The following is a 57,671-nucleotide window of genomic DNA, read 5'->3' as shown; positions in this document are numbered from 1 at the left end:
GTTGAACAAGCAACGGTATGTCAGTTCTTCTTAAGCGTAACGGCGGAATAAAGAGATTTAAGACATTTAATCTATAATACAAATCGGATCGGAATGAGTTGTCTGAGATTTTATAATAGATATCTTTGTTAGTTGCAGCAATGATGCGAACATTAATAGGAATAATTTTTCTACCACCTATTCTACGAATTTCTTGTTCTTGAAGAACACGAAGTAAATGTGATTGAACATTTAAACTGATGTCACCTATCTCATCTAAGAAAATCGTTCCTCCATCAGCAATTTCAAAAAGACCTTGTTTCCCACCTTTTTTTGCCCCAGTAAACGTACCATCTTCATAACCAAATAGTTCACTTTCTAGTAAACTTTCAGTAAAAGCACTACAATTAATGGCTAAAAAAGGGCCGTTTTTCCTGTTTGATTGTTTATGGATTGCGTGTGCAAAAAGTTCTTTACCTGTACCCGTTTCACCTTGAATTAAAATAGGATGCTCAGCTTTTGCAAGTTTTGTTGCTATACGTTTACATTCTAAAATTGTGTCATCCACTCCAATAATATCCGCAAAGTCATATCTTGCATAAAAGCCCTGCTTTCTAAACTCTCTCTGCGCTGTTTTTTCTATTTCAAATGCTTGATTAACACTCTTAAAAGTAGCAACGATCCTGTCATCTTCATGACTATACGTCCGATAGATAACAATATCTATATTGTCAATTGAAAAAAACTTAGATTCATCTGTACCATTTAAAATAAAGTCACTTATATTTTGTTCCTTAATAATCTCTTCTATATGCTTACCTTCATAGTTACTTTTAGTTAATTTAAACAACTTAATAATCCGATCATTAAGCACAGTTATTCTTTTATATCCATCAATTGCTAAAATTCCATCATCAACCGTATTTACAACACTTTGGATATGTCTATTTACTTTCTTTACACTTTGCTCTGCATTGAAAAGTTCCCTATGTAAGTCAATAATATTGCGTAAATACTTTTCTGAAATTAATGTTGCTATATTATCGTTAAATTGAAAATATTCTACAATGTGTAAAATTGTAGAGATATCAAAAAGTCTTACGCCGATATCCAATACATGTTTTATATATGACGGACTTAAGTGAGTTTCACCTGGTGAAACAGAAAGATTTATATCTGGATAATATAGTTGATCACTTTTAAATGGTTCATACTCCAAATGATTAATCCCCAATTGGTACAAAGACTGAATAAGTTCGACCGTTGAATGAAAATCATCATTAACTACAAGAACTTTTGTCCCCTCCTCAATTCTCAATAATTTGTCTACATTTTCATGATTAAGTGTTCTTTTCCCAACTATGATTTGTTTAGCACTTAATTGTGCAAATTTTTCCGTTTCAATTTTTACTGCCTCTGACGAAAAAAGTATTATTTCATCTTGAAATACTTTATGTTCTCCCTCATCAATTGCATAAGAGTTAATCGTTATGTATTCTTCTAGCAATTGCGTTAGTTGAATAGACAAAGCTTGTCTTGTTTTTGAACTGCCTGTTATCAATGTTAATGAATTTTTCATCTTTAATTTCTCTCCATATTTGATAAAATTGGTTTTATTATAGCACCAAATAAACCAAAAAGAACCAATTAATCTGAAGAATCTATCAAATTTTCTTAAAAATAAGACATTTAAAATTGGCACGCTACTTGCTAATAGAATGTTATAGCCATTTTAATAGATTTTGAGAAATTACATTTTGGGGAGGGAATATATGGAAGCGCTTTAATGATCAATTTCTATTATTATTAATTAGCTACTTATCATCCAAAGGAGATGTACCTATGTCACAAATTCACGCAAATAAAATGACACCTAATACAAAAGTTATGAAAGAACGTAAAATTAATGTTTTTGCATTACTTTTAGTAATTCTATTAATCGCGACAGCTCTTACTTACGTATTACCTACTGGGGAATACGCCCATATCGACGTTGACGGACATTCATCAGTAGATGCGAATTCATTTAAATCAATCGCTGCTACACCAGTTGGTCTCTTCGATATGGTAAAAGCCATTCATTCGGGGATGGTAGAAGCAGGTAATATCATTTTCTTCGTTTTAATAATTGGAGGATTTTTTGGTGTATTAAGTGCTACTGGCACAATTGAAGTGTTAATCTCAACAATGGCTAGAAAACTTGCTACTAGAGAAAGGTTATTAATTCCTATTATGATGCTGTTCTTTGCAGTTGGAGGTTCCTTAATGGGAATGGCTGAAGAAACTTTAGCTTATATTCCACTTCTGGTTCCGTTAGCACTTGCTTTAGGATTTGACACTATGACAGGAACTGCAATCGTATTAGTTGGAGCGTCAGCAGGTTTTACAACAGCGATTATGAATCCGTTTACAGTTGGTATAGCTCAAGGAATTGCAGAACTTCCTACATTTTCTGGTATGGGCTTTAGACTTGTCTTATTTGTAGTTGTTTATTTAATATCAGTTATTTTCATTTATCGATATGCTATGAAAGTAAAGAAAAATCCTAACATAGGATTCTATGGAAAATATTCAATTGAACAAACTAATGATCTATTAACTTCTAAAGCTAAATTATCTTCTAGACATAAATGGATTTTAACTGCGTTTCTTATAAATTATATTATTTTAGCTTTTGGTGTTATTAAATATCAGTGGTATATTACTGAGATTGCTTCTTTATTTATTATCTTAACGATTGCAATTGGAATAATTGGAAAATTATCAATCGATGACGTTGTTAAATCATTTACACAAGGATCTGCTTCTTTAATTAGTGGTGCTCTTATCATAGGTGTTTCCCGTGCAATTCTAGTTGTTTTAAATCAAGGACATATCGTTGATCCAATGCTTCACGGAGTATCTGAAGTGATTAAACATATCCCTGCTTCTTTAAGTGTAATTGGGATGTATAATTTCCAAGCAGCTATACACTTTATTTTAGCTTCAGGTAGCGGTCATGCCATGTTAACAATGCCAATTATGGCTCCGCTTGCTGATCTACTAGGAATTACACGACAAACTGCTGTTCTATCTTTCTCTTTTGCTGATGGTATTGGTAATATTATTTTCCCAACAGCAGGAACTTTAATGGCAGGTTTAGCAATTGCAGGTATCCCTTGGACAAAATGGGCGAAATGGATTTTTCCATTAGTATTTGTTCAATATATTATTGGTTTAATTGCTGTTGTAATCGCACATTTAATGAACTACGGTCCTTTTTAATGAATTAACAAAGGATTTAGGAGGAGAAAAAAGTTGTTAACCTTAATAAAAAACGGTCAAGTATACACACCACACTCTATCGGCAGAAAAGATATACTTTTAGCAGGTGGAAAAATTGAAATGATAGCAGATCAAATTACTATTCCACCTGACTTTCCTTCTTGCGATGTCATAGATGCCTCCAACTCTTTTGTTGTACCAGGTTTTATTGATTCACATGTACATATCATTGGAGGTGGTGGGGAAGGCGGATATAAAACACGCACTCCAGAACTAATGCTTACTAATGTTACTACTGCTGGTGTTACGACAGTAGTTGGTGTATTAGGTACAGACGGTACAACAAGAACAATGGAGAATTTGCTTGCAAAAGCACGTGGATTAGAAGAAGAAGGAATTACTTGTTATATTCACACTGGTTCTTATCAAATCCCTGTAAAGACACTAACAGAATCAATTCAAAGTGATATTATTCTAATTGATAAGATTATTGGAGTTGGTGAAATTGCTATTGCAGACCATCGTTCATCAGAACCAACTATTGAAGAACTTGCAAAGATCGCATCTGCTGCACGAAATGGAGGAATTTTATCTGGAAAGGCTGGCATCTTAGAAATTCATGTCGGTGATGGCAAAGATCAACTTTCACTTCTACATCAACTAGTTGAACAGACGAATATCCCAATTCGTCAGTTCCACCCGACTCATATTAATCGGAATGAAGAATTGTTTAAAGCAGGTATTGATTATGCACTTAAAGGTGGATTTGTAGATTTCACTACAAGCACAATCCCTCAGTTTTTAGAAGAAGGCGAAGTAAAGTGTAGCAAGGGACTACGAGTTATGCTTGAAGAAGGAGTTCAGATTGAAAACATAACTTTTTCATCTGATGGTCAAGCAAGTCTTCCATTTTTTGATACGAATGGAGACTATTTAGGACTTCAAATAGGAAAAATTTCATCCTTATATCAAGAAGTAAGAGATGGAGTAATCGATGAAGGAATTCCATTAGAAGTAGCATTACAAGTCATTACTTCAAACCCTGCACAAGTGCTAAAATTACCACACAAAGGTAACTTAAAACCTGGCAACGATGCTGATATTGTCATGTTAAATCAAGATACTTTAGAAATTGAAACAGTAATTGCACTTGGAAAAAAAATGGTTGAAGAAGGTATTCCGATTGTAAAAGGCACTTTTGAATAACAAATTTCAGGAGGTATTAATGATGAAGATGAACAAGTTTAAGATTTCAATCGTATTGTCATTCGTTTTAGTGTTTTCGTTAGTTTTTGGAACTTCTTTCTTACGAACTGAAAAAAGTGTTGAAGCTGCAGCTGCACCTAAAATCTTTTTAATGGGTGGTGCAATTGATGATAGTAATGCCGAAATTTACAATGCACTAAAGGCTGCAACTGGCAAATCCAATCCAGTAGTTGCAATTGTATGTAGCGCAGCTGCTGACTACGCAACTGCATTAGACGCATACACAAATGATATAACAGGTCACTTATCATATGAAAATTTGTTTGCTAGTTATGGTTTTACACCAGTATTCATTCCTGTGGCAGTTGATAACTATACAACAGAAGCTTACAAGCAAAGTAATATTGATTTAATTAACTCAGCTGACGTTATATTCTTTAACGGTGGAGATCAGTCCCGTCACGTAAGAAGTTTACTAAAAGACGATGGAACGCCTACCCCACTTTTTGCAGCAATCCAACAAAGAGCAGCAGCTGGAGCGATTATTTCAGGAACTAGTGCTGGAACTGCTGTCCAAAGTCCAAAAACTTACGGTGAAGGTGTAAGTTATGGATACTTATATTACAATCGTTTATTGTCTAAGAAAATCAGTGACATCTCACTAGCTGATTCACAATATCCAGATAACGGTGGATATACAACAGGTTTTGGTTTTGTAAATGCTGCAATTGATACACATTTCGATGCTAGAGGTCGCATAGGTCGAATTCTTTTAGCTGAAAGAGACTTAGGTCAAAAGGTTGGCTATGGAATTGACGAAAACACAGCACTTTATTTGAACGGTACTACTGGTAAAGTTTATGGTGAGCATGGTGTTTTCGTAGTAGACTCAACAAATGCAACTTACGGAACTGCTGCATCGTTTACGGCAAATAATGTAAAAGTAAGTTATTTAACATCTGGTGATAGTTATAATACGAGCACTAAATCAATCACATCATCTAAATCATTAATTACAACACCATACTATTCGACGATTCGAGATTCTTCGGATATCTTTGCAGCGTATGAAACAACTACGACAATTACAAGATTGGTAGATACAAATGTTTCTTATTTGTATGGTGATAGTTATGAATCTAGTCCTAGATTTACATTAAAGTTTATAAAAGACGCAAACACAAAAGGATACTATAGCAATAGTAAATATACTGTTAGTAATGTTGTACTGAATGTAAGTTACTAACTTAAAGTAAAAAAAGGAAGATTTACTCAAACGTAAATCTTCTTTTTTAATCATCTAAACATTTCCAAAAGAAATGAATTAATTGTTCGCTCTTCTTATCTTTTGAGGAAAAAACTTATTTTTGATCTACATCTCGATACAGGTTATTCTATTCGAATATTCAAATCAAAATTAGGTTAATCTATCTTTGTTTAGATATAAGTATAAGGAGAAAAAATAATGAAAACAGGGATTATTGGGAATGGTCAAATTGGGAATGTTATTGAAATAGATTGATAAAGTACAATCATGAAATTACATTTGGAGTTAGAAATTTAGAAAGTAATTAAACTGTTAATCCTACGTTTAATTATGTGGAAACGAAAGATATAGCAATTAATAATGAACTAATCATTCTCGCTGTACCAGGTAATGCTGTAGAGAATGCTGTTAAAAATATGATAGAAATAGATGGGAAAATAGTAATTGATTTGACTAACCCCATTGGTGAAGGTTTAAAGTTAACAAGAGGTACGACTACTTCAAATGCTGAAGAATTACAAAAAATAATACCAACAGCAAAAGTCGTTAAAACATTAAATACGGTTGGACTTGAAAAAATGATTGATCCAACAGTAAATGGGGAAAAGATTACGATGCTTATTGCAGGGGATCATGATGATGCCAATTTAACAGTGTCAAACCTAATTGAAGAACTTGGTTTTGATCCGTTAGTAGTTGGTAAACTTTATTTCTCAAGATATTTAGAGCCTTTTGCTATGATTTGGATTAAAATGGTTAGAGTACAGGGTATGAATCCAAATACTGGAATTAAATGGATGCGTTAAATTAGCGCTTTGTAAGGAGCAATGAGTCGTTTTTTTAAACGACTCCCTTTTCCATTTAAAAACGTAATTGAATGTGAGCTGAAACTGAAACCACCTTCTAAAGTTACTCTTTTTTATTTAACTTCACAAAAAATGTTATCCAATCATCTTTTAGTTCGACCCAGATCCTTCCTTTATGAAGTTCAACAATTCGTTTCGTTATAGCAAGTCCTAATCCAGCACTTCCTTCACTTCTTCTTGATGAATCTTCACGATAAAATTTTTCAAAAAAACGTTCAAGATTCTCTGCTTTTACATTCATTCCATGGTTCGAGATCGAAAGTAATACTTCATCAGATTTTTGAGTTAGACTTACTTTTATTGTTGATGGTTTAACACTATATTTCATTGCATTCATAAATAAGTTATCAAAAACTCTAACCATTTTTTCAACATCAATATTAATTTCAATATCTTCTGCAATCGACTCCTTTTTAATGTTTAACCCTTCTTTTTGAAAAATCGGTATATTCTCACCTATTATTTGTTCAATTAACTGACTTAAATCAACATTTTGTTTTGATAGAATAATATCTGGACTAGATAACCTCGTAAATTCAAAAAGTTCATTAATTAAATTCTTTAAATCATTCGATTTTGTATAAATTGTAGTCAAGTATTCGTCTAATTCAATTTCATTCTTGTATTCCCTATTCTTCAACAAATTACTATATCCTAAAATTGAGGTTAGTGGCGTTCTTAGATCATGCGAAACACTAGTTATCAATTCATTTTTGACATTTTCAATTTGGCGTTCATTTTTAAATTTCCGCTCCAACTCCTTGGACATCGTATTTATATTCATACTCAACTGAGTCAATTCGTCTCGCCCTTTTAACTCAATCACAGCTCCAAGTTTACCCTGAGAAATTATTTGAACAGTACTTGAAATTTCTTTTAAATAAAGTATCTTTTTTCTAATTAGTAACAGAAAACTAATAATGAAACTTAATATGATAATCACAAAAGTTGGAATAATAATGAGATTATATTGTAATGGACTTAGCTTATTTTGATGAGAAACAATATAAGGTCCTATAAAAATTTGTGAAATTAAAATTGTAACAATCAAAGAAACACCGAAACTAATTGTGATTGCTACTAATAATTGAATACTAATTCTTTGCCAGTTATGAATTAAATTCTTCATACTTTGTATCCAATTCCCCAAACTGTTTTAATATAAATAGGATGTTTAGGATCATCTTCAATTTTTTCTCTAATATTTGTTATATGAACCATTACGGTATTATCAGATTTTAAAAAGTCTTCTTTCCAAATTGCTTCATAAATCTTACTAACACTTAGGACGATTCCTTTATTTCGGACTAATAATTCTAATATATCAAACTCTTTTGGTGTTAGTCTCTTTTCGTCCTTTCGTATCCAAACTTGCCTTGTCTCTGTATTTACTTGCAAGTCACCAAAAACTAATACAACTTCATCATTCTTTTGTATATTATTATATTTTTTATATCTTCTTAGCTGAGATTTTACTCTAGCAATCAACTCAAGTGGATTAAATGGTTTCGTTAGATAATCATCTGCACCTGAACTTAATCCTTGTATTTTGTCTAAATCTTCAGATTTCGCTGAAAGCATAATGATTGGTAATGTCCTTTCCTCTCGTATCATTATGCAGGCTTCTATTCCATCAATTTTTGGGAGCATAATATCTAATATAATCAAATCAAAATCTTCATCTTTTAAAAGTTCGAGAGCTTCCTCTGCATCGCTTGCTAAAGTAGTAGAAAACCCTTCATTTTCAAGATAAATTGAAATTAATTTTTTGATTTTTTCATCATCATCTACAACTAATATTTTACTTATCAAGTTTCACTACTCCTTTCATATCGGTACTCTAATCTAATTATTGCAACTTAATACATATGCTGGTGGCAAATTTCTATATTCCCTTTTAATATCTATATTTTCAAAGTAGCAATTAATAAATTTCATTTTTCTTTGAGTATATTGGAAAGTAACAAATCTCCCTTGATCTGCGAGTATTTTTTTAGTGTTTAATAAAATAGTTTTGGATACGTTTAAAGGTAAACTAGTAAATGGCAGACCAGAAATGACATAATCAACATTCTCTATTCCAAGCTCTTCTAAATACTTCATAATACTTTCAGCACTATCATTAATAATTGTTACATTATGATTATCTCCAAACTTTCTAATTAAATGGTTATAAAACTCATAATTTTTTTCTACTAAAATAATTTTTGTAGTTGGCAATTTTAGTTCAAGTAATTTTTCAGTAAAAACTCCTGTGCCTGGACCGTATTCAATAATCATATTGGCTGTCTTAAAATTAATATCATCTAACATTTTTTCAGCCAAAAACGATGAACTTGGCATTAGAGCTCCAACAGTTCTTGGTCGTAATATATATTGGAAAAGAAATAATAATTTTTTCATAAACGCAACCTCCAAATATTTAACTTTTTATGATGAAATCATATTAAAATAAATATCTGAAGAAAAAGTCACTAAATTTCTTAAGAATTTTAAAGATGACTAAATTCAAACTTTTAATTAAAAATGGACATATGTTCCCAAAAATACATACCATAAAGCATAAAAAGTGTTACTTAGCAAGACAATCATAATATATGGTCTATACCTCATTCCCGATGCAGATGAAATTAAACAGGCAGCATCAGTTGGGCAGGTAGGAACTGCACCTAAAATGAAGAGCATCCAATATTGGTTTTTCTTTATTCTTTGTCCTATTTTTGGATGTTTGTTTAGGAAGTTTTTATACCATAGTGACTTATTTATTTTTTTACCAATGATGAAAATGATACTTTCAGTAATGAACATAGATCCCAGTGAGAATAATAAAACAATCCACGGATTAAAAAGAAAAATCCCGGTCAGTAAAAATAATGAACTTGGTATCATTAATACAAATCTTAATGAAAAAATAACAAAGTATAATAAAAGAGCATAGTCCTGTCTATCTGTTATAAATTGAATTAATTCATTCTTAGAAAATGGTATAATCCCAAATTCATACATACCAACTAAAAGGATACTCCAACTAGTCAATAAAGTGATTACACGATATTTCACTTTCTTTCCTCATTTCATCGTTTAATAATTAAGCATTCATATTTTCGTCTATACTTATTAAATTTTCCAATATGTTTTTATTAGTAATTCTTAAGAAATCATAAAGAACTTTAAAATTTTTTTGTGTGTTATGATTATGTATATCAAATTTAAGATTGGAAAAATTAATATAGGTACTACAAAGTAATAAGTAGATTGTTGGTGTTTTATTATTAGCACAAATATCTCTAAGACATTAATTGCTTTATTCTTACTGATTTTTTGGGAACTTTTAATGAGTCAGTCACAAGAACTCTATCAAACAATGCATTGGATGATCATCATAAGTGTAATTGGAATTTCATGTAATTTATTTTTAGAAAATCGGAATCCTCAATACATATCTTCACGCATAACGAATTCTTTAGTTAAGTTGTTTTGTTTCGAACAAAAAGAACTTATTCTTCTGGTATAAGAATAAGCTCTTCTATTTGCGAGTTTCATCTATATGACGAAGTGCACTAAACTTCTTTTTTACTTTAGAAAATAAATCAGGATATGAAAAATTTAAGAGCTACCAATTTTCAAGCAACATAACGAAATTTCAATAGTAAATATAAATAGAACCGGTAGATTAAATACTTTAAAACTTTAAAATTAACTTCTAACAAATTAAAAATTACATTCATGAACTACTTTTAATACAATTCAATCATTTAAACGAGTCTAAATAGTCTATAACAAATTGTTCAAACTTAATCGGTTCCCTCCCTAATAAATCCTCTAAATCTATTGTTATTTTTTTTGCAAGTCCTAATTTTGCGGTTGTGTATATACCGATCATAACTATAATAAAATCGCGAGCTAACCCTTTTTTTCTCATTTTTCTCCAAAAGGTTAAAATACTTGGATTTGTATATATTATGTCTTTTCGTAGGTGCTTTGATAAGATCTCAGCCACTTCAAAATAACTAATAGCTTCATTTCCAGTTAACGAATAAGATTTGAACCTATGACCATTTTCGGTTAGTGCTTTTGCGCCCACTACACCAATATCTCTTGTATCGATAAAACTCGTTTTCCCTTTACCCGCTGGTACAAAAATAATATTTTCCTTTACCAGTTCTTCAACATGTTGATTTAATAAATTCTGCATGAAAAAACTTGGTCTTAAAAATGTATAAGGTATCCCCGAGTTGATAATTAATTCCTCTATCTTGGAATGCGGAACTACTTTATTTTTATCAGCACCTAATAAAGACAAAAATACAATCTGTTCAATCCCTACTTCTTTTGCAATTTCAATAACTGGTTCAAAATATTTCTTATCCGCAAGATGTGGAGGACGGATTAAAAAAAGCTTAGTTATTCCTTGAAAAGCAGGTCTAATTGATTTGGGATCTTCAAAGTTCAAATAAACATTACTTGTATTTTTTTTACTTGTGGATATTTTAAAATTAGCATTTACCTTTTGTAGTTCTCTCACAACTTCTTTACCTACAGTACCATTTGCACCTGTGACTAGAATCAAATTGTTCACTTCTTTCTATTACTTTCTTATATCGTAATATTATATAAGTTGCTATAATAGCCCTTTCAATAGTACAACCATATTTATCTTTACTTAAACTTCTTTTGTTACTCCTAATCCAGAGATTCTAATAACATTTTTAACGAACGATATACTTCAATAATTATTATATTCACAATCACATCTAAAATTTGGTTATATCACATAACTTTATTCGTACTAGTCCCAATATCATATTCCAATTTTCGTTTGATAGATCATTCGCGTTACATATCCCTTAAGCTTACTTCCTTAAATCTTTTCAAATCCCAAGTCTTTTAGTGTTCCCCTATTTTTTGTTTTTCAGTTTGCATATTGTTAGATCTTCCAAATACAACTTATTCATAAATTTTATTATTATTTTCTAATAGTTTATCATATTTATATATACTTAAGAGTTAATTATTTAAGAAATTAATGTGAACATTCAAACTGATCGTTCTACGTATTTATTCAAACATAACCACTCGTAATATCGGGTGATTTGCTCTGCGGGTGTAAGCCTTTGTTACTAGGCAAACCCTAAAGGGCTACTGAACAGTTCGCCTGAATCATCTTGTAGTTGATTTGGGAGATTCATGAGTAATTTAATTAATATGAAACCAACAAACTGCTCATAAATAAAAAAACCCTCAACGCCAATAGCGTCAAGGGTTGATTTGATTAATATACTGACATGTATTGATCTCTTTCCCAAGGGTGAACTTGAGTACGGAAGATATCCCATTCGATTTCTTTTGCTTCTACAAAGTGTTCGAATAAGTGTGATCCTAGAGCACCAACGATTACTTCGTCAGTTTTTAATAGATCAAGTGCAGCTGCTAAAGTTGCTGGCAAATCGATAATTCCAACTTCTTCGCGCTCTTCTTTAGACATAACGTAGATGTTACGGTCTACTGGAGCTGGAGCTTCTAATTTATTTTTGATTCCGTCTAAACCTGCTGCTAATAATACTGATAATGCTAAGTATGGGTTTGCAGCTGGGTCAACTGAACGTACTTCTACACGTGTGCTTAAGCCACGAGATGCAGGAATACGAATTAGTGGACTACGGTTTCTTGCAGACCAAGCAACGTAACATGGCGCTTCATAGCCAGGTACTAAACGTTTGTATGAGTTTACAGTTGGGTTTGTAACAGCTGTAAAGTTTGGAGCATGTTTTAAGATCCCTGCGATGAAATGACGTGCAGTTTCACTTAAACCTAATTCACCAGTCTCATCGTAGAATGCGTTTTTACCATTTGTAAATAACGATAAGTTACAGTGCATACCTGAACCATTTACACCAAATAGTGGTTTTGGCATGAATGTAGCGTGTAAACCGTGTTTACGAGCGATTGTTTTTACAACTAATTTAAATGTTTGAATGTCATCACAAGCTTTGATTGCACCAGCATATTTGAAATCAATTTCATGTTGTCCTGGAGCTACTTCGTGGTGAGATGCTTCGATTTCAAAGCCCATTTCTTCAAGTTCAAGAACGATATCACGACGGCAGTTTTCACCTAAATCAGTTGGTGCTAAGTCGAAGTAACCACCTTTATCATTTAACTCAAGAGTTGGTTCACCTTTTTCATCTAATTTAAATAAGAAGAATTCCGGCTCAGGCCCTAAGTTGAAATCTGTGAAGCCTAGAGCTTCCATTTCTTTTAACATACGTTTTAAGTTATTACGAGGATCTCCTTCAAATGGAGTGCCATCTGCATTGTAAATATCACAGATTAAACGAGCTACTTTTCCTTTTTCAGCAGTCCATGGGAACACTACCCAAGTGTCTAAATCAGGGAATAAATACATATCTGATTCTTCGATACGAACGAATCCTTCGATTGAAGAACCGTCAAACATCATTTTATTGTCTAAAGCTTTTTCAAGCTGACTTACTGGAATTTCAACGTTTTTGATAATCCCTAGTAAATCCGTAAATTGTAGACGTATGTACTTTACGTTTTGTTCTTTTGAAATACGGAAAATATCTTCTTTTGTAAACTTAGCCATTATAAAAGTTCCCCTTTCGTATGCAACAAACAAAATTAGTCTAACACACTTTAAAATAGAAAAGTAGAGATATCCTACTTCCACTTTTCTATTTTTTTATTTTAAGTTTAGTGATTAGCAGTTTAAATATGTTTCTTTTTCCCATTCTGAAACACGTAATCGATAAGCATCCCATTCTTCTTTTTTGTTTTGAAGGAATGAATAATATACATGTTTCCCTAAAACTTGCTGCAAAAATTCACTGTTTTCAAGTTCTGTAACTGCTTCTAGTAAGCTTCCGGGCAATGTTTCAATGCCTTCTGCTTTTCTAGTTACGTCATCCATCAAATACAGGTTTTCACTTCGTTCGACTGGAGGTGTTAATTTTCTTTCTATACCATCCAAGCCTGCAGATAATAGAACAGCTAAAGCTAAATAAGGATTTGCAGATGGGTCTGGATTTCGTACTTCGATTCTAGTACCTGCACCTCTTGCAGCTGGTATACGAATTGTACATGTACGATTACTTTGTGACCAAGCTACATAAACTGGTGCTTCATAGCCTGGAACTAAACGTTTATATGAATTAACTGTTGGATTTGTAACTGAAGCATTTGCACGAGCATGTGTTAAAACACCTGCAATAAATTGTCGTGCTGTTTCAGATAATCCAATTGAATCATGCTGATCATAAAAGGCATTACCATTATCATTTCCTAGACTCATATGACAATGCATACCTGAGCCATTTTCTCCAAAAATTGGTTTTGGCATGAATGTAGCAACTAAACCATTTTTTTCAGCAATTGTTTTAACTGTATATTTAAATAATTGAATATTATCAGCTGTTTGTAATCCTGGTGCGTATTTCCAATCAATCTCATGTTGACCGATTGCAACTTCGTGATGCAAAGCCTCAACTTCTAACCCTAAAGCCTGAAGGGCTTTCGTAATTTCACGTCGTATTGTAACTGTTTTATCTAGGGGGGCTACATCAAAATATCCACCATTGTCATTTGGAACTAACTGATTTCCTTCCTTATTAAATAAGAAGAACTCAGGTTCAGGTCCTACATTAAAAGAAGTAAATCCCTTGTCAGTCGCTTTTTCAATTGCTCGTTTAAGCACATTTCTTGGATCACCTTCAAAAGGTGTACCATTCGGATAATAAACATCGCAAATGAAGAGTCCAACTTTTTCGTTAGTGTCGACTTTCCAAGTATTCAAATCTGGGAAAAGCATCATATCACTTGCTTCAATTTTTGTGAATCCGTTAATACTAGAGCCATCAAACATAGTTTCATTATTAAGTATTTTTTCAATTTGCGTGATTGGTAGTTCTAAATGTTTGAATACCCCTTCTACATCTGTAAAAAATAACTGTACAAATTCAAGACTATGTTCTTCAACACTATTTAAAATCGTTTCCTTTTTCATTTATATTTCCCCCCATATAAATATAAAAGCTAGAATAATCCAGACTTAATCAATAACTTAATGAAAGAATCGAGACATATCTCCTTGTCGTAAAGAAGTTCTACCTAATTTACCATTTTGATATAACTCTTGACGAAGCATTTTTCGAAGCTGTTCATCTGATATTGATTTTTCAACAATGACTTGTTGAACCACTGTTTCTTTGGATTTTTCTGACGATTTTAAATTGAGTACTTCTTTAATTCCTGCTAAATTCAAGCCTTGTTCTATAAAAGTTTTTATCTCTAATAATCGATCGACATCATTGAAAGAAAATAATCTACGATTACCTTCAGTACGAGCTGGACGAATTAAATCATGCTCTTCATAATATCGAATTTGCCTTGCAGATAATTCAGTTAACGAAATGACTATTCCGATTGGGAAAAGTGGCGTTGAGCGTCTTACTTGATCATTCATAGCAATGCTCCTTTCGTTCATCTATAAGTATTTTATTTCATGTTAGATAATCTGTCAATACGATGTCAGAAAATCTAACATGAAAATATTTGTTTTTTATTCTATGCAATATTAGTTAAAATTCTACTATTTTATTAAAAAAAAATAATCTCCATTAGTTTGGAGATTATAACGGTTTGTATTCAAATATTATGTTATTTGACTAGTCCTTCGATTTGACAATTTATCATTCACCGCTAATCCGAATTCGGTCAGTCTGAATGCTAATTCTTAATTTTTTTGGCTAACAAAATTGCAATTAATAATAAAATACCTTTAATAATATCTTGCGCATAGTATGGTACGTTTAACATCGTGAATCCGTTTAAAAGGATCCCCATTAAGCACGCACCTAAAAATGTTCCGATTATATTTGGTTTCCCTTTTCCAAACATAGCGATTCCTATATATGCCGCTGTAATACTATCCATTAATAATGGTGTACCTGCTGAAACTTGCCCTGTACCCACTCGACTAGCAAGTAAAATCCCTCCAAGTGATGCAAAAAGCCCACTAATAATATAGGCATAAACTCGATACTTGTTTACTGGTATTGCTGATAAGTGTGCAGCATTTTTATTTCCTCCAATAAAGAAGAATACTCTACCCCAAGTAGTCTTTTCTAAAAATAAGTGTGTAATTAATATACAAATTATCATTATTATGACTGCAACTGGGATATTAAAAAATGAACCTTGCCCAAGATATAAAAACGAAGGAATAAAATGACCTGTAGTTGCTTCATTATTAATTGTCATTCCTTCATAAATCGAGGAACCTTTTGTTAAGGTTAAATGTAAACCATTTACAACAAACATCATAGCAAGAGTAACTAATAAGTCCGGTAATTTCCCTTTCGTTATAAACAGACCGTTTAATAATCCAACTATAAAACCAAAAACAATTGGAATTAAAAGTGTAATTAATAGCTCTTGTCTAAAAACAATTAAACAATAAGCAGCTGTAACCGTACTTAAACTCGCGGTTGATCCAACTGATAAATCTAAACCATCAATGATTAAACTAAACGTAACTCCAATCGCCAGTAATGTTACGATTGAAATCGATCTTAAAATATCAGAAATATTACTATAAGATAAGAAGGAATTCGATGTCATTGAAAAAAATGCAATAACGACTAGAAGTAGCAATACCGCTCCAAAATCCAAAAATAATCTTTTACCTTGTGTTTGTGCCCATTGCGTCATTGTATACCCTCCAATAACTCACCTTGTATAATTGTATATATTTTGTCTCCTATCACATTAGCTTCTTCAATATCATTCGTGAAATAAATAACACAACCACCGTTAGCACAAAATTCATCAATGTATTGGAAAATATGTTGTTTAGCATAAATATCAACACCTTTTAGTGGTTCATCTAATATAAGACACTTCAAATTCGGTGAGATCCATTTTGCTATACTTACTTTTTGCTGATTTCCTCCACTAAGATGTAAAATTCCTTTTTCAGTGTCCTTTGGAAAAATACTTAAAGTATTGATTAAGAATTGAGAACTCTCAATTTCGAGATTTTTGTTTATCCAACCTCTTTTTTTGAACGAGATATTCTCTCTAATCGAGTGATTTAGAAATAACCCTTCTTTTCTTCGATCCTCTGGTACAAATGCAATTCCTTTTTTATATGCATGCTGAGGAGACTTGATCAAAAATGAGTTTCTTCCTATTATTAATTCATATTGGCTTCGATTGCCCCATATTGTTTTTGCTAAACTCGTTTTCTTATTTCCATTTGCACCATAAATGGCAATTACTTCATTTTTATTTATTTCTATATTAATAGAAGGTTTCGTTTCACTTAATCGGATATTACGAAACTGAAAAGCTGGTTCATTGCACTCTTTTATTGTTTTTTTAAATGTAAATTTACCAGAAGACATTTGTCCAATTATTTCTTCAACAGATAATGTCGATGAGATACCTTGATACACGATTTCTCCACTTCTTAATACTGTTAATTCATCAGTAAATTTAATAAGTTCATCAATTGAGTGTAAAATGACGACAATACCTTTCCCCATTTTTTTCAAATGATGTAAGAATGAGAAAAATTGCTCTTTTTCAGTATTTCCTAGGGAAGAAGTGGGCTCATCAAATAGGAAATAGGATGCATCATTTAGTAGTGCTTTTGAAATTAAAATAATTTGTTTTTCATAAATTGAACAATCACTTACTTGTTTGTAATATGGTAGATTCAAATTCCATTTTGAAAGTCGATTTTGAACAAATTCAACACTTTTCTTTTTTGAGAAGAAGAATTTCTTAATTTCTCTATTCAAAGCAATTATTAAATTTTCAATTACAGTTAATCCTTGCACAAGTCCCTCATCAACTTCTTGAGGGACATATGCTATTGTTGAATTTTCACTTACTTTACACTTACCATTTGTTGGTTGAATTCTATTAGCTAGAATCTTCATTAACGTACTTTTACCTGCACCATTTAAACCAGCCATACCGTCTATTTTTCCAGGTTTGACTGTAAAATTAATATCTTTTAGTACCTCTGATTCTCCATAACTAAAAAATACAGATTCTAGTTTAATAGTCATCTTTAGTTCCCCTTATCTAATTTCTCCATCCATGGTGAAGTTGCAGCTTGTGAAGGTATCCAGTTATTACTATATTTTCTTAGATCACTAACTTTAATTGGAGTATTTGGAAGCTCCTCTTTCTCTATTAATTTAGGTTCTAAAGAATAAATATCTGGCGTTTCTTCTCCAGCTATTTTTTGATATAGGAATCTAGATTGAACTTCTCCAATCTCTCCCGGATCACTTGCAGCTGAAGTAACCCACGGTGAATTTTTTTCCTGAATTAATTGAAGATCTTCATCACTTAAATCAATTCCGTAAACTTTTACTTCATTACGTCCAGCTTGTTGAATTGCTTTAGTAGCTCCTTTTGCAAACTCATCCCAAGTTGCAAAAATAGCATCAAGCTGACCTTTAGGATATTTCTTTAATAAAGCTTCTACCTGAGCTTGTGTATCAAGCATCGTATTACTACTTGCTTTTCCGAATCTGGCAACCTCTTTTATATTCGGATAACGTTTATAAAATGCATCAAGAATAACTTTTCTGCGCTCCATCGGTGTGAAACCACCTACCCAAATTGTTGCGATATTCCCTTTTCCGTTTAATCCTTCTGCTAAACTCTTTAAACTTTTCCATGCTAAACTGTAGTCATCTTGGTCAATTACTGTAACACCAGGAATATTTAAATCACTATCAAAAGAAACAACTGGAATGCCTGCAGCTAACGCTTTTTTTACACCTTTTTCTAATGTTTCTTTTCGCCCATGATCGATTAAAATTCCATTAACCTTAGAATTGACGGCTGTATCTAAATTGGAGGCCATCTTTGCTAAATCATTATCAGCATTATATACTTGTACTTCTCCGCCAAATTTCCCAACTTGTTTTTTTACGCCATCGATATATTGTGAAGAAAAAGTTCCAATTGAAAACTCCATAATTAAAGCAATTTTTGTTTTCTTTTTTATTGCTTCAGGAATTTCAGCATTGCTACTTGCGGATACTTTCTTTACTTCAGTACTAGCATTTTCAGATTTTTTGGTTGAAACAACATTTTGTTCATTTGCACAAGCTGTTAATAATACAGATGCGATTGATAGTGTTGCAATAATTTTTTTCATTACTCTTGCTCCCAACTTTTAAACGTTTCTTTATAATTACTTGAAACAATTCCTTTTTCTGTAATAATCGCCGTTATTAATTCATTCGGTGTTACATCAAACGCTGGGTTAAGTACATTGATTCCTTCAGGGGCAATTTGAACATTTCCGATATGCGTTACTTCAGTACGATCGCGTTGTTCAATTACAATTTCATTCCCTGTTTCGATTGTTAAATCGATTGTTGATAAAGGAGCAGCTACATAAAATGGGATTTGGTAAAAGTTAGCTAAAATTGCTAATTGTAATGTTCCAATTTTATTTGCAGTGTCTCCGTTAGCAGTAATGCGATCAGCTCCAACAATAACTGCATCTACTTTTTTATTTTGTAATAAGTAGCCGACCATATTATCAGTTAATAATGTAACCGGGATACCACTTTGCTTCATTTCCCAAGAGGTTAGTCTTGCACCTTGAAATACTGGTCTAGTTTCTGTTGCATAAGCCGAAATTTCCCAGCCTTTTTCTTTTGCTAAGTGAAGTGGAGCTAAAGCTGTTCCGTATCGACTTGTCGCAATACTCCCTGCGTTGCAATGAGTTAATACTGCTACCCCGTCATGTAATAATGTTAAAGCGTTTTCACCGATTTCTTTACAAGTTGCCTCATCTGCTACATGTAATTTAATTGCTTCTTCCATGATGATTAATTTAGCTTCGGATACAGTCACTGCTACTTTACTAGAGCTAATTAGTTTTTCAACGGCCCATGCTAAATTTACTGCAGTTGGTCTAGCACTAATTAGTTCATCCGCTAATAATCGTGCTTGTTGATGAAATTCATCAATTTGTTCAGTTTCAAGTTCTCGAACACCTAAATAAAGTCCATATGCTGCAGCTAAACCAATCGCTGGTGCTCCTCTTACTTGTAACTTTACGATTGCTTCACGTACATCTACTAATGTCGTTGCATCAAAATAGTATATTTCAGTTGGTAATTTTGTTTGGTCTAAAATTTTTAAACTTTCACCGTTCCATTGTAATGATTCAGGTATTTGCTGTAATGTAGTCATCAATTATTACTCCAATCCATTAAGTAAATTTCCAATATTTCTAATAGTAAATCTATTTTTTATACAATATACTCCGAATTTTAAGACTTTTTTCTTTGCTTCAATTTTTTGATTTTGTTCCAGTGAATCAATATCTTCAACGTGAGCAAGACCGATACTTCTGCGGATTAATTCACATCCAATAACCCCAATTGCATCCACCCAATAACCTTCTATTTTTTCTTTAATTAGAGCTTTTTGATTAAATGGTCTAACACTATGCTCTTCCCATAGTCGAATAAATGTTTCATTAAAAACTTTTTCAACGTTTAAAATGTGTTCAATAATTTCGTCTTTTAATTCAGTACGGCTGAAAAGTTGAAAAAGTAAATTTGCCTGAATTTGCCCTAAATCAAATCCGATTGGTCCGACAAATGCAAATTCCGGATCAATTATTTTTGTTTCTGTTTCAGATACGAAAATGCTTCCCGTATGTAAATCACCATGTAATAATGCTTCTTTTTTCGATAAGAAATCTAATTTTAGTTTCGCAACCTCTATTTGTAGATCTGCATCATTCCATAGTTCTTGAATTTCATCTGTTAATTCTTCTTCAAAACTATTTGTTTCACTGTTAAAAAATGGATCTGTATATACAAGATTTTCTGTTATATCACATAAGTCAGGATTATTAAAAAGATACTCTAGCTCTTTTTTCTTAGCTGGTGAAGTTCCAAAGTCTGAAGTGAAAAATAATGACTTTGCTAAAAATTCACCGATATGTTCAGCTAAAAACGGATAGCTTTTTTTCTCAATGAAACCTTTTCGTAAAATTTGTAAATGTGAAAGATCCTCCATTACAGTTACAGCTTGATCTTCGTCATGTTCTAAAATTTTTGGTGCATGTAATGGGATTAACTCATTGTAGATTTTTGTCGCATTACTCTCGATCGTAGCTCGCTTTAATGTAAGTGGCCAGCTTTCCCCAACAACTTTTGCGTATGGTAGAGCCTGTTTGATAATTAACCCTTTCTTGCTTCCTACTGGATTTACTTTAAACACTAAATTTAAATTCCCATCACCAATTTCGATACATTCACATAGTTCATCTTTAAAATAGCCAAGTTTTTGTAAATAAGTAATTGCAGTTGCTTCTGTTAATGGTCTATATTCTTTTCGTTCAATGACAGTCACTAAATTCATCCCCCTTGAATTTTGCAAAATAAAAAGCCTCTTTTCCGAGACGAAAAGAGGCAATACTAATTGGCTTTCGTCTCTTATCTACCAGAAAATTTCTTTTCTGTTGGAATTAGCACCGTGCCTTACTGAGCATTTAAGCTCAGGCGTAAACAATACGCCCCATTTCACAATGGTATTACGGTCGGTTGCTGGGCATCGTCGGGCCAAATCCCTCCGCCTACTCGAAATAAGAGTTCGCATATTTGATTTTATAATCGTATTTTAGTTTATAGATTTTTAATTTGTCAATTACTTTTTTAAAACTTTTTGTAAATTTCTTCTTTTCTGTCTTCAAAAATAGGAATTGTACCGCGTATTTCATCGACTTTTTTTGGATCAATTTCGCCAAAAACGATTTCTTCATTTGTGCTGCCTTTGGTTACTACTTCTCCCCAAGGGTCAATGATCATTGATCCTCCACCAAATGTATTCGCTAAATCTTTTCCTACTCGATTACAAGCAACAACATAACACTGATTTTCGATTGCTCTTGCTTTTAATAAGATATCCCAATGATTCATTCTTTGAATTGGCCATTCGGCAACAAAAAATAAAACTTCTGCACCCTTTTGAGAATGAGCTCCAATCCATTCAGGAAAACGCAAATCATAGCAAACAAAACCTGCCGCCGTTAATCCATCGATTTCAAAAAGACCATCTTTTTTACCTGATTGTAGATAATGATGCTCGTTCATTAACTGGAACAAATGAACTTTATCATAAGATTTTACTAATTCTCCAGTACTGCTAATAACAATTAATGTATTCGTAACACCATTTTCTCTTGCAATTGGAAACGAACCAGCAATCAATATTACGTTATTTGATTTTGCAATGGACTGAAGTTCAGAAATAACCGCTTCCTGTTCTCCTGTGTGCAAGCCAATTTCTTCCAGACAATAGCCTGTTGTCCATAATTCTGGTAATACGATTACACGAATATTTTCTTTAACAGCTTCGTTTATTTTAGTTTTCATTTTCTCTAAATTAGCCTTTGATTCACCTAATATAACGTCAGATTGAATACACGCAATTTTAATCACAATTTATTCACCCTATTCTAAATTTTATAGACATTTTTAAATCGAGCATATATGATGGTGAAAGTTATTGCAACAGTCGTTCATGAAAATCATTCGATTAAGAAACGATCTATTCAAATTAATTTTATTATATTTTTGGAGTGATTAACTTGAATCATAGTAAACTATTAAACAATTTACCAAAACAATTTTTTGCTTCACTCGTCCAAAAAGTGAATCAGTCAATAGGAAATGGTCATGATGTCATTAATCTTGGTCAAGGAAATCCAGATCAACCTACACCCGACCATATTATAAAAGCATTACAAAAGTCTGTTGAAAACCCTTTAACTCATCGTTATTCTCCGTTTAGAGGAATGAGCTCTTTAAAAAATGCTGTTGTAGAGTTTTATAAACGAGAGTATGATGTTGATTTAGACCCAGAGGAAGAAGTAGCTATCTTATTCGGTGGAAAAGCCGGATTAGTGGAGTTACCACTTTGTTTATGTGACGCTGGAGATACAATTTTAGTGCCCGACCCAGGCTATCCAGACTATTTATCTGGTATATCTCTTTCAAAAACAGTTCCATACATGCTTCCATTACTTGAAGAAAATCAATTTTTACCAGATTATAAATTAATTCCTCAGGATGTTTTGGATGCTAGTAAAATATTATTTATTAATTATCCAAATAATCCCACAGGTGCTATAGCAACAGAGGAATTTTTTAAAGAAACTGTTGAGCTAGCAAAAAATAATCAGATTACAATTTGTCATGATTTTGCTTACGGCGCATTTGGTTTTGACGGCAAAAAACCTTTAAGTTATCTCCAAACGCCTGGGGCAAAAGAATGCGGGATTGAAATTTATACCCTTTCTAAAACGTATAATATGGCTGGTTGGAGAATCGGTTTTGCAGTTGGAAATAAAGAGGTTATTTCTGCAATTAATCTATTACAGGATCATCTTTATGTAAGCATCTTCCCTGCTGTTCAAGAAGCTGCGGCTGCTGCACTAACTGAATCTCAAGAAAGTGTAAAACAACTATTGGCACTTTATGAAGAACGTAGAAATGTATTTATTAGCGGCTGTCACGAAATCGGATGGGAAGTAACTGCACCAGCAGGTTCGTTTTTTGCATGGTTAAAAATCCCATCAAGTTTTACATCACAGGAATTTGCAGATCTATTACTTGAAAAGGCACATATTGCAGTCGCTCCAGGAAATGGATTTGGAGAATATGGTGAAGGCTATGTAAGAGTTGGCCTACTATCCGATACTGTTAGACTGAAGGAAGCAGTTGCTAGATTAAAAGAGATTGAAATATTTTCAAAATTTAATGTTTGACAATTGTGATTGTTCATGAAATAATGCGATTAGATTAAGAATTCAAAATTAAATATTACTTTATTCAGAGTAGGTGGAGGGACCGAGCCCGATGAAACCCGGCAACCGGCTAGTTAACTAGTACGGTGCTAATTCTCGCAGCATTTGCTGACAGATAAGGTGTAGGTAAACCTCTCCTTAGTGGAGAGGTTTTTTGTTTGATTAAAACTTTTTGGAGGTTTTGAGATGAGTGGAGTAATAGCAACTTACCAAGTTTATGATAAAAATCATCATTTAGAAAAAAAGGCAGAATCAATCGCTCTAGGTTTAACGGTTGGTTCTTGGACGTCTTTACCTCAAAATGATCAAATACAATTACAAAAGCATAAAGGCAAAGTTCTTTCTGTTCATGAAATAGATTGCGAAGAAAATATCGTTAACTTTTTAGGGTATAAACCGACAAAAGGGATTATTGAAATCTATTATCCTAGCTTAAATTTTTCAGCTGATCTTCCAGCTATTTTAACAACCGTTTTCGGTAAGCTATCCCTTGATGGTGAAATTAAACTAATTGATTTAAATTTTACTGACGACATTTTAAATCTTTTTCCGGGTCCAAAATTTGGTATTAAAGGCATTCGAGAGAAATTGGATGTATTTGATCGACCTTTATTAATGAGCATTTTTAAATCAATTATCGGCAGAGATATTCAATACATTTCAGAGGAATTAAAAAAACAAGCTTTAGGTGGCGTAGATTTAATAAAAGATGACGAGATTCTTTTTGACACGATTACATCGATTACGGATCGCGTCACACACGGAAAAAATATTTTGAATCAAGTTTATGAAAAAACAGGACACAAAACATTATATGCGGTGAATTTAACTGGCCGTACATATGAGTTAAAAGAAAAAGCATTACGTGCTGCAGAAGCTGGTGCTGATGTATTTTTATTAAATGTGTTCTCGTATGGAATTGATGTCCTTCAAGGTTTGGCAGAAGATCCATCAATTAATATTCCAATTATGGCTCATCCTGCTGTATCGGGGGCGTTTACATCATCACCAATTTATGGAATTGACGCAGGACTATTACTAGGGAAACTATTACGAATTGCTGGTGCAGATTTCAGTCTTTTCCCTTCACCATATGGATCAGTTGCATTACAAAAAGAGACAGCTTTAAAAATCGCTGAAAATTTAACAGTATCAAATGGATTAAAAGAGACATTCCCAGTCCCTTCTGCTGGAATTCATCCAGGACTTGTGCCTCAATTAATTCAAGATTTTGGAATTGAACAAGTCATCAACGCTGGCGGCGGTGTACATGGTCATCCGGATGGACCAATCGGTGGAGGTAATGCATTTAGGGAAGCAATTTCAGCAACATTATCTGGAGTTGAGTTAAAAGACTACGCGCTTCCAAATACATCACTACAAAAAGCATTACAACTTTGGGGGTAACAACAATGGCGATAAAGATTTTTTGTGATTTTGATGGAACAATTACGGAGGGAGACAATATCGTTAATTTAGTTAAAGAATTTGCTCCACCTTCAGTAATTGAATTAACAATTGAAGTGTTAAATGGCAATATATCAATTCGAGAAGGCGTAGAGAAAATGTTTGCTACAATTCCTTCAACGAAAAAACAAGAAATGACCGATTTTGTAATCGATCGTACTGTCATTCGAAATGGTTTTAGCGATTTTATTCAATTTGTAAGCGTTCAACAATATGAGTTAAAAGTTGTAAGTGGCGGACTAGATTTTTTCGTTCATCCAATATTAGCGGATTACCTTCCACCTTCGGATATTTTATGTAATCGAACTGACTTTACAGGCCAAACTGTAAAAATTCATTGGGATCACTCTTGTGATGAAAACTGTACGAATGATTGTGGAATGTGTAAACCATCTGTTAAAAGAAAATTTAGTGAATCAAATGATTTTATCATTGTCATTGGCGATTCAATTACAGACTTACAAATTGCAAAAGAAGCCAATTTAATTTTTGCTCGAGATTTCTTAAAAGATAAATGTGAAGAACTATCTTTACCTTTCATTCCTTTTGAAAATTTCTATGATATTCGAGCTTCATTAGAGAAGGAGGTGCTAGTTTGAAGGACTTTTTCAAACATTATGATGAAATCCGTGAAGTAAAAAAAGTACTTGCTGATCGAGATTGGTTTTTAGGAACTAGTGGAAATTTATCAATTAAAGTAAATGAGGAGCCTTTGAACTTTTTAGTTACTACTAGTGGTAAAGATAAAACTAAACATACTTATGACGATTTTTTACTCGTTAATGAATTTGACCAATCTGTTTGGGATGATTCAAAAAAACCATCAGCTGAAGCCATTTTGCATCGTCTAATTTATCAACACACAAATGCAAAATGCGTTCTTCATGTACACACTTTAGCAAATAACTTTATAACAAAGGATTTTCCATATCAAGATGAGTTATCTTTTTCAGGTATCGAAATTATTAAAGCATTAGGTCTATGGGAAGAAAATGCAGAAATTACAATTCCAATTATAAAAAATCATGCGCATATCCCTACTCTTGCAGATGAATTTCTTCCACATATAAAGAATGATCATGGTGCTGTATTAATTCATAATCACGGTATAACGGTATGGGCCGAATCAGCATTTGAAGCTAAAAAAAATTTAGAAGCTTATGAGTTTCTATTCCAATACGCACTACAAGGTATACAAAAAAATACATTTATAAAGAACTAATTTGGAGGAATGAAGAATGGCAACAATTTGGGTAGAAAAAAAAGATTATCATATTACAAGTGATGTTGAAGTAAAAGCATATTTAGAAGAACAAGGTGTAATTTACGAAAATTGGAATATCGAACAATTACATAGTTCGTTACAAGAAAAATTTATTTTATCAGATGATGAAAAAGCAACGATTCTTGAAACTTTTAAAGCTGAAATCAACAGTATTTCATCAAGACGTGGCTATTTAGCAAGTGATATTATTACTCTTTCAAAAGCAACTCCAAATCTTGATGAATTACTTAAAAACTTCAACCGCGAGCATCATCATACAGATGACGAAGTTCGCTTCATTGTTAGCGGTCACGGTACGTTTATTATCGAAGGAAATGAAGGATTTTTCCATGTTAATTTGAATCCTGGAGATTTAATTTCAGTACCACCAAATGTACGCCACTACTTCACGTTAGCGGAGGATCGTAAAGTAGTTGCTGTTCGATTGTTTGTTACTACTGAAGGCTGGGTTCCGATTTACGAATAATTAGATAAAAACTTAATTGACTCATATCCACTCTAGGATGTGAGTCAATTAATTTTCTTCTTCATTGAAATGATCTTCTCGGTAGTCGATATATAACGACCCATCGGTTTGTACTTCAACAAAAAACACATCTGAAATTGATTCTATGCCTACCCTTTCAAGTTGAGCCATTAACCATTTTTTATCCAAGTTTAAATTTGATAATGCATCTTCATTTACTTCCCCGTCAGTTACTACTGCTGTTGAAGTCGGAAATAATAAAGTTTTTTTCCATGTTTTATTTTTTTTCGTTTTAACATCTTTTGTTTTCATAATGGATAGACTGCCATCGATTTCAAATATAGCGTACTCTACATCTTTTAATGAATAAATATTCTCATTACGAAGCATTCCTTGGAATTGCTCTGTATCTAATCGAGTTTTTTTTAATGCATTTTCCATTATTTTTCCTTGTCTAATTAAAATAATTGGTTCCCCAAGAATCACTCGCCGTACAGTTTTAGATTTTAAACTTAAATATCCCATGATGATCGTCAAAACTGCCCAGCCAACTAATCCAATGATCCCATCTCCAATAGTTAATGTTTTAGATGTCGTAATTGATGCTGCTATATTCCCAATTGTAATAGCTGTTATAAATGTAAAAACATCTAATTGACTAATCTCCTTCTTCCCCATTAATCTCGTTAAAATAAATAATACAAAAAATGAGCATATAACTCTTAATACTACTTCATTAAAGCTCATTTAGTTCATCCTTTCTCTTTCAAAAAACCATTTTAAGTATTTATTAATCAACTTAGCGTTTGAAAAACAGAACGAAACTATTCTTTATTATTTCTAAAAAATAAGTAAAACTGACTGGTTGTTAAGTCCTCATAAATTACCGATTATTGAAGAAACTATTACTATTCATTTATAATCGACTAATTACGAGGTGAGATCTTGAGTAAAAAACTTTCACTTGTTGGCTTAATATTAATGGTATTTACAACTGTATATGGTTTTGGAAATATACCTACAGCTTTTTATTTAATGGGATATAGTGCAATTCCATGGTATTTACTCTCAGCTATTACGTTTTTTATTCCTTTTGCCTTTATGATGGCTGAGTTCGGAGCTGCATATAAGCATTCAGAAGGTGGTATTTATACATGGATGGCAGATTCAGTTGGACCTAGATTCGCGTTTATTGGAACATTTATGTGGTTCTCTTCCTATGTAATTTATATGGTTAGTGTCTCTTCAAAGGTTTGGATTCCCCTATCAACATTTATTTTTGGTAGAGACAAAACGCAATCCCTTTCATTATTTGGACTTTCATCTACTCAATCAATTGGCTTATTAGCATTACTTTGGATGTTAGTTGTGACATATTTTGCTTCAAAAGGGATCGAAAGTATTAGTAAGGTTACAACGATTGGTGGCGTTACAGTTTTCTCATTAAATATAGTTTTACTAATCACAAGTATCCTTATTTTTCTATTTAATAGAGGAAAATTTGCTCAGCCAATTAAAAGCATATCTACAGCATTTGCTCACTCACCTAATCCAAATTATCTATCTACCCTCGCAATTCTATCATTTGTTGTATTTGCAATCTTTGCATATGGCGGATTAGAAGCAATCGGCAGTTTAGTTGATCAAACCGAAAACGCCGAACGTAATTTTCCAAAAGGAATTACGATTTCTGCAATTATTATCTCAGTAGGATATTCGTTAGGTATTTTTTTAGTAGGTATTTTTATTAACTGGTCAAATGATTTAAGTGCTACCACAACGAATTTAGGAAATATAACATATGTTCTAATGTATAATTTAGGATTAGAACTTGGAAAAGCTTTTAATTTATCAACACATACTGCCGATCAAATTGGTATTTGGTTTGCAAGAATTACTGGTTTATCAATGTTTCTTGCATATACCGGAGCATTTTTTACATTAATTTATGCACCATTAAAAACAATCATCAAGGGCACACCTAAATACTTATGGCCGACAAAATTTTCAGATACAAATGAAAAAGGTATGCCTGTCAATGCAATGTGGGTGCAATTCGCAATTGTTTCAATCATTATTGTCCTTACTTCCTTTGGCGGTCAAGGAGCATCTGCATTTTTTAATAAAATAACGTTAATGACGAACGTTTCAATGACATTACCTTATATATTTTTAGGTATTGCGTATCCAATGTTTAAAAGGAATGATCAAATCGATAAACCATTCCAAATTTTAAAATCAAATTCATCTGCTTTATTGGCAAGCATTCTTGTTATTTTAGTAGTTGGATTTGCAAACTTTTTTACGATCATTCAACCGGCTATCGAAGGTGATTACAACTCAACAATCTGGATGATTGCAGGTCCAATCTTCTTTTCAATATTAGCTTTACTAATTCTTAACCGCTCAAGAAAACATACCAAAAAAGAGAAGAAAATTGCCTAGCAATCTTCCCACTTTTTGTTAATAACAATTCCGAAAGTAAGTTGGAAATATAGCACATACTAAATTTGGAGGTGATATTCATGGGTCACAATCAAAATCCACATGTAAAAAAGAAGAACAAAAATAAAGGGCAACCTACACCAGCTGCAGTTAATTCAGAAGGTTATTTTGCTCCAAGTAAATCAAATACTGAAGCTCTTAATGAAGTTAAAAATTCATAAAGAAAACTCTTTGATTGGTAGCCGTTAGGAGAAGTCAGAGGTGTAGTAGTACTTATGTTTATATCCATCTACGTCAATTTTTCTTCTCTGTTTGCCACATTAAAAAATGACCGTCAATTTTTTGGCGGTCTCTTTAAATTATTTACTCATCGAATTCGCAGTTTTTACTAAATCTCGAATCGTGTATTGTTTACCAGTTTCTTCTGAAAAAAGAAGTGAAATTGTATGATAAAGCCCGTCTTTCTTCCATCGAATTGTTTTTGTATTATCATCATCTGCAACAATCAAAACTTTTGTACCATCTTTTAATTTAGTTGTTTTTAATGGTTGTTGTTCATATGGGAAGGAAGGTTTTTTATTATGATAAGTGATGACAAACATTGTAACCTCTACTTCTTCATTTGAGTAATTAAACGAGGTAGCATTAATAGCTCCATTTTTTTGATTTTTTTGTACATCCATTGTTACATCCTTTGCTCTAAACGGTATCTTTTCTGGTACAACTAGTTCTTTTTGTACATCTTTAGGTAATTGATCTATTACTTGTTTTATCGTTTTAGGATATTCTTTTTTTAATGATTCAACTGCACCATTATTATGCGAACAAGCAGTTAAGAAAAGAATTGAGAATAAAAGTATAATTTTTTTCAATCCACATGCCCCCTATTTTTTCAAATCTACCGTTTCACTTAATATTTCTAAATGTCCTCATATTAGTCCCAAAACAAATAAAAACTGCCTGTATATACAGGACAGTCTAAAATCCTATTCTTAAGGTTCAACAATTACGATTTTTCCTTTTTGCACATATAGCAATATATGAGCGTTTTCCGTTTCATTTCGGTATGTATAACATGTAAGATCATCAAAACCACCGTGCGAAACATCATGAACTGTATCAACTAATTTGTATTTATTACCTCTAAATTCTATTTTTCTTTCTATTGATGGCTGCTCCGTTAAAATTTGTTCCTTTGATCGAAAATTCATCTAATCACTCCTTTGGTCACCATTAGTATAGCCATATTCTTAGTTTTCAATTTTATGTCCTGTTCCGAATCCAATTACATAACCGTCCAAGTCTCTTACCGCGAACTCCTTCCAAACTCCCCATTCAAATTGGCTTAATTCAGGCTCAGTAACGATTATGGCTCCATTTGTTTTTAATTCATCAGATAGCAAGTTTAAGTCATCAAAATTATTAACGTAAGCATACGTATTCCATGTACCTTTGTTAGGTCTAACATCTTCCTTTCGCTTGAATTAACTTAAAACCTAATCCAAAATCATCCCTTATTGCCCAATATTCGTTCACTTCACAACCTAAACATTCTTCGTAATATTTTTTCGATTTTTCAAAATCAGAAACTAATAATACGGTCAATGAACTTTCTATTTTAGCTTTTTTTACCTTTTCATCTGGTACCTCCTAAACACATTCACCATTTTTAGTAAGATTTGCTTTACTTATTTGAATTCAATCAATTTAATTGTATACCTTCTTTTAACCTTGAATTGAGGCAATTTTCAACATGATAAAAATTTAGTGTTCATAACCTATTATTAGTGACATTTGGAATTCAACAGCTTTATTACTAAAAATCCTTAAAAATATAGATAAGGAGGTTGTTTCATGCCAAGTTGGAAAAATAAATTCATCCCGATTAATCATTATACAAGATCAGGCCAAAAATTAAATGGAGTTAAAAAAATCGTTATTCATTGGACTGCAAATCCTGGAGCGACTGCAAACGGACATTATAAATATTTTGGCGAGGTATTACCTGGGCACAATGCGGAGGCAATTAGTCAAGGGCGAAAACCATCTTATGCATCGGCACATATTTTTGTGGATCCTAAAGAGGCAATTTGTATCATCCCTTTAAATGAGGTCACATTCCATGCAAATGAAAAATATACTTATGTGAATGGTGAACCCTTTCGAGGTGTAGAAGCTTTAAAGCCAAATGCCAATTTATTATCGATATCAGTTGAAATGTGTGTTGAAAAGGATAATCGTATTTCAAATACTACAATCAATCGAACAGTTATGGTTGTAAATGATTTATGTTCTATGTTTAATTTAACTCAAAAAGATATAGTGCGTCATTTTGATGTTACTAGAAAACCATGTCCATACCCATTTGTAAAATATAGCGAGATTTTTAATCATTTCAAAATAAATGTAGGGCATTTATTAAATCACTCATTAAAATATCCCGGGCATGTAATTAAAAAGGGAGCTTCAGATATTTATGTTATTACAATTCAACAGCTTTTAGGCATTACGCCAGACGGTCATTTTGGGACACAAACTGTAAATGCCCTAAAGCTATTTCAACAACAGTTCGGTCTAACACCGGACGGGATTGTTGGTGAAAAGACTTGGAACATGTTAAATAAATAATTTTATTTGGGATGTTAATTTAATAACAATCCCGCATTTTCATTCTACTTCTAGAGCAAATTTTAAAAATTGTACGAACAAAATCGATTGTTCTTTTATCATTATTTCTTCCGCTGAGAGTATTGCATAGTCTAGTGCAAGTCCATCAATAAATGAAACAATCATTCTTGCTAAAATTTCACTATCATACTTTTTACTAAATTCTTTGTTTTTTTGACCTTCTTCTATGACATCAGAAAAGATTTTAATACCATAAAAATATCGTTCTTTCCCATACTTTTTTCTTCTTTCATCATTTCTACCAGTTATGAAAAACTCTAAAGTAACTGGTGCCAAAGGATCCATTCGATCATTTGGCACTCTGCTTTCACCGAACATTCTTAATAAAAGTAATTTCCAATATGAATCAACATGTTGATTCAATAATTTACTTGTTTCTTCAGACACTCTCAATAGTGACTCATATAAAAGTGATTCAAACACTTCTTCTTTATTAGCAAAATATTGATATAATCCACCTCTACTTACATTTGATGCGTCCATCACATGCTTCATAGTCGTTCTTTCATACCCATTTTCGATAAACACTTGTTTTGCTGCTTCTAAAATTTTAGTTCGACGTTGCTGTTGGTGCTCCTTGCTGACTTTCGGAGACATCTTTCTTCCCCCGCTCTACTCTATTTTTCGTTAAAAATCCTATTAGTGAGACAAATACTAAAAGTGATGCAGATATAATAAATGTTGGAATGACACCTATTACCGTTGATAGCCATCCACCTATTAAAGGTCCAATAATTGTTGCTGTTGTGGTAACACTTCCTATTACGCCAAATACTCTACCAGTTAACTCAACTGGGGTATCGACTTGAACAGATGCCTGGAATGGAACAAATACTAAGCCAGCTGCAAATCCTGCAAACAAACCTAATAAAGGTGCCCAAACAATTGAAAAATTGAAATTAAAATGTGTGAATATAGCCATCATACCAAAACCAAGGCCGATTCCAAAAACCCCAATTAACATTAAATTATAGGCACGATAATTAGTTTTTTTCGCTAAAATTAAACTAGAAAAAAACATTCCTACTCCAGAACCAGTTACTAAATAACCAAATAAACCTGGGGACGCATGTTTAAGTTCCCTTATTAAAACTATAATTTGCGAATCTGATAACTGCAAGATTAAGAGACTAAAACCTAAAGATAACATACCGACTAAAATTTGCGTATTTGATTTAATAAATGTAACACCTTCCATAAATTCAGTTTTATAGGAAGATTTAGCTTTATCTTTCACTTTTTCTTCTTGAATCTGCTGGGCAATTTTTGGAAGCAAGAAAATTAAGATTGCAGAGATAATAAATGATACTGAATTAATATAAAATACTGGCGTTGTTCCAGCTGCCGAAACTAGAATCCCACTCAAAATCGGTCCGAAAATTTTTGTAGCTGAGTCAATCATAGCTGTAATTGACATCGCGCTCTTTATTTCTTCATTAGGAACTAGTTCCTTTAACTTACCATTTTTCGCAGGATTAAAAACTGCAGAAAACAATCCAATCGTAAACAAACAAATATAAACCATCCACAGCGTATTTGCTAATGCAAGTAAAACAAATAATCCAGCACGGACAATGTCAGATAAAATCATCAATTGCTTCCTACTAAAACGATCTGCTATCGTTCCCGCAATAGGTCCTAATAAAGCCATCGGAACAGCGAGACATAAAATGATAAATGAAACTTCAATTGGCGAAGCATTCCATTTTAACCCTACAAGCGTAATGATTGCGACAATACTTAACCAATCACCAATATTTGAAATCGCTTGAGCAGCCATTAATGTTAAAAAACCTTTATTATTCCTTAAACCTTTCATCTTGTTTAGCCCCCTTAAAACCGACACTCATGTCGTTTTTATTTCATTATAATGACACCGGTGTCGTTTTCCAATCATTTTTTCTGAAAATTAACTATATTCTACGTTTAACTTTATTCAAAAATGAAATTAAAATTATTAAAATTTTACACTTTCACTTATTGGAATGAACTTGAATGCATATTTTACTAATTAATGATTGGAACAAGATTAAATAAAAAGAAGACTCTCGATAAATTAAAATGTTGATGTTGGCCATTCCAAGTATGCTCATATAATAATAACTCTTTGAACCTATTACAAAGAAAAAAAGCTACCGAAGCAGCTTAAAGTTTAATCAAAATATACATACATTAGGTAAACAACAGTTAGTATTTGGCAGGATAGCTGTTTTAGGGTTGATTAATGAAGTATATGATTTGGAATGATTAGAATAACTTCTTTTGAATCATTGTTAATCCAATGTTTAGTCCACTGGTCTATTCGAATACTTGGCGAAGTTCAATCTGTCCTTCTCCAAGACCATGTGGGTCTGGCGCCCGCATCGCCCAATCAATAGCTTCCTCTCGAGAATTCACATCTATGAACCAGTATCCTGCAATCAACTCATTGACTTCAGCAAAAGGCCCCTCTGTAATGGTCGGCGGTTCTCCGGGAACGGGGTAAGCAATACGAATACCATTGGAGCTTGGATGGAGTCCACCAACTGACACCAGAACACCAGCTTTCTTCAGTTCTTCATTATATTTCTTCATCGCAGCAAACATCAGATCCATCTGTTCTCTTGGCATAGTCCCTGCTTCAGAATCCTTTGAAGCCTTCACAACCATCATAAATTTCATAAGTAACTCCTCCTCTTTAGTTATGGCTTTCTTATGTAAAACCTTTATACTTTGTTAACATTCTTACTGTTGCAGCTATCTAGATTATATCTCGGTTCAAGCTTTTATAAAATGAGTTATGATTCCATTTCAAATCTAGTAATTGTCACATTATCTTCAATTTAATCATAAAGTTCTCTTTGCAGTGCGTTAGTTGAATAAAAATGAGAAAACTTTTTATTCGACTGATTTGTTATTTTTTTTCTAACTTAGATGTTCAACAATCATGAATTATTACTATTTATAACCAATCTATCAAATAATTTGCCATCAATTTAAATTGTTTGGGTTAACCCTATGCCCTTTTAATCAAAATATATCGAATAGAATTTTTCATTATATTATGATTTATTTCAGCGTTTTTCCTACCTCTTAAAAAAACTATTGAAGAATGATTCTTTGTCTAATTGGAATAATACCTTTGTATTTTTATGTTAATCAAATAGGAGGGAACCAAATGGATAATCAAAAATTAGCCGATCATGAATCATTGGATTTACATGAAGTTATTAATTTCAAAACCCTTTGCTTAGCGAAATCAAAACTAATGCAAGGATTGGTATTTGATGATGATTTGAGAGCATTAATGCAAAAAGATGTTGAACAATCCATGCAAGCGCTAGGAGAATTACAGTCAATTTATCAACGTGCACCTTTTGAAGCTCCTGTTCCTCAAAACCGCCCAACACCAATAATTAATTGAAAAGGAGTCAAATTCATTGAACCATGACTATTTAGACCCTATAAACTCGCTACATGTACCAGAGCTAGCAGATACCACATTTGCGATGGATTTTCTTCTTCGTGCCAAAGAAGGTGTTCGCAATATTGCGGTCGCATTAACAGAGTCAGCATCGCCTGATGTTAGAACCATCTTACGAAACCATTTAATGCAAGGGATTGCTATGCACCAAGAAATTACAGAACTAATGATTAGTAAAAAATGGTTCCATCCATACGAACTAAGTGAACAATATCAATTAGACCAACTGTCTGCCAACAATACATTAATGATTGGCAAAATGAATCTATTTCCTGTTGAGAACAATAGAAAAGGCATGTTTGACCGAACACCTGATGAACATTAACACTGGAGGCTTGTAACCAATGAAGGCAGTAACGTATCAAGGTATTAAAAATGTTGAAGTCAAAGAAGTTCCAGATCCAAAGATTGTAAAACCAGATGACATGATTATAAAAGTAACAAGTACAGCTATTTGTGGGTCTGATCTTCATCTAATTCATGGCATGATTCCTAACCTGCAGGAAAACTATATTATCGGCCATGAACCAATGGGAATCGTAGAAGAAGTAGGTCCAGGTGTGACTAAGCTAAAAAAAGGAGATCGAGTAATTATCCCCTTTAATATAGCATGCGGTGAATGCCATTACTGTAAGACAAATTTGGAAAGCCAATGTGATAATTCTAATGATAATGGTGATATGGGTGCCTATTTCGGATATTCTGGTACGACGGGTGGCTATCCAGGTGGGCAAGCCGAATATTTAAGAGTGCCATTTGCCAACTTTACTCATTTCAAAATTCCAGAGACTTGTGAAGAACCAGATGAAAAGTTAGCAGTTATTGCCGATGCGATGACTACTGGTTTTTGGAGTGTTGACAATGCAGGCGTAAAGGGTGGTGATACAGTTATTGTTCTTGGCTGTGGTCCGGTTGGTCTTTTTGCTCAAAAATTTTGTTGGCTAAAAGGAGCAAAGCGTGTCATTGCCGTAGATTATGTAGACTATCGTTTGCAACACGCCAAACGAACCAACAAAGTTGAAATTGTAAATTTCGAACACTTTGAAAATGTGGGAATGCATTTGAAAGAAATAACGAAGGGCGGCGCTGATGTTGTCATTGATGCAGTTGGAATGGACGGTAAAATGACTGATTTAGAGTTCCTGGCGAGCGGAATGAAACTTCATGGTGGAGCATTCAGTGCGTTTATCATGGCTACACAAGCAGTACGTAAAGGCGGAACAATTCAAGTTACTGGAGTTTACGGTGGGAGATATAATGGATTCCCAATGGGAGATATTATGAACCGAAACGTCAATATTCGATCTGGACAAGCACCTGTGATTCATTATATGCCATATATGTTTGAATTAGTGTCGACCGGGAAAATTGACCCAGGAGATGTCGTAAGTCATGTACTTCCACTTAGTGAAGCAAAGCGTGGCTATGAGATTTTTGACACAAAAATGGATAATTGTATAAAAGTCCTGTTGAAACCTTGAGGAAGGAGGTATAAAAAATGAACTACGCCTTACATGAAATTCTTGAGGTCCATGAGATGGCTGCATTTAAGACCACTTGTTTAACTAAATCCAAAACGATGAAAGCGTTAGTTACAGATCAGCTATTAAAAGATATTATGCAGCAAGACATTGATAAATCTACGAGACAATTACAAGAATATGCTTCAATCCTTTCCAACGCTAAGCAGTAAAATAGGAGATGAATAAACATGAATCCAATCATTGAAACATTAACTGGCATGCACGCACTAACGGATCAAGTGGTTGCAATGGATCTACTCATTTCAGCTAAAAGTGGTATTAGAAATTATGCCATGGCAGTTACAGAGGCAGGAACACCGGAAATTAAAGAAATGCTCACTCGCCATTTAGAAGAAGCTCTTGATATGCATGAACAAATATCCACATATATGGCAGAAAAAGGATGGTACCATGCATGGGATACAAACGAACAGATCAGTTTAGATTTAAATAATATCAATACAGCATTGAACTTACCGACATTATAAAAAGTTTCCAGGAACAGTTTAACACTTACCAAATAAACTGTTCCAATTATTTCATATTGTGTTTATTTGGCAGAAGTAAATATAGTTAATACTTCTTGTTTACTCGTGTTTGTTTTACACTATAAAATGAAAACAATTAATTGACTATTTTTATTATGAAAATGTCGGAGCAGGGAATTCATCAATTTTGATACGAAGTAAACTATAAGGTTTCTGTCGTAAGTCTTCTCCATAATGAAATCTAGGCTGTCGATGTAACTGGTTCACAATGAAATACAAATATTGATCCGGACCTATTGAAAAAGTATCCGGCCACAAAATTCTCGGATCATGTGCGATAGTTTCCATTATGCCATTTGGAAATATCTTACGGATACAGTTGTTTTCATAATCTCCAGCATAAACAGTTCCCTTTGCATCGGTGATCATTCCATCAGACGCACCTTTTTCTCCCCAATACTTCACATGATAAGGTACATCCATGTCCGGTATCGTTCTGTCTCTCAGGGCTTCTGTTGAAATCGAGAACAAGTGACGACTGGTTAGTGGAGCAAAAAATAATCTCTTTCCATCGGGAGAAATGGCAAGACTATCAGACGCCAATCTAAATGGAGAAGTTGAACCGTCTTTGTTTCGATTCAGTAAAATTTGACCTTCTACTTTCGGTAAAAAATAAGGATCAGGTGAAGTTGAATTTGCCCCATTTAACCGTCTAAACGCGTTTCCATTTGATAAATCTACGACGATAATAGCTCCTGGTCCTCTTGAAGATGAATCCGTTATATAAGCATAACCTGCTTTTCCAACACGAAAATCAAAACGGACATCATTCAGATAAGTTGTAGGCAGGACAACCTCTTCTGTAAAGGTATATACTTTGTTTATTGTATTAGTTTCTAAATCAACAGCGACTAATTTTGCCCCTCCTTTAATAGGTTCAGAAAAATTTGGTGCCGCTGTATCTAATATCCAAAGCGTTCCCCTTCCATCAGCAACTACACTTTGGACACTAATGAAAGTCATTGTGATATTCTCAGGGTTAACCAAATTGGTTTGTAAATTAGGATAAGGCTCCAATTTATCCTCAACAATTTCCCCCACCGTAAATTTAACATCGTCTCCCCATTTCGGAAAGCAAATGAAAATACGACCGGTTTCTGAAACAGTAACACCTGTTGGCATAGCCCCATAAAATGCATAAACTAGTTCTAAATTACCGAAATATTTTTCACTAGGTAACATAGGTTTCATAATATCCTCCTCAAGCATTCAAACGGGATATCTCCAATATATTATTTATATTTTTTTTAGTGTCTGTTTCTTAATAAGCTTTTTTTCTCCATAATCCCACATTTTTACCCAAGGATAAGTTTTTTCTGGTAAAAAGAAAGAACGGCTCTTCTAGTGGTCTATTACACTCATATCACATTTTATGCTATAAATTTCAGTAGCAGGATGGGTGCTTATTTCTCTCAACTAAACTGCAATTTTGTTCAATAAAAAAGGACCGACAAAAATCGTTGATCACGTTGTTTAACTAAAGCCTGCTTTAGATGATTAAAAATAAAAAAGAGAAACTCACAGGAGAAAGAGTTTCTCTAAAAAACAGGTGATATTGGTAAAAAATTAATACAAGAAATGAAATATTATTATATAAAAATTAGTATTAATTGTTTTGGTTAATGAGCTTATCTTCAAATTTAATCGGGAGCATTACTATTACAGATATAGACCAGATATAAATCCTAAGAAACTGCTATTCATTGATAATAACTAACACATCAAATGATATGATTCTTTTAAAAGAACTAAAAACTCTTGATTTAGATCGTCTATACTATGGAATCTAAAATTATTGTGAAATCGGTTTTTGGAAACTTGTTCAATTTTAGTAATCTTTTCGTGTTCAATTTGGTGGTTTGTCACTAAATTAAAATCTAACCATTTCTTTTTTGGATGAACTCCTCCAAAAGAAAATTTATTCAAAAGATGAATAGAGGTCTTTTTAAACTCAATTTTAAATGCACCTATTTCTTTCAATAAATCGAGGATTTTTGAATATATTTCATAAACATTAGATGCCTTATTTGAGAATAATTCATCTTCTGACATATTGTCATCTCCTTAGTTCTTCTTACCATAGAAGATAGTATTAACATTTAATTTGCCTCTTTTTACATCATTTTACAACTATCTTTATTAAGCTAAACTTCCATTTAGCTAAATAAGGAAATCAACAGAGTTAAGGCCCTCATAATTATTACATGAAATAATAAAATCAATTATTCAAAAGAAAACCCCACAGTTTGATTCTTTTCCCAATTTTGCTTTTTTTGTTTACGTAAACTTGATCTCATATCGTCGCATACTCGAATGATATCTACTTTTTGTTCACAGTCCCACTCAATTATGATTGAAATATATAACTCATTTAATTGAGCATAAGAGAAGTCATTTGTTGAATCGATTAGTAGCTGTAATTCTTCATTATTTAAAATTCGATTTAATTTTTTCTTTTGTAAGTAGTCTGAACGCATTTCTTTTGTTGGTTGTTTAATTTCATATGCTCGATCAAATCTACCGGAGCGGTTCATTAAAGCTGGATCGATTTTTTCAGGATAATTAGTCGTTCCAATTAAAAATAAACCTTCTTTAGAAGTTGCCCCATCGATTGTGTTTAGGAATACTGAGCGAACCGAAGGAGGCATACTGTCAATATCCTCGATAACTAGTACCATTGGCGTTAATTTTAACACTGAACTAAAAACCTCTTTAATTGTGTAACTTGATGTGTATTCAGTAATTTGCCAATATGCAACAGGTGCGTTAATACTACTTGCAATTGATTTTACTAATGTTGTTTTTCCATTTCCAGGATTTCCATATAATAAAAAACCTCGTTTATATGGGATATCATATGTTCTAAAGAAATCTCGACCTTCATTAAAGAAATGGTCTATTGATCGATAAATTTCTCTTTTTAATGATTCTTCTAAAAATACATCTTCTCTACTAACCATTTTGGTAATATTTTCAATTGATGTTTCTACACCATCATCTGTATCTGTATAGACTGTTACATAATTTTTAATATAATCTCGTTTTCTTTTTAGTACGTATTGAAAAAAGGATGAAAGACATGAATCATTTTTAGCAAAAATCAGGTCTCTATTATATTGATTATCCGCTTCAAATATCATCGCTTTCGATAAAGCTACTCCGTAATTCGGATAATAATACAATCCATTTTCAACCCTTGGCTTAATGATCAGTTCCAATTTTTTATCAGTGTGATTCGAAGAAATAGTTTTTGTTTCAAGTTCATTATAAATATGGCTGATTAATTGAACTTCACTCGATTCTTCTTTAAGATCTTCTTCTAGAATTTCCCAAATTTCATTTGTAGTATCCTCATCTGAATACATTTGAAAATCTACTCCAAAAGTATCAATTAGCTGACTTTGAATAGTTGAAATGATCTTTCCGTAATCGTAGTAATAAGGTAATGTATTTCGTTCCATATCCTTCGAATCAAATAATACATTTATTTTTGTCATGCAATTCTCCTTTGTTTTCAAATCTTTCTTATAATTCTAAATCCTTAGTTTCTATAAGTCTAGTGTTGAAAGATTAGACTTTCATTATTTTTTATCCATAATGATCCTAATTCATAAAAAACACAAAAACCCCTCAAGGATCTTTCATTTCCCTTGTGGGGTTTACTTAGTATGTATTAATTTTTAATCCCCTACAGACTTATGCGGTGGAATTATTTTTCCTTTTCTAGAAGGATTTGAAGAATGTTTGTCATCTTCTGTATTTATTTCTTCTGGTAAACGAGTTGGAGCTATAGGGACATTTCTTACTTCATAATTGATTACATCGGAAGAATGAAGCGTAACAATCATACTTCCACCATATTGTTTTGCTCGAATTAGAATGGGCTGATTATATTTATTTTGAAAACGGAAGTCTGGTCCATACCAACTAACAGTAGCATCACGCCCTGCTGGTACATATGGAACTCGTCTACTATGGGTATATCTTTCAATAATTTTTAGACCAGCGCGATCTACTGCATTAAATAGAGTAGAGGACACTTGACATATACCTCCTCCTACTCCTTCAGACAATTCACCCTTTACAATGATCGGTGCACGTTTGTATCCCTTTGCTCCACTTCTCTCTCCTACTACCTTATTAAAAGAAAAAACTTCATTTGGGAAAACTACGTAATTATCAATTGCTTTTGCTGCAAGTGAAATATTATGCACCCGACTTTTATTATTCGAATTAAAGTAGGTTACATATTGTCCAATTTGTTGAATCCTTATATGAGCTAATAATTCACTATCGACTTTAGGATAAATATCTAACTCTGGTACTTCAATTTTAGAAGGACCTTTACTATAAAAATATGTTGTAAATTTATCCCTAAACTCTTTTTTATAAAGCCTGTATCCTACCTGTCCTGGTACAATCCTACCTTGTTCATTGATTGTCGCATTTATAGGGTTACGGTAAATTTGTTGATCAAGTTTTTCAATAAATTGATTAAACTTTTTATCGTTTATCATTGGTGTACCTGGAAGTGACATTGTAAAATCTTCGCGATTAACTACAGCAATCGGATGGCCCTGCTGAATAACAGTTAAGCTGTCAGGAAGTTCAACTGATTGCGTCATTAATAAAAAACTAGCTAGTAATTTTTGGATCATAGTCGTATCTCACCCCAACATTAGTATGAACAAGATTCCATACTTTCATGTTTATTTAAAGATCATTTACTTATGCTCTTACTTTGCGATAACTTTTTACCATAAAAATAGAGAAGGACTTTTCGTCTTCTCTAATCTATTTTTACAGTATATTTGTTTATTTTAATCGATTTTAAAGTCTTTTTAATTATTATTTCTATTAATTTTTGTGGTTTTTATTCTATTTATTCATAATTGGTAGCTTATTTGCAGTTACAACTTTTTTATTTGCACTATCTGTGAAGTTTCAAGATACAAAAAAACGAGCTGCTATTAGGCAACTCGTAAATTTTTCATCAAGATTTAAAATCATTCATGATGACATTTATCGTATTAAATGATTCTTCTCTTATCGTTGTAGAATGATCTTTATTTACATTAAATGTAATTAAAGCCTTCCATAGAGCCCAACCTCTCGCTCTATTCCAAGTATTTTCATCAAAGTTTAGAACCTTTTTAAAAACGTTTCTACTATCAGTATCAAAAAATGTCCATGCCATTGCTGCATCACATGATGGATCACCTACTCCTAGTATTCCAAAATCAATGACCGCACATAGCTTTCCATTTTTAACAAGTAAGTTTCCAGGCGCAATATCGCCATGCACCCATACTGGTTCATACTCCCATTTGGAACTGAGTGCTGTTTCCCAAATTTCTGTTAATAAATCTTTGTTAAAAAACTCTTTTGTTTGTTCTATTGAATCCCTAGTTTCTTGGTCGTAAACAGCTAAGTTTCCACCTCTAAAGAAATTATGCTTTCCTGCAATCGGTCCTCCATTAGCATCAATTGACTGGAACTCCTTTAAAAATTGCCCTAAATCTTTTGCAAATTGACTTAAATCACTTATATTTTCTTTATTTAAAGATTCTCCATCAATCCATTCATTGATTGTCCAAGGCCAAGGATAGTATTTACTAGGATTTCCTTTTGCTAACGGTTTAGAAACTTGTAAACTTAGTTTATTCGCTAAAATGGGTAACCACTTATGCTCTTTTTCAACCTGAGGGACATAACATTCTGCGCTTGGTAATCTTACACTCATCTTATCCCCTAAATGAAACGTTCTGTTATCGTTTCCACTTAATTCTACAGGCTTTATTTCTAAGTGAGACCAAATTGGAAATTGTTCATTAATTAATTGTTTTACTAATTCAACATTTATTTTATCCATCTAATCTCCCCATTTTTGCTATCAAACTAAAAAATTATTTGTATTTTACTTTTGAGTGATCAATATGAATGTAACGCCGAACTTGTCTGTAACTGTTCCGAATGCGGGACTAAATGGTACTGCTTCTAACGGGGCAATAACATGGCCATCTTGTTTTAATGAATTAAAAATGCGCTTTGTTTTTTCTACGCTATCGATTGAAAGATTAATCGTGACTTCTACTTTTCTATTTTGATAATTAGGTGCATTTTGTTGAAAATCATTGTCCATATTCGAATTCGTTTGAATAGGGGCATCAAATAACATAAGGTCACTTTCTCCGATTTTTAAAATTGCATTTGCAACACTATTTTTTAATGCTTCTGGACAAGGTATTGGCATTTCACCGTATGTTTGTATATTTAGAACTTCTGCTTCAAGTTCTTTTTCATAAAAATGAACTGCTTCTTTAGCATTCCCACTCATAACAATACATGGTGTTATTTTTAACGTCATAATGCCATCTCCTTCTCTATTTCTTACTAGCTTTTACAGCTTTCTCTAATCGTGTCATGGCTTCTTCTAATGTTTTACGTGTACAAGCGTAATTCAATCTCATAAAACCATCCCCATTTATTCCAAAACCGCGACCTTCATTTAAACCTAATTTAGCATCATTAATCATAAATTCGTTTAATTGGTCACCTCTTAGGCCTAAACCTCTAAAATCAAGCCACCCTAAGTACGTCGCTTCTGTCACTCTCATTTTTACTTCTGGAATATTTGTTTTTAAATAATTATATATGAACTCCGCGTTTCCTTTTAAATAAATCAATAATTCATCAAGCCAATTTTCACCTTCGTTATACGCTGCTATTACCGCCTCAATTCCAAAAATATTTAAGTTTTCTAAACTAGAACGAGCAATCGCATGAGAAAACTCTGTAAATAAATCTTGATTTGGAATAACAGCAAGTGACGAAAATAAGCCTGCAATATTGAATGTTTTGCTTGGCGACATAAATGTAATACTCATATTTGCTGCATCTTCATTTAATGAATAAAAAGGTATGTGACTACCTTTCTTGTAGACTAAATCAGCATGAATTTCGTCTGCTATTACAACGATTTTATTCCTTTTACATATTTCAAATAAACCTGATAATTCCTCTTTCGTCCAGACTCTTCCAACAGGATTTGCAGGGCTACATAGAATAATCATTTTAGTTTTTGAAGTAATTTTATTTTCTAGATCTTCTAAATCCATATAGTAATAACCATCTTCTTCAATTAAAGAATTTTCAACGATGTTTCTTCCATTATTTCTAATTGTACTGAAAAATGGAAAGTAAACGGGTGGCTGAATGATGATTTCATCACCTGGTTTTGTGAAAGCATCAATGGCTAAATTTAATGCTGGTACCACACCAGGTATATTTGTTAACCATTCTCTTTTAATCGAAGTATTATAACGTTTACTTGCCCAATTCATTGCTGATTCAAAAAATTCTTCAGGTATATGTCCATAACCATAAATAGGATGTTGAGCTCGTTTCGTAATAGCCTCTACAATCCCGGGTGCACAAGCAAAATCCATATCAGCAACCCATAAAGGTAGTACATCCGTACATCCAAATACACGATCAACTGAGTCCCACTTTGTACTATTTGTATTTTTTCTATTATGTTCTTCATTAAAGTTAAAGTTCATTTTTAATCCCCCACCATTTTTCGGTCATTTATGATTAAGATTTTACTATTTATTCCAATATATAGTTAATCAATAGTATTTTCGTAAACATAATTACTATCCAAATTATACTATTCCGCTAGAAAATTCAAATTTTAATATTAATTTAAAATGAAATGCCCGGCCAAGAACAACACTTTATAAAAATGGTGGGGTTTGTAAGAATTTCTAGCTTCAATCTTTCATTAGATGTCTATCTAATTCAAAAAACGATCTATTTTTTTCATAAAGCTAGTAAATAATAATTAACATCTAAATGTGAAGGAGGATCTGTAATGAAAAAAGAAGATGAATATACTGATGATATGAATCAAATTTTGGAAATTATCAATGCTAAAGGAGATACTGGTGAATTACTTGAAATTGTAGACAAATATAAACAAGCTGAAAATCCAGAATGTAATCATGATATTTTTTATCAAGAACTACGAGTAATTGCTGAGGATAGTGCAAAAGAAGATTAAATAAAGTAGGTTAAATGAGTAGTGGAACGTTGTTTAGTTCCACTACTTTTTACTATTTTTATAAATCGAAACCATCCATTTGAATCTTTATATGTAATACCAATAAATTTATAAACTATATTCTTCAGTTGGAATTTTACCTTTTAAAATATCATATTCAGCTTTCATTTCACCAAATTTTTGAGGATTTCCATGGTCTGGTGCATAATCAGGGTGCCAAAGCTTTGTATATTCCCTCATCTGTTTCTTCCAAACCTCAGCACTATCATTCGGATTGAAATACTTGAAATTATGTTTTTTATTTTTTTTGATAGAAGTAGAATAATTTCTTAAATACTCTTCCCAGACTCTAGCCCAATCAACTATCTTCTTTTTATATTCTTTTGCTTTCTCAGCATTTTTCCTTTTTTCTTCTTTCTTCCAATCTTCCATTCTTTGACTAAAATCTTTAATACCTTGTTTGGAGTTTCGCCATCTTAGCTCTGCATCTCTTATTTCTTGATCTGTAATATCTTCAAATAAATTTTCATCGTTAAGAACTTCATCAAGATTTTCTTCATTTTCTTTTGAATTTATATGTAGGTCATACATTTCTTCTATCATTTTTTCGATTAATTCTGCACTAGTTTTCCCTGTAAGTTGGGATAGCTTTTCCAGTTTTTCAGTAGATTCTATTTGAACCTTGTGTGTTAAATAGACGTATTTAGTTTTGTTTCTCAAGCACCTCAACTCCTTAATTAAATGTTACTATACAAGGATATATCGATATATTAAATAATGAAGTCAATCATGTTACATTCTTAGGCATCCTCTTAATTAAAAAAGGACTGGTCTAAAAATAGACTAATCTAAAATATTAATAATATAGTGAAACTTAATGGACTTCATAAACTTTTTTTTTTTGAAAATAACTTGATTTCACTTCAATCAGATCTTAATTACATGATGTTTAAATTCAAGATATTTAAAGATTAAACTATTTTTTATTATCAACTTATTTTATTCGATATTAATCTATTTCAACCTTTCTTAATTCAATAATTATTTTTTATCAAGCTTAATAATGTTTTCGAAATTCTCACGAGATCAAATTATTTATATAATTTCATTAAATAAATGATTTAAAAGGGAGAGATTTCTATTATTAATCAATTTAAAATTATACCAACAACTTGTATTTCAGACGTAATGGATGGACTAAATAATATGGATCCGTCAATAAAGCCTTTAAAAGAAGATTATAGATTTGCTGGAAGAGCACTGACTGTTAAAATCCCTGTTGGCGATAACTTAGCTGTTTTGAAGGCAATTCGTGAAGCAAATCCAGGTGATGTGATCGTAATCGATGCAAAAGGGGATCGATACCGGGCAATTGCAGGGGATTTTGTTGTTGGAATGGCACAAACAATGGGTGTTAGTGCAATAGTTGTTGATGGGGTAATCCGGGATATATGCGGTATTAAAAAATTAAATTTCCCGGTATTCTGTAAAGGAACTACCGTAGCTGCAAGTGGAAAAATTGGGGTAGGTGATATTAATATTCCAATATCATGTGGAGGTACATCGGTTATCCCAGGTGATATCATTGTTGGTGATGCAGATGGAGTAGTTGTAATCCCTCAATCGGAAGCAAAAACGATTCTAGAAAAATCATTAGATAAAATAAAAAAAGATGAACAAAGAGAAGAACAAGTATCTGGTAATATTGAAGCTATTAAATCGTATATTGATCGTATGCTTTTAAAGTAACAAAAGTATAAATTATTTACCTCTATAAAAAAAGGTTCTCAATTTAGGTTTTCAAATAAACCTATTAGAACCTTTTTTACTTGGTTAAAATTTTAATTTTTTCAACTGACTTTTTATAAAAGGATCAATATCCTCAGGCAATTGACTTAAATGAAAGAATTGCGCTTTAATTGATTGATTTTGATCTGGACAAATTTCATTTTCGAAATCTGTGCAAATATAACCAATTGCTACTGTATGATATTCGTCTCCGCTTCCCTCAACTTTATTTATAAATTCTGCTCCGGAATATACACCAATTAATGATAAAGAATTTACCTTAAGACCGATGTCTTCGAGAACAGTTCGCTTAACACATTCTTCAACCGATTCATTTAATTGTAAAATCCCACCTGGTATCCCCCAATTGCCTCCTCCATATTGATAAAGTAAGATTTCACCTACAGAATTTAGGATAGCAACACTTGGACGTACAATAATTATAGGGGCATTTCCAATCTTTTCTCTCATCCCTTCACAATAATTCATATAGCCTCCTAATCTATAATATTAGTACCAACTAATTTTCATAGCATTCAATTCAATTTTTTCCAATACCTTGAATTAGTTTTTTAGCTTCATCCATTATTTCATTTATTAAGTTTTCTACCGATTCCTTTTTAGCTAATCTAGGACTTTGTCCCGACCAGAGTGACATAAACTCTTTATTATTTTGTACAGAAGATGCTTTTCTCATCGTTTGGGTAATCGTATTTTGAACTGGAAACTGTGGTAAATCAGCTTCGTATTTTTTCATTTCCGTAATAAACTTATTTTCAATTCCTCTTGCCCATTTCCCTGAAAATGAACGGGTCAAAACTAACTGGTCTTCAGTAGAATTTAGAATAGCATTTTTATGTATTTCATGTGCCCCACTTTCAATACAGGTTAGAAAAGCGGTACCCATTTGAACAGCTTTCGCCCCTAAACAAAGAGACGCTATTAAGCCTCTTCCGTCCATAATTCCACCTGCTGCAATTACTGGAATCCTAACCTGATCAACTACTTGAGGAATCAGAGACATTAATCCTATTAAACTTTCCTCATGATCGTTTAAGAAATTACCTCGATGTCCACCTGCTTCACTACCTTGTAAGACAATTAGATCCATTCCTAATTTCTCAATTTCAATTGCTTCATTTACAGTAGTTGCTGTACCAATCAAAATAATATTATGAAGCTTTAACTCTTTTATCATTTCCTTTGAAGGTAAACCAAATGTAAATGAACAAATCGGAACACCTTCTTCAATGATCACTTTTATTTGTTCGTGGAATGTATCATTAAAAGAATTAAAATTTTGAACTTGTATGCGATTATTTTGTTTTATATTTAATTCTTCATTGAAAGGTTGTAATAAATCATTGGAATTTGAAATTTCATTCTCATTTACTATAAAGTCATTTGGGACAAATAAATTAATTCCAAAGCTATTATTAGTTAACCTTTTTATTTCTCTAATTTGTTCACGTATTTGTGATGGAGTCATATAGCCTGCTCCGATTGTACCTAAAGCTCCACAATTTGAGACTTCAGCTACAAAATCTGAGGTTGTGATTCCACCAGCCATCGGAGCTTGAATAATTGGATATTCTATCTTTAAAAGTTCAGTTATTTGATTTTTAAACATTCATTTCACCTCTATTAATTTTAACTTTTTTCTACTCACCAAAAAAGTCCCGAATAGTCTAGTAACACTACCCGGGACTTTACTTATTATTTTATTACATTCGGAGATTTTGCGGGTACATTTACGCCTAGATTTAACAGTCCATGGCCTTCCTCAAACGTACTGTATCCGATTGGTACTGTATGACTTATTAACAGTTCGAACAAATCTGGTTCAGTGATTTTCTCATTATTCTCTGACTCAAACTGTTGAATTAATAATGCAATTGCCCCTGATACATGTGGTGTTGCCATTGATGTACCAGAAAGAACAGCATATTGATTTGTCGGATAAGTCGAAAGAATTTTTTCTCCCGGCGCAACTAAATCAATTTCGTTATTTGTATTACTAAAATTGGATAATCGTTTTTGAAGACTTACGGAACCTACTTCTATAACTTCATCGTAAGCACCTGGATAGCTATATTCATTGGTTGAGCCATCCCCATCACCTTCGTTACCAGCTGCGCATACAACGGCTATATTTTGCTCAACCGCTCTTTGAATCGCTTCATGTAACGAAGAATCATCCTCTGGGCCACCTAATGACATTGAAATCACTCGAACAGTTTCGCCATTAGAGCCTTTCCAATTCGTCGCATAATCAATCGCTTGTACAATTGATTCAATGCTACCTTCCCCAGCACCAGTTAGTACTTTTAAAACGAGAAGTTTTGCTTTTGGAGCTACCCCTACAACTCCTTCTCCATTTTCAGAAGCTGCAATCGTCCCACATACATGTGTACCGTGACCGTTATTATCTAAGAATACGTTAGGATCCCCACCGTAATCTTCAGTAAAATTATATCCACCAATTATTCGCTCTTGTAATTCAGGGTGGTCAGTCTGACAGCCAGTATCAATAACTGCACAAACCACGTCTTCCCCTTGACACCCTTTGTCCCAAATAGATTTAGCATCAATTAAACGAACTCCAGGTGGTACTTCATTTGTACTACCTTTAACTTCTTCCAGCTTGTAAGGAATTAATCTAAATTTAGACATGCCTACCAACTCCTTTTTGGGATTTATTCATAAAGGATAAATCTTTGAGGTATAGATTAGTATTCTACATTCATCCATAATTTTCCTTTAAACAAATTCAACTTTATTTAAAATTAATTCTAAAACGGTTTGAAATTTATAGATTCACTTATTTAATTAAGCAAATTGATAAATCTTCTTTCACTACATAAAAACTTTGCTAACCTTTACATCAAATTAATCTTAGCTTAAAAAAATAGATTTATAATCTAATAGTATTAAGGCATTATTCAAACTAGGGGGAATAATATGCTTACTAATTTTTTAACTGAATTCAAATTTTGGTGGTTTGGAGAGTTACGAGAAGAAATAGAAGAAATTGAACGAAATGAATCCAAGCATACAAGAGTTCGATTTGACTCTGATATTTATGAATTAATCCGTATCCATTAGAATAATATGAGAAAGTTTGTCTAAATTTCCAATAGATAAGATTAGAACCACAAGATCATTCAATTTACCTTGTGGTTTCTTTGTTTTATTTTTCAATAAAAAATAGTGCTCAAAGTACCATGACTTATAAGAGCACTTTTTATGTTATCAATCTATTTTTATATTAAATAATGTATGGGACAACATTATATGAAATAATGTTTCGATCGCGGTACGTTTGAGTTATTACATCACTTTTTGTACTTAAAATTCCATTTTGCAATAAGACTGGTTTAAATCCTCTTTCACTAGCTCCATTATAAGTAAATAGAACACAATGTTCTGCTGCAAATCCAGCTATTATAACTAACTCAACATCATTTCCTTTCAAAATCTGTTCTAACTCAGTATTCCAAAATGCATTTGAATGTTCTTTTGAAACACAAATATCTGGTTCTTCTACTTTAATTTCCGGGATGAAAGAAAGTAATTCTGAATTTAGTTCATCTGCTCCTTCAATATCTTGAACATGTATAACTAAATGATTTTTAGATCGGATACGGTCAGCAACAAAGTTTATATATTCACAAGCACCTTCGACATTCAATGATTCTTTTTTATCCTCTAAAAATATTTTTTGCATATCAACTATAAGAAAAGCAATTTTCATTATTTCCCCTCCATGACACTTTATATTCCTTTTAAGTAATTATTCTATTTTTTTTGTGATAGTCCTACTTTATTTAAAATAAAAGAGTCATTCAAAACAGCTCTAATGGATTTAGAAAATAGAAAAAAGCATTGAAATAGTGATCAATGCACACTCTGTTGAAAAAAGAATTTGACAATTAATGATCAAATTTTCGTAAAAGGAGTAGAGTGATGTTGATTTATCAAAAAAAGTTTACGATAAAAACCTAATTAAATATCCTTTACTTAGTGTAACATTACAGAATATTAATCAGTTTGTAAGTCAATTGAGATTGAACTATCATCTATATTAAGTTAACATTGTACTTTTCTATTAAATCTTTAAAAGCTGGTCGTTCATTTCCATCTCTCCCAACGATATGTGTTGCTGTTACTAGAGAGTTTAAAACTGCTTCTTCAGTTGCTTCGCCTACTGCTCTAAATGCTAGATCAATATCTTCTTCATGTATAGTCGGAACCGTGATGCAATGCGTTGTTTTTTCATGAGGTATTTTTGTTGCAGTTGAAAAGCCGATGACGACTTCACCACTTCCAGTTGTAATAATTGAGCCCGTTCTAGATAAACCGGTAACTGTTCTTTTAATGATACGATTTAGTTGCCTTTCAGATACGGGCAGGTCCGTTGCAACAATCATAATGATTGAACCCTTATCTTGTTCGTCTCGTTCTTTTAAGATATGGTCTCGCAATTCCACTCCAACAGGCTTTCCATTTACTTTTAAATCGCTTAAAATCCCAAAGTTTGATAAGACTAAAACACCCATTGTATATGTACCATGTTCCATCTTTATAACTCGCGAAGCTGTTCCAATCCCACCTTTTAATGAATAACAAAGCATTCCAGTTCCTGCTCCAACAGTTCCTTCTTTCACATCTGAAGCAGCGTTACTTAATGCTTGAAAAACATGGTCTTTCGTTATGTATCTAGCTCGTACATCATTTAAAAGCATATCATTACACTCGCAAATTACTGGGTTAACAGTACCTGTCGTACGACCTATTTCTGGGTTATGTTCTAACATATATTCAATTAATGCGTCTGCAGCTGTCCCAATGCTTAGCGTATTTGTTAAAATAATTGGCGTTTCAATCGTTCCTAACTCATTAATCTGAATCGTTCCCATCGACTTACCAAACCCATTAATAACATGCGATGACGCGATTAACTTGTCCTTAAATAGATTTCCTTGATGAGGAAATATTGCTGTAACACCAGTTTGGATGTCTTGATTGCTGATCGTTACATGCCCCACTGTAACCCCGTAAACATCCGTAATCGAATTTAGTTTTCCTGTTTCCAGGTACCCAATATTAACACCATAATCTCTAATTCTTTTTTGACTCATTAGATATTCCCCCAGTTTCACTAAACTATAAAAAGCCCTTATTCAGAGCTTTTTGTTAAAAAATATATCAGTTACTTTCTGTTATTTTCATTTTCTCTTGATTTTTTTTGACCTTTAAAGGGATATAAGTAAAAGAAATTAACGCCCCACTTATCATTAGTAGAATCATCAATGATGTGACTATTAGTACGATTTTTTTGGAAAATACTTTCATCATAAATTGATTTCTCCTGTTATGATTAATCTCTTACGAATTATTTTAACAGATAACTTAGAAAATTAGATACTTACTTATTAAAAATAAAAATCTCAATTACTCCCCAAGATCATCCTCAATCTAAAAATTCCTATGATTAACTAATAAGGAAATTATTACCATACAATAAAAATGAACTATTCCCATTTCCTAACATACCCTGTATTAACCTTGTTTTCTTGGTGGCATTGGTAAACAGGTACACATCACTTTTATCTTCATGGTAAAAGTGATTTTTCAACTAAAATTTTTAAAAAAAACACAAGGTAAAATTTTACCTTGTGCTTTATTTTATTATATAAATCTTTTACTTTTTTTCCATTACAGCAAAATAATTTACTTTCTCAGTCCAAAAGTTCACTGCTCCTCTAGTTAGAAAATTGAAGTGTTAGTAATGAGACTTTGATGACTAGTTTTTATTTCTAGATAAATTTTTGTACTCTTTAAACTTAAATATCTTTAATGATTACTATTGAGTTATCTGGGCGCACTAGATGAACAGCGTAGCCCTCTTCTTTATTGTTTAATTCCCAAACTGTTCCTGCAATAGTTTTGTTATCTTTGAGTCAAGTTTATAGCCGTTTCCATTTTGCTAATACATACTTTGCTTGTAATCCACTTCAAATTCCTCTTTTTTACCATCTTTCTCAAGAAAAGTGAGTCTTAAATCTGTGGACTCAATTTGTTTATCCTCAATTTTTTTTAATTTAAAACCTTTTTCGAGTTTATTAATTAAATCATGATCTTTATCCCCCGAATAAATAATTGTATCTATTGAAGTAACTCCAATGATACAAACAATTTTACTAGTTTGACTTTCTGTATTTGATTTCATAGTGCAGCCAAATAGGAATATACAACTTAAAAAAACGAATAGAAGTTTTCTCATTAATCCTCCATATTTTTTCGATTTTCTAATTAAATTTAACATCATACCCATTACTCCTTTTAAACTATTAGAAAATAATTAAAAAGATATATTAAGCATATAAAATCAAATTTTTTTTTAGTAAAATTCCCCTATCAAAATGCACTAAAAAAGAGTTACTCTTGCAACTCTTTTAGTAAAACACATTGATTAATAATAAAAATTACTCATTAAATTTATCAAGTGTATAATCATAATTGATTTCAATAAGTCCATCATTTAACGCAGTAAGAAATCTATTTACAGACTCAACTAATACCTCTGTATTAATATATTCTGTCGGTTCAAACATTTGCCACACCGAATAAATCCCCCACTTGTCATCTCCTTTATATAGGAAATTCATAAGATCTTCATTTCGATTAATCGATTCATAATTCATGTTATCTCTTGATCCATTTTCTACCTTTTGAACCCATCCACTTAATTGACTCGCAAATTCAGTAAGATTTAAATTCGGGTCATGAAAAAATAAAGTTTCATTTAAATAGATATTTAATGAGCCATCTATATATTTTCCAGTATTGGCAACATAAGCCGGTTCTGTAGGTATATAATCATTTAATATAAACAAAAATTTTATATTCATAAAATTCTCCTTTCGTTTTTAGTTCAATCTTTATTTATGTATTTTAGTGCTTAATGTCTATTGTTTCCTATTTTTGGTATTTCCCTCAATTTTATTTTTCTTTTTTAGTATTATTTTAGGTTTTTTAAAACAAATAAATTTTATTTGGTCTTATCTAAAAAAAGAAAGTGGGATAACGATTTGAATCAATTTATTGCTGGTCTTTTTGAATCGATTCTTATATTAATTTTAGCATTCGCGTTTGTCTATAAATATTCAGAAATTGGCACAAGAACTACTCATTTTGTTTGTCCTAGTTGTAGTAGTCGCTTTAAATTATCAAAATTAAATTTTGCTTTAGCATTTAAAACCGGTAAAGTAAATGAAAGGCTAGTTACATGTCCCGTTTGTGGTCATAGAGATCAAATGCCAATTATAAATGATTAATTTACGATATTATTTTCGCTACCATTATAAGGTACCAATTTATAGTTTATTAATTAGAAATAAGAGGAAACCTTATATTTAAAAAGGTTTCCTCTTATTTCCTTATTTTTTTAATATAAATTAGAAAGGAACTATTTAAAATGCAAGAACTAATCGATGAATTAACTTTATTGTTATTATATTTAACAGCATTCGAAGAAAACACAGTATTAGGTGAAACCACACTCAGAAGTTGGAAAGGCTATCCTTTCGAAACATTAAATAAATTATCGAATAATAATCTCATATTTTTTAGTAATCGTGCTAAATCAGTTTACTTAACAGTAGATGGAATAAAATTAGCTAACAAATTATTGCAGAAATATACTATTCAAAAATGATGATTTCAGAATGCAGATCAAGGTTATTCACAATGATTATCGCATTGTATCAAGTAATCATTCATTAAAATGTTCGTTGCTTTTTTTATATTTGTTACGGTTAAAAAAAGACTATCTTTTTCTCCTATAAAGAATGATTTCACACCAACCTTACACCATAAACTACCGTAAATTTTACTAAATACTCCTGGAATACCAGGGGGAATATTTAATAGAGCGAAAATAGTTTCTTCTTTAAATTTAACATTAAGTGATTCAAGTACTTCTCTAACTACTTTTAGATCATGTTTATTTTGCAATTCAGTTGTACCAGGTACGAGTCTAACAAAATTATTATTTTCACCACTTTTTGTCAGTAAAATCCCAACAATATTTACTGAATCGTTAGCAATATCTTTTAAAACACAACTTAAAGTTTCATCATTTACTTTAAAAGTAAATTGGGTTCTATATTCAAGATCGAATTGTAACTGATCGACTTTACGGCTATTAAAGCGATTCAAATTCTCCACATCCTTAATTTTTTTTATAAGGTATGTGAAAAAAAATAAAATGTTTTTAGTTGAAGATTAAAGCACATCTTATCTATTTTTAAATTATCTCTAAATAAAGAATCCCCATATAAATGACAGTAAAATCTATTCTAACTGTCTATCATATGGGGTTATTATTTTAAAAAGCCATTAAAACTAGCTTAAGGTGTAAATGTTATTATATTCATATCTCTATTAATTGCCAATGATGAAGTAAGGTTTGACGCAGCGGTAAAAATTACTCTAAGACTATAGGTTGATGTTGCATTTGCAGGTGCAACATTTACTTGAGTACTTGCGAATTGGTATCTGTGAGTACCAGCTGTAGGTTGGCTACTATTAAATATTCTAGTATCTATTAAAGTCGCATCCCTATAAAGTCGCAACTCAAATGTAATTGACCAGTTTGCATTAACCACTATCTCAATCGCTGTTGCATAGTCAATTTTAAGCTGTTGATTTGCAAGTACAGCTTGAGTGATACTTACAATTGTTACTTCTGTATTAAGTGGTGGGAATACGGCAATCGATCCAGCGTTTTCTGCAAATGTTAGAGTTGGTCTTTGACCTGTTGGACCCGTTACTCCGGTTACTCCTGTTGCACCCGTCACTCCGGTTGCGCCTGTTGCTCCAGTTGCGCCTGTCGCTCCGGTTGTTCCGGTTACTCCGGTTGGGCCAGTTGATCCGGTTACTCCTGTTGTTCCTGTTGTTCCGGTTACTCCTGTCGCCCCAGTTATTCCGGTTGCGCCTGTTACTCCTGTTACTCCCGTTACTCCCGTTACTCCCGTTACTCCGGTTGCGCCTGTTACTCCGGTTGCGCCTGTTACTCCTGTCGCTCCGGTTGCTCCTGTTACTCCTGTCGCTCCGGTTGCTCCTGTCGCTCCGGTTGCTCCTGTTACTCCTGTCGCCCCGGTTGTTCCGGTTACTCCCGTTATCCCTGTCGTTCCGGTTGCTCCGGTTGTTCCTGTCGTTCCGGTTGTTCCGGTTGTTCCGGTTACTCCGGTTGGGCCAGTTGATCCGGTTACTCCTGTTGTTCCTGTTGTTCCGGTTACTCCTGTCGCCCCAGTTATTCCGGTTGCGCCTGTTACTCCTGTTACTCCTGTTACTCCCGTTACTCCTGTCGCTCCGGTTGCTCCTGTTGCGCCTGTTACTCCGGTTGCGCCTGTTACTCCTGTCGCTCCTGTTACTCCTGTCGCTCCGGTTGCTCCTGTTACTCCTGTCGCTCCGGTTGCTCCTGTTACTCCTGTAGCCCCGGTTGTTCCGGTTACTCCCGTTATCCCTGTCGTTCCGGTTGCTCCGGTTGTTCCTGTCATTCCGGTTGTTCCGGTTACTCCTGTCGTTCCGGTTGTCCCGGTTGTCCCGGTTGTCCCGGTTACTCCCGTTGCGCCTGTCGCTCCGGTTGCTCCCGTTATTCCTGTCGCTCCGGTTGCTCCCGTTACTCCTGTTACTCCCGTTATTCCGGTTACTCCCGTTATTCCGGTTGCTCCTGTTATCCCGGTTGCTCCTGTTACTCCTGTTACTCCCGTTACTCCCGTTACTCCTGTTGTTCCTGTTGTTCCGGTTACTCCCGTTACTCCCGTTACTCCGGTTGGGCCAGTTGATCCGGTTACTCCTGTCGCCCCGGTTACTCCTGTTGATCCTGACATTCCGGTTGGGCCAGTTGATCCGGTTACTCCCGTTACTCCAGTTGGGCCAGTTGATCCGGTTACTCCTGTCGCCCCGGTTATTCCGGTTGCGCCTGTCGTTCCAGTTATTCCGGTTGTTCCGGTTACTCCTGTCGCTCCCGTTACTCCTGTCGCCCCAGTTATTCCGGTTGCTCCTGTTGTTCCGGTTACTCCTGTTTCTCCTGTTTCTCCTGTCGCTCCCGTTACTCCCGTTATCCCTGTTGCCCCGGTTATTCCGGTTACTCCGGTTGCTCCTGTCGCTCCGGTTATTCCTGTTGTTCCAGTTAATCCTGTTGTCCCGGTTGTTCCGGTTACTCCGGTTGTTCCAGTCGCTCCGGTTGCTCCTGTTTCTCCCGTTGTCCCTGTCGTTCCGGTTGTTCCTGTTACTCCCGTTGTCCCTGTCGTTCCAGTTGTTCCTGTTACTCCCGTTACTCCTGTCGTCCCAGTTATTCCGGTTGTCCCGGTTGCTCCGGTTGCTCCGGTTGCTCCGGTTACTCCCGTTGCTCCGGTTACTCCCGTTACTCCGGTTACTCCGGTTACTCCGGTTGCTCCTGT

The 57,671-nt window shown here is 33.0% G+C and carries 61 protein-coding genes and 2 riboswitches (1 of these 63 running past the window's edge); of the genes, 22 read left to right on the top strand and 39 right to left on the bottom strand.

Features of this window, described 5'->3' with window-relative positions:
* Positions 1-1,558: the 5' portion of a sigma-54 interaction domain-containing protein gene (locus COI44_RS07365; protein WP_098427344.1), read on the bottom strand. 500 nt of this gene lie to the left of the window's left edge; 1,558 of the gene's 2,058 nt are visible here — the first part of the coding sequence; it begins with the start codon at positions 1,556-1,558; its stop codon lies off the left edge, out of view.
* A 287-nt stretch (positions 1,559-1,845) separates the two neighbouring features.
* Here COI44_RS07365 and COI44_RS07360 point away from each other — a divergent pair, with 287 nt between their 5' ends.
* From COI44_RS07360 to COI44_RS07345, 4 genes are all read left to right on the top strand, one after another.
* Complete coding sequence (locus COI44_RS07360) at positions 1,846-3,243, top strand: YfcC family protein (RefSeq protein WP_483295474.1); 1,398 nt, start codon at positions 1,846-1,848, stop codon at positions 3,241-3,243.
* Between the two features lie 33 nt (positions 3,244-3,276).
* Entirely contained in the window at positions 3,277-4,449 is a 1,173-nt protein-coding gene (iadA, locus tag COI44_RS07355; RefSeq protein WP_098427342.1) for a beta-aspartyl-peptidase, read from the top strand.
* A 19-nt stretch (positions 4,450-4,468) separates the two neighbouring features.
* Positions 4,469-5,695 (top strand): cyanophycinase, encoded by a 1,227-nt coding sequence (locus COI44_RS07350; RefSeq protein ID WP_098427341.1) that lies wholly within the window; start codon positions 4,469-4,471, stop codon positions 5,693-5,695.
* 353 nt (positions 5,696-6,048) lie between these two features.
* Positions 6,049-6,522, top strand: a complete 474-nt coding sequence (locus COI44_RS07345) for an NADPH-dependent F420 reductase (RefSeq protein ID WP_098427340.1) — start codon at positions 6,049-6,051, stop codon at positions 6,520-6,522.
* 103 nt (positions 6,523-6,625) lie between these two features.
* Here COI44_RS07345 and COI44_RS07340 read toward each other — a convergent pair whose 3' ends face one another.
* The 14 genes from COI44_RS07340 to COI44_RS07275 form a co-directional block, all read right to left on the bottom strand.
* Positions 6,626-7,711 (bottom strand): HAMP domain-containing sensor histidine kinase, encoded by a 1,086-nt coding sequence (locus tag COI44_RS07340; RefSeq protein ID WP_098427339.1) that lies wholly within the window; start codon positions 7,709-7,711, stop codon positions 6,626-6,628.
* Positions 7,708-8,394, bottom strand: coding sequence for a response regulator transcription factor (locus tag COI44_RS07335; protein WP_098427338.1), 687 nt, complete (start codon positions 8,392-8,394; stop codon positions 7,708-7,710). The genes COI44_RS07340 and COI44_RS07335 overlap by 4 nt, the downstream gene beginning before the upstream one ends.
* Positions 8,395-8,427: 33 nt before the next feature.
* Complete coding sequence (locus COI44_RS07330) at positions 8,428-8,985, bottom strand: class I SAM-dependent methyltransferase (protein WP_098427337.1); 558 nt, start codon at positions 8,983-8,985, stop codon at positions 8,428-8,430.
* A gap of 117 nt (positions 8,986-9,102) precedes the next feature.
* Complete coding sequence (locus tag COI44_RS07325) at positions 9,103-9,642, bottom strand: TVP38/TMEM64 family protein (protein ID WP_098427336.1); 540 nt, start codon at positions 9,640-9,642, stop codon at positions 9,103-9,105.
* Between the two features lie 691 nt (positions 9,643-10,333).
* A complete protein-coding gene (locus tag COI44_RS07320) occupies positions 10,334-11,152 on the bottom strand; it encodes an SDR family oxidoreductase (RefSeq protein ID WP_098427335.1) in 819 nt (272 codons plus the stop codon).
* A 702-nt stretch (positions 11,153-11,854) separates the two neighbouring features.
* The gene (glnA, locus tag COI44_RS07315; RefSeq protein ID WP_056470085.1) at positions 11,855-13,189 is read right to left on the bottom strand and encodes a type I glutamate--ammonia ligase; all 1,335 of its coding nucleotides are present in this window, start codon (positions 13,187-13,189) and stop codon (positions 11,855-11,857) included.
* A 114-nt stretch (positions 13,190-13,303) separates the two neighbouring features.
* Positions 13,304-14,605 (bottom strand): glutamine synthetase family protein, encoded by a 1,302-nt coding sequence (locus COI44_RS07310; RefSeq protein ID WP_179887039.1) that lies wholly within the window; start codon positions 14,603-14,605, stop codon positions 13,304-13,306.
* Positions 14,606-14,662: 57 nt separating this feature from the next.
* Positions 14,663-15,064: a MerR family transcriptional regulator gene (locus COI44_RS07305; RefSeq protein ID WP_056470089.1), complete on the bottom strand. Its 402-nt coding sequence runs from the start codon at positions 15,062-15,064 to the stop codon at positions 14,663-14,665.
* 263 nt (positions 15,065-15,327) lie between these two features.
* A complete protein-coding gene (locus COI44_RS07300; RefSeq protein WP_098427334.1) occupies positions 15,328-16,311 on the bottom strand; it encodes an ABC transporter permease in 984 nt (327 codons plus the stop codon).
* The gene (locus COI44_RS07295; protein WP_098427333.1) at positions 16,308-17,678 is read right to left on the bottom strand and encodes an ATP-binding cassette domain-containing protein; all 1,371 of its coding nucleotides are present in this window, start codon (positions 17,676-17,678) and stop codon (positions 16,308-16,310) included. The genes COI44_RS07300 and COI44_RS07295 overlap by 4 nt, the downstream gene beginning before the upstream one ends.
* Before the next feature lie 2 nt (positions 17,679-17,680).
* Complete coding sequence (locus COI44_RS07290) at positions 17,681-18,784, bottom strand: sugar ABC transporter substrate-binding protein (RefSeq protein WP_097978780.1); 1,104 nt, start codon at positions 18,782-18,784, stop codon at positions 17,681-17,683.
* Complete coding sequence (gene mtnA, locus COI44_RS07285) at positions 18,784-19,833, bottom strand: S-methyl-5-thioribose-1-phosphate isomerase (protein ID WP_098427332.1); 1,050 nt, start codon at positions 19,831-19,833, stop codon at positions 18,784-18,786. The genes COI44_RS07290 and mtnA overlap by 1 nt, the downstream gene beginning before the upstream one ends.
* Before the next feature lie 6 nt (positions 19,834-19,839).
* The gene (gene mtnK / locus COI44_RS07280) at positions 19,840-21,015 is read right to left on the bottom strand and encodes an S-methyl-5-thioribose kinase (protein WP_098427484.1); all 1,176 of its coding nucleotides are present in this window, start codon (positions 21,013-21,015) and stop codon (positions 19,840-19,842) included.
* Positions 21,016-21,086: 71 nt separating this feature from the next.
* A riboswitch (SAM riboswitch) is annotated at positions 21,087-21,245 on the bottom strand.
* Between the two features lie 63 nt (positions 21,246-21,308).
* Positions 21,309-22,091, bottom strand: a complete 783-nt coding sequence (locus COI44_RS07275) for a carbon-nitrogen family hydrolase (RefSeq protein WP_142329240.1) — start codon at positions 22,089-22,091, stop codon at positions 21,309-21,311.
* Positions 22,092-22,237: 146 nt separating this feature from the next.
* On the opposite strand from COI44_RS07275, the gene COI44_RS07270 reads away from it, so the two are divergent.
* From COI44_RS07270 to COI44_RS07250, 5 genes are all read left to right on the top strand, one after another.
* Entirely contained in the window at positions 22,238-23,422 is a 1,185-nt protein-coding gene (locus COI44_RS07270) for an aminotransferase class I/II-fold pyridoxal phosphate-dependent enzyme (RefSeq protein WP_483295473.1), read from the top strand.
* 57 nt (positions 23,423-23,479) lie between these two features.
* A riboswitch (SAM riboswitch) is annotated at positions 23,480-23,583 on the top strand.
* 64 nt (positions 23,584-23,647) lie between these two features.
* Positions 23,648-24,868: a 2,3-diketo-5-methylthiopentyl-1-phosphate enolase gene (locus tag COI44_RS07265; RefSeq protein ID WP_098427330.1), complete on the top strand. Its 1,221-nt coding sequence runs from the start codon at positions 23,648-23,650 to the stop codon at positions 24,866-24,868.
* Between the two features lie 5 nt (positions 24,869-24,873).
* Positions 24,874-25,527, top strand: coding sequence for a 2-hydroxy-3-keto-5-methylthiopentenyl-1-phosphate phosphatase (locus tag COI44_RS07260; RefSeq protein ID WP_098427329.1), 654 nt, complete (start codon positions 24,874-24,876; stop codon positions 25,525-25,527).
* The gene (locus COI44_RS07255) at positions 25,524-26,150 is read left to right on the top strand and encodes a methylthioribulose 1-phosphate dehydratase (RefSeq protein ID WP_098427328.1); all 627 of its coding nucleotides are present in this window, start codon (positions 25,524-25,526) and stop codon (positions 26,148-26,150) included. The genes COI44_RS07260 and COI44_RS07255 overlap by 4 nt, the downstream gene beginning before the upstream one ends.
* 16 nt (positions 26,151-26,166) lie before the next feature.
* The gene (locus COI44_RS07250; RefSeq protein ID WP_098427327.1) at positions 26,167-26,679 is read left to right on the top strand and encodes a cupin domain-containing protein; all 513 of its coding nucleotides are present in this window, start codon (positions 26,167-26,169) and stop codon (positions 26,677-26,679) included.
* A 48-nt stretch (positions 26,680-26,727) separates the two neighbouring features.
* Here the strand turns inward: COI44_RS07250 and COI44_RS07245 are convergent, their stop codons facing one another.
* Positions 26,728-27,426, bottom strand: coding sequence for a DUF421 domain-containing protein (locus COI44_RS07245; protein WP_098427326.1), 699 nt, complete (start codon positions 27,424-27,426; stop codon positions 26,728-26,730).
* Between the two features lie 198 nt (positions 27,427-27,624).
* On the opposite strand from COI44_RS07245, the gene yjeM reads away from it, so the two are divergent.
* Complete coding sequence (gene yjeM, locus COI44_RS07240) at positions 27,625-29,124, top strand: glutamate/gamma-aminobutyrate family transporter YjeM (RefSeq protein ID WP_286163808.1); 1,500 nt, start codon at positions 27,625-27,627, stop codon at positions 29,122-29,124.
* An 80-nt stretch (positions 29,125-29,204) separates the two neighbouring features.
* Positions 29,205-29,345 (top strand): hypothetical protein, encoded by a 141-nt coding sequence (locus tag COI44_RS24055; RefSeq protein ID WP_175403438.1) that lies wholly within the window; start codon positions 29,205-29,207, stop codon positions 29,343-29,345.
* A gap of 138 nt (positions 29,346-29,483) precedes the next feature.
* Here the strand turns inward: COI44_RS24055 and COI44_RS07235 are convergent, their stop codons facing one another.
* The 3 genes from COI44_RS07235 to COI44_RS24520 all read right to left on the bottom strand — a co-directional run bounded on the left by COI44_RS07235 (position 29,484) and on the right by COI44_RS24520 (position 30,527).
* A complete protein-coding gene (locus COI44_RS07235; protein ID WP_098427325.1) occupies positions 29,484-29,996 on the bottom strand; it encodes a membrane lipoprotein lipid attachment site-containing protein in 513 nt (170 codons plus the stop codon).
* Between the two features lie 120 nt (positions 29,997-30,116).
* Positions 30,117-30,335: a hypothetical protein gene (locus COI44_RS07230; protein ID WP_098427324.1), complete on the bottom strand. Its 219-nt coding sequence runs from the start codon at positions 30,333-30,335 to the stop codon at positions 30,117-30,119.
* 39 nt (positions 30,336-30,374) lie between these two features.
* Positions 30,375-30,527: a VOC family protein gene (locus tag COI44_RS24520; RefSeq protein WP_286163807.1), complete on the bottom strand. Its 153-nt coding sequence runs from the start codon at positions 30,525-30,527 to the stop codon at positions 30,375-30,377.
* A gap of 451 nt (positions 30,528-30,978) precedes the next feature.
* Between COI44_RS24520 and COI44_RS07220 the strand changes: the two genes are divergently transcribed.
* Complete coding sequence (locus tag COI44_RS07220; protein WP_098427323.1) at positions 30,979-31,752, top strand: peptidoglycan recognition protein family protein; 774 nt, start codon at positions 30,979-30,981, stop codon at positions 31,750-31,752.
* A gap of 39 nt (positions 31,753-31,791) precedes the next feature.
* Here COI44_RS07220 and COI44_RS07215 read toward each other — a convergent pair whose 3' ends face one another.
* From COI44_RS07215 to COI44_RS07205, 3 genes are all read right to left on the bottom strand, one after another.
* Entirely contained in the window at positions 31,792-32,409 is a 618-nt protein-coding gene (locus COI44_RS07215) for a TetR/AcrR family transcriptional regulator (protein WP_098427322.1), read from the bottom strand.
* Positions 32,363-33,631, bottom strand: coding sequence for an MFS transporter (locus tag COI44_RS07210; protein ID WP_098427321.1), 1,269 nt, complete (start codon positions 33,629-33,631; stop codon positions 32,363-32,365). Before COI44_RS07210 ends, COI44_RS07215 begins: the two co-directional genes overlap by 47 nt.
* Positions 33,632-34,110: 479 nt before the next feature.
* Positions 34,111-34,473 carry a YciI family protein gene (locus COI44_RS07205; protein WP_098427320.1) on the bottom strand — a complete coding sequence of 121 codons (363 nt, stop codon included), beginning with the start codon at positions 34,471-34,473 and terminating at the stop codon, positions 34,111-34,113.
* Positions 34,474-34,969: 496 nt separating this feature from the next.
* Here COI44_RS07205 and COI44_RS07200 point away from each other — a divergent pair, with 496 nt between their 5' ends.
* The 5 genes from COI44_RS07200 to COI44_RS07180 are packed head-to-tail and all read left to right on the top strand — an operon-like array spanning position 34,970 to position 37,286.
* Positions 34,970-35,215, top strand: a complete 246-nt coding sequence (locus COI44_RS07200; protein WP_098427319.1) for a spore gernimation protein GerQ — start codon at positions 34,970-34,972, stop codon at positions 35,213-35,215.
* Positions 35,216-35,231: 16 nt separating this feature from the next.
* Positions 35,232-35,600 carry a spore coat protein gene (locus tag COI44_RS07195; RefSeq protein ID WP_098427318.1) on the top strand — a complete coding sequence of 123 codons (369 nt, stop codon included), beginning with the start codon at positions 35,232-35,234 and terminating at the stop codon, positions 35,598-35,600.
* 19 nt (positions 35,601-35,619) lie between these two features.
* Positions 35,620-36,756 carry a zinc-dependent alcohol dehydrogenase gene (locus COI44_RS07190; RefSeq protein ID WP_098427317.1) on the top strand — a complete coding sequence of 379 codons (1,137 nt, stop codon included), beginning with the start codon at positions 35,620-35,622 and terminating at the stop codon, positions 36,754-36,756.
* A gap of 17 nt (positions 36,757-36,773) precedes the next feature.
* Positions 36,774-36,968 (top strand): hypothetical protein, encoded by a 195-nt coding sequence (locus tag COI44_RS07185; RefSeq protein ID WP_098427316.1) that lies wholly within the window; start codon positions 36,774-36,776, stop codon positions 36,966-36,968.
* A gap of 18 nt (positions 36,969-36,986) precedes the next feature.
* A complete protein-coding gene (locus tag COI44_RS07180) occupies positions 36,987-37,286 on the top strand; it encodes a spore coat protein (RefSeq protein WP_098427315.1) in 300 nt (99 codons plus the stop codon).
* Positions 37,287-37,439: 153 nt separating this feature from the next.
* Here the strand turns inward: COI44_RS07180 and COI44_RS07175 are convergent, their stop codons facing one another.
* The 7 genes from COI44_RS07175 to COI44_RS07145 all read right to left on the bottom strand — a co-directional run bounded on the left by COI44_RS07175 (position 37,440) and on the right by COI44_RS07145 (position 44,908).
* Positions 37,440-38,537 carry an L-dopachrome tautomerase-related protein gene (locus tag COI44_RS07175; protein ID WP_098427314.1) on the bottom strand — a complete coding sequence of 366 codons (1,098 nt, stop codon included), beginning with the start codon at positions 38,535-38,537 and terminating at the stop codon, positions 37,440-37,442.
* Positions 38,538-39,059: 522 nt separating this feature from the next.
* A complete protein-coding gene (locus COI44_RS07170; RefSeq protein ID WP_098427313.1) occupies positions 39,060-39,398 on the bottom strand; it encodes a DUF5655 domain-containing protein in 339 nt (112 codons plus the stop codon).
* Between the two features lie 170 nt (positions 39,399-39,568).
* On the bottom strand, positions 39,569-40,843 hold the full coding sequence (locus COI44_RS07165) for an ATP-binding protein (RefSeq protein WP_286163805.1): 1,275 nt from the start codon (positions 40,841-40,843) through the stop codon (positions 39,569-39,571).
* A gap of 183 nt (positions 40,844-41,026) precedes the next feature.
* Positions 41,027-42,004, bottom strand: coding sequence for a VanW family protein (locus tag COI44_RS07160; RefSeq protein ID WP_098427312.1), 978 nt, complete (start codon positions 42,002-42,004; stop codon positions 41,027-41,029).
* A gap of 335 nt (positions 42,005-42,339) precedes the next feature.
* Entirely contained in the window at positions 42,340-43,218 is an 879-nt protein-coding gene (locus tag COI44_RS07155; protein WP_098427311.1) for an aminoglycoside phosphotransferase family protein, read from the bottom strand.
* Between the two features lie 45 nt (positions 43,219-43,263).
* The gene (locus COI44_RS07150; protein ID WP_098427310.1) at positions 43,264-43,713 is read right to left on the bottom strand and encodes a VOC family protein; all 450 of its coding nucleotides are present in this window, start codon (positions 43,711-43,713) and stop codon (positions 43,264-43,266) included.
* A gap of 16 nt (positions 43,714-43,729) precedes the next feature.
* Positions 43,730-44,908 carry a MalY/PatB family protein gene (locus COI44_RS07145; protein ID WP_098427309.1) on the bottom strand — a complete coding sequence of 393 codons (1,179 nt, stop codon included), beginning with the start codon at positions 44,906-44,908 and terminating at the stop codon, positions 43,730-43,732.
* Between the two features lie 314 nt (positions 44,909-45,222).
* Here COI44_RS07145 and COI44_RS07140 point away from each other — a divergent pair, with 314 nt between their 5' ends.
* Positions 45,223-45,411, top strand: a complete 189-nt coding sequence (locus COI44_RS07140; protein ID WP_097978761.1) for a hypothetical protein — start codon at positions 45,223-45,225, stop codon at positions 45,409-45,411.
* Positions 45,412-45,519: 108 nt separating this feature from the next.
* Here the strand turns inward: COI44_RS07140 and COI44_RS07135 are convergent, their stop codons facing one another.
* Positions 45,520-46,131 (bottom strand): hypothetical protein, encoded by a 612-nt coding sequence (locus tag COI44_RS07135; protein ID WP_098427308.1) that lies wholly within the window; start codon positions 46,129-46,131, stop codon positions 45,520-45,522.
* A 414-nt stretch (positions 46,132-46,545) separates the two neighbouring features.
* Here COI44_RS07135 and COI44_RS07130 point away from each other — a divergent pair, with 414 nt between their 5' ends.
* Entirely contained in the window at positions 46,546-47,160 is a 615-nt protein-coding gene (locus tag COI44_RS07130; protein ID WP_286163824.1) for an RraA family protein, read from the top strand.
* Positions 47,161-47,244: 84 nt separating this feature from the next.
* Here COI44_RS07130 and COI44_RS07125 read toward each other — a convergent pair whose 3' ends face one another.
* The 3 genes from COI44_RS07125 to COI44_RS07115 form a co-directional block, all read right to left on the bottom strand.
* A complete protein-coding gene (locus tag COI44_RS07125; protein WP_098427306.1) occupies positions 47,245-47,688 on the bottom strand; it encodes an NUDIX domain-containing protein in 444 nt (147 codons plus the stop codon).
* 52 nt (positions 47,689-47,740) lie between these two features.
* On the bottom strand, positions 47,741-48,829 hold the full coding sequence (locus COI44_RS07120; protein ID WP_098427305.1) for an NAD(P)H-dependent flavin oxidoreductase: 1,089 nt from the start codon (positions 48,827-48,829) through the stop codon (positions 47,741-47,743).
* A gap of 86 nt (positions 48,830-48,915) precedes the next feature.
* Complete coding sequence (locus COI44_RS07115; protein WP_098427304.1) at positions 48,916-49,872, bottom strand: S8 family peptidase; 957 nt, start codon at positions 49,870-49,872, stop codon at positions 48,916-48,918.
* 288 nt (positions 49,873-50,160) lie between these two features.
* Here COI44_RS07115 and COI44_RS24050 point away from each other — a divergent pair, with 288 nt between their 5' ends.
* Complete coding sequence (locus COI44_RS24050; protein ID WP_179887038.1) at positions 50,161-50,304, top strand: hypothetical protein; 144 nt, start codon at positions 50,161-50,163, stop codon at positions 50,302-50,304.
* A gap of 163 nt (positions 50,305-50,467) precedes the next feature.
* Here COI44_RS24050 and COI44_RS07110 read toward each other — a convergent pair whose 3' ends face one another.
* From COI44_RS07110 to COI44_RS07095, 4 genes are all read right to left on the bottom strand, one after another.
* Positions 50,468-50,953 (bottom strand): cysteine hydrolase family protein, encoded by a 486-nt coding sequence (locus COI44_RS07110; protein ID WP_098427303.1) that lies wholly within the window; start codon positions 50,951-50,953, stop codon positions 50,468-50,470.
* Between the two features lie 325 nt (positions 50,954-51,278).
* Entirely contained in the window at positions 51,279-52,340 is a 1,062-nt protein-coding gene (locus COI44_RS07105) for a DmpA family aminopeptidase (protein WP_098427302.1), read from the bottom strand.
* An 848-nt stretch (positions 52,341-53,188) separates the two neighbouring features.
* Entirely contained in the window at positions 53,189-53,530 is a 342-nt protein-coding gene (locus tag COI44_RS07100) for a hypothetical protein (RefSeq protein ID WP_098427301.1), read from the bottom strand.
* 157 nt (positions 53,531-53,687) lie between these two features.
* Positions 53,688-54,113 (bottom strand): DUF7878 domain-containing protein, encoded by a 426-nt coding sequence (locus tag COI44_RS07095; protein ID WP_098427300.1) that lies wholly within the window; start codon positions 54,111-54,113, stop codon positions 53,688-53,690.
* A gap of 180 nt (positions 54,114-54,293) precedes the next feature.
* On the opposite strand from COI44_RS07095, the gene COI44_RS07090 reads away from it, so the two are divergent.
* Positions 54,294-54,539 (top strand): hypothetical protein, encoded by a 246-nt coding sequence (locus COI44_RS07090; RefSeq protein WP_098427299.1) that lies wholly within the window; start codon positions 54,294-54,296, stop codon positions 54,537-54,539.
* Positions 54,540-54,679: 140 nt separating this feature from the next.
* Positions 54,680-54,919, top strand: coding sequence for a DUF6429 family protein (locus tag COI44_RS07085; RefSeq protein ID WP_098427298.1), 240 nt, complete (start codon positions 54,680-54,682; stop codon positions 54,917-54,919).
* Positions 54,920-54,942: 23 nt separating this feature from the next.
* On the opposite strand, the gene COI44_RS07080 is transcribed toward COI44_RS07085, so the two are convergent.
* Entirely contained in the window at positions 54,943-55,422 is a 480-nt protein-coding gene (locus COI44_RS07080; protein WP_098427297.1) for a hypothetical protein, read from the bottom strand.
* Between the two features lie 191 nt (positions 55,423-55,613).
* Positions 55,614-57,671: hypothetical protein (locus COI44_RS07075; RefSeq protein WP_098427296.1), on the bottom strand; the 2,058-nt coding region annotated here is incomplete at its 5' end.

The organism is Bacillus sp. AFS088145 (assembly GCF_002564465.1).
Taxonomy (GTDB): domain Bacteria; phylum Bacillota; class Bacilli; order Bacillales; family Bacillaceae_G; genus Gottfriedia.
This window is presented reverse-complemented; position numbering and strand designations above follow the sequence as displayed.

What these genes read in the sequence shown, in the direction of transcription:
- COI44_RS07295 (WP_098427333.1), bottom strand. Translation starts at nt 17,678, where the DNA reads ATGACTATTAAACTAGAATCTGTATTTTTTAGTTATGGAGAATCAGAG.
- COI44_RS24050 (WP_179887038.1), top strand. Translation starts at nt 50,161, where the DNA reads ATGCTTACTAATTTTTTAACTGAATTCAAATTTTGGTGGTTTGGAGAG.
- COI44_RS07340 (WP_098427339.1), bottom strand. Translation starts at nt 7,711, where the DNA reads ATGAAGAATTTAATTCATAACTGGCAAAGAATTAGTATTCAATTATTA.
- COI44_RS07115 (WP_098427304.1), bottom strand. Translation starts at nt 49,872, where the DNA reads ATGTCTAAATTTAGATTAATTCCTTACAAGCTGGAAGAAGTTAAAGGT.
- COI44_RS07250 (WP_098427327.1), top strand. Translation starts at nt 26,167, where the DNA reads ATGGCAACAATTTGGGTAGAAAAAAAAGATTATCATATTACAAGTGAT.
- COI44_RS07360 (WP_483295474.1), top strand. Translation starts at nt 1,846, where the DNA reads ATGACACCTAATACAAAAGTTATGAAAGAACGTAAAATTAATGTTTTT.
- COI44_RS07350 (WP_098427341.1), top strand. Translation starts at nt 4,469, where the DNA reads ATGATGAAGATGAACAAGTTTAAGATTTCAATCGTATTGTCATTCGTT.
- COI44_RS07125 (WP_098427306.1), bottom strand. Translation starts at nt 47,688, where the DNA reads ATGAATTATTGTGAAGGGATGAGAGAAAAGATTGGAAATGCCCCTATA.
- COI44_RS07145 (WP_098427309.1), bottom strand. Translation starts at nt 44,908, where the DNA reads ATGAACTTTAACTTTAATGAAGAACATAATAGAAAAAATACAAATAGT.
- COI44_RS07110 (WP_098427303.1), bottom strand. Translation starts at nt 50,953, where the DNA reads ATGAAAATTGCTTTTCTTATAGTTGATATGCAAAAAATATTTTTAGAG.
- COI44_RS07140 (WP_097978761.1), top strand. Translation starts at nt 45,223, where the DNA reads ATGAAAAAAGAAGATGAATATACTGATGATATGAATCAAATTTTGGAA.
- COI44_RS07215 (WP_098427322.1), bottom strand. Translation starts at nt 32,409, where the DNA reads ATGTCTCCGAAAGTCAGCAAGGAGCACCAACAGCAACGTCGAACTAAA.
- COI44_RS07175 (WP_098427314.1), bottom strand. Translation starts at nt 38,537, where the DNA reads ATGAAACCTATGTTACCTAGTGAAAAATATTTCGGTAATTTAGAACTA.
- COI44_RS07170 (WP_098427313.1), bottom strand. Translation starts at nt 39,398, where the DNA reads ATGTCAGAAGATGAATTATTCTCAAATAAGGCATCTAATGTTTATGAA.
- COI44_RS07200 (WP_098427319.1), top strand. Translation starts at nt 34,970, where the DNA reads ATGGATAATCAAAAATTAGCCGATCATGAATCATTGGATTTACATGAA.
- COI44_RS07085 (WP_098427298.1), top strand. Translation starts at nt 54,680, where the DNA reads ATGCAAGAACTAATCGATGAATTAACTTTATTGTTATTATATTTAACA.
- glnA (WP_056470085.1), bottom strand. Translation starts at nt 13,189, where the DNA reads ATGGCTAAGTTTACAAAAGAAGATATTTTCCGTATTTCAAAAGAACAA.
- COI44_RS07105 (WP_098427302.1), bottom strand. Translation starts at nt 52,340, where the DNA reads ATGAGTCAAAAAAGAATTAGAGATTATGGTGTTAATATTGGGTACCTG.
- COI44_RS07190 (WP_098427317.1), top strand. Translation starts at nt 35,620, where the DNA reads ATGAAGGCAGTAACGTATCAAGGTATTAAAAATGTTGAAGTCAAAGAA.
- COI44_RS07265 (WP_098427330.1), top strand. Translation starts at nt 23,648, where the DNA reads ATGAGTGGAGTAATAGCAACTTACCAAGTTTATGATAAAAATCATCAT.
- COI44_RS07100 (WP_098427301.1), bottom strand. Translation starts at nt 53,530, where the DNA reads ATGATGTTAAATTTAATTAGAAAATCGAAAAAATATGGAGGATTAATG.
- COI44_RS07160 (WP_098427312.1), bottom strand. Translation starts at nt 42,004, where the DNA reads ATGATCCAAAAATTACTAGCTAGTTTTTTATTAATGACGCAATCAGTT.
- COI44_RS07165 (WP_286163805.1), bottom strand. Translation starts at nt 40,843, where the DNA reads ATGACAAAAATAAATGTATTATTTGATTCGAAGGATATGGAACGAAAT.
- COI44_RS07155 (WP_098427311.1), bottom strand. Translation starts at nt 43,218, where the DNA reads ATGGATAAAATAAATGTTGAATTAGTAAAACAATTAATTAATGAACAA.
- COI44_RS07185 (WP_098427316.1), top strand. Translation starts at nt 36,774, where the DNA reads ATGAACTACGCCTTACATGAAATTCTTGAGGTCCATGAGATGGCTGCA.
- COI44_RS07180 (WP_098427315.1), top strand. Translation starts at nt 36,987, where the DNA reads ATGAATCCAATCATTGAAACATTAACTGGCATGCACGCACTAACGGAT.
- COI44_RS24055 (WP_175403438.1), top strand. Translation starts at nt 29,205, where the DNA reads ATGGGTCACAATCAAAATCCACATGTAAAAAAGAAGAACAAAAATAAA.
- COI44_RS07245 (WP_098427326.1), bottom strand. Translation starts at nt 27,426, where the DNA reads ATGAGCTTTAATGAAGTAGTATTAAGAGTTATATGCTCATTTTTTGTA.
- COI44_RS07260 (WP_098427329.1), top strand. Translation starts at nt 24,874, where the DNA reads ATGGCGATAAAGATTTTTTGTGATTTTGATGGAACAATTACGGAGGGA.
- COI44_RS07220 (WP_098427323.1), top strand. Translation starts at nt 30,979, where the DNA reads ATGCCAAGTTGGAAAAATAAATTCATCCCGATTAATCATTATACAAGA.
- COI44_RS07120 (WP_098427305.1), bottom strand. Translation starts at nt 48,829, where the DNA reads ATGTTTAAAAATCAAATAACTGAACTTTTAAAGATAGAATATCCAATT.
- COI44_RS07300 (WP_098427334.1), bottom strand. Translation starts at nt 16,311, where the DNA reads ATGACGCAATGGGCACAAACACAAGGTAAAAGATTATTTTTGGATTTT.
- COI44_RS07305 (WP_056470089.1), bottom strand. Translation starts at nt 15,064, where the DNA reads ATGAATGATCAAGTAAGACGCTCAACGCCACTTTTCCCAATCGGAATA.
- COI44_RS07210 (WP_098427321.1), bottom strand. Translation starts at nt 33,631, where the DNA reads ATGAAAGGTTTAAGGAATAATAAAGGTTTTTTAACATTAATGGCTGCT.
- COI44_RS07230 (WP_098427324.1), bottom strand. Translation starts at nt 30,335, where the DNA reads ATGAATTTTCGATCAAAGGAACAAATTTTAACGGAGCAGCCATCAATA.
- COI44_RS07330 (WP_098427337.1), bottom strand. Translation starts at nt 8,985, where the DNA reads ATGAAAAAATTATTATTTCTTTTCCAATATATATTACGACCAAGAACT.
- COI44_RS07095 (WP_098427300.1), bottom strand. Translation starts at nt 54,113, where the DNA reads ATGAATATAAAATTTTTGTTTATATTAAATGATTATATACCTACAGAA.
- COI44_RS07290 (WP_097978780.1), bottom strand. Translation starts at nt 18,784, where the DNA reads ATGAAAAAAATTATTGCAACACTATCAATCGCATCTGTATTATTAACA.
- COI44_RS07310 (WP_179887039.1), bottom strand. Translation starts at nt 14,605, where the DNA reads ATGAAAAAGGAAACGATTTTAAATAGTGTTGAAGAACATAGTCTTGAA.
- COI44_RS07205 (WP_098427320.1), bottom strand. Translation starts at nt 34,473, where the DNA reads ATGAAATTTATGATGGTTGTGAAGGCTTCAAAGGATTCTGAAGCAGGG.
- mtnK (WP_098427484.1), bottom strand. Translation starts at nt 21,015, where the DNA reads ATGAATTTAGTGACTGTCATTGAACGAAAAGAATATAGACCATTAACA.
- COI44_RS07150 (WP_098427310.1), bottom strand. Translation starts at nt 43,713, where the DNA reads ATGACGTTAAAAATAACACCATGTATTGTTATGAGTGGGAATGCTAAA.
- mtnA (WP_098427332.1), bottom strand. Translation starts at nt 19,833, where the DNA reads ATGACTACATTACAGCAAATACCTGAATCATTACAATGGAACGGTGAA.